The sequence below is a fragment of the Paludisphaera mucosa genome (assembly GCF_029589435.1).
In the GTDB taxonomy this organism is placed as follows: Bacteria; Planctomycetota; Planctomycetia; order Isosphaerales; family Isosphaeraceae; genus Paludisphaera; species Paludisphaera mucosa.
The window spans coordinates 2,126,387-2,184,057 of the sequence record NZ_JARRAG010000002.1 but is presented as its reverse complement, the minus strand read 5'-3'; the positions used below and the strand labels follow the sequence as shown (position 1 = coordinate 2,184,057).

42 protein-coding genes (2 of these 42 running past the window's edge) are annotated in these 57,671 nt (G+C 71.3%); 19 read left to right on the top strand and 23 right to left on the bottom strand.

Annotated features, from left to right (window positions below; genetic code table 11):
- The 4 genes from pheS to infC all read right to left on the bottom strand — a co-directional run.
- On the bottom strand, positions 1–244 hold the start of the coding sequence (gene pheS / locus PZE19_RS18090; RefSeq protein ID WP_277862033.1) for a phenylalanine--tRNA ligase subunit alpha. Its footprint begins 764 nt before the window's first position; 244 of the gene's 1,008 nt are visible here — the first part of the coding sequence; it begins with the start codon at positions 242–244; its stop codon lies beyond the left edge, outside the window.
- A gap of 16 nt (positions 245–260) precedes the next feature.
- A complete protein-coding gene (gene rplT / locus PZE19_RS18085) occupies positions 261–665 on the bottom strand; it encodes a 50S ribosomal protein L20 (RefSeq protein WP_277862032.1) in 405 nt (134 codons plus the stop codon).
- 91 nt (positions 666–756) lie between these two features.
- Positions 757–1,053, bottom strand: coding sequence for a 50S ribosomal protein L35 (gene rpmI / locus PZE19_RS33350; RefSeq protein WP_277862031.1), 297 nt, complete (start codon positions 1,051–1,053; stop codon positions 757–759).
- A 272-nt stretch (positions 1,054–1,325) separates the two neighbouring features.
- Entirely contained in the window at positions 1,326–1,757 is a 432-nt protein-coding gene (gene infC / locus PZE19_RS18075) for a translation initiation factor IF-3 (protein WP_438269995.1), read from the bottom strand.
- Between the two features lie 515 nt (positions 1,758–2,272).
- Between infC and PZE19_RS18070 the strand changes: the two genes are divergently transcribed.
- Positions 2,273–3,247 (top strand): NAD-dependent epimerase/dehydratase family protein, encoded by a 975-nt coding sequence (locus tag PZE19_RS18070; RefSeq protein ID WP_277862030.1) that lies wholly within the window; start codon positions 2,273–2,275, stop codon positions 3,245–3,247.
- Positions 3,248–3,275: 28 nt separating this feature from the next.
- Here the strand turns inward: PZE19_RS18070 and PZE19_RS18065 are convergent, their stop codons facing one another.
- From PZE19_RS18065 to PZE19_RS18055, 3 genes are all read right to left on the bottom strand, one after another.
- Entirely contained in the window at positions 3,276–3,743 is a 468-nt protein-coding gene (locus PZE19_RS18065; RefSeq protein WP_277862029.1) for an MOSC domain-containing protein, read from the bottom strand.
- 127 nt (positions 3,744–3,870) lie between these two features.
- Complete coding sequence (locus tag PZE19_RS18060) at positions 3,871–4,986, bottom strand: peptidylprolyl isomerase (RefSeq protein WP_277862028.1); 1,116 nt, start codon at positions 4,984–4,986, stop codon at positions 3,871–3,873.
- 169 nt (positions 4,987–5,155) lie between these two features.
- On the bottom strand, positions 5,156–5,386 hold the full coding sequence (locus PZE19_RS18055; RefSeq protein ID WP_277862027.1) for a DUF2905 domain-containing protein: 231 nt from the start codon (positions 5,384–5,386) through the stop codon (positions 5,156–5,158).
- Between the two features lie 112 nt (positions 5,387–5,498).
- Here PZE19_RS18055 and PZE19_RS18050 point away from each other — a divergent pair, with 112 nt between their 5' ends.
- The gene (locus PZE19_RS18050) at positions 5,499–6,455 is read left to right on the top strand and encodes a serine hydrolase (RefSeq protein ID WP_277862026.1); all 957 of its coding nucleotides are present in this window, start codon (positions 5,499–5,501) and stop codon (positions 6,453–6,455) included.
- Between the two features lie 15 nt (positions 6,456–6,470).
- Here PZE19_RS18050 and PZE19_RS18045 read toward each other — a convergent pair whose 3' ends face one another.
- From PZE19_RS18045 to PZE19_RS18025, 5 genes are all read right to left on the bottom strand, one after another.
- Positions 6,471–6,875 carry a DUF1772 domain-containing protein gene (locus PZE19_RS18045; protein WP_277862025.1) on the bottom strand — a complete coding sequence of 135 codons (405 nt, stop codon included), beginning with the start codon at positions 6,873–6,875 and terminating at the stop codon, positions 6,471–6,473.
- A gap of 40 nt (positions 6,876–6,915) precedes the next feature.
- The gene (locus PZE19_RS18040; RefSeq protein WP_277862024.1) at positions 6,916–7,902 is read right to left on the bottom strand and encodes a GNAT family N-acetyltransferase; all 987 of its coding nucleotides are present in this window, start codon (positions 7,900–7,902) and stop codon (positions 6,916–6,918) included.
- 85 nt (positions 7,903–7,987) lie between these two features.
- Positions 7,988–8,296 carry a Rieske (2Fe-2S) protein gene (locus tag PZE19_RS18035; RefSeq protein ID WP_277862023.1) on the bottom strand — a complete coding sequence of 103 codons (309 nt, stop codon included), beginning with the start codon at positions 8,294–8,296 and terminating at the stop codon, positions 7,988–7,990.
- Positions 8,297–8,440: 144 nt separating this feature from the next.
- On the bottom strand, positions 8,441–9,319 hold the full coding sequence (locus PZE19_RS18030) for an RING finger protein (protein ID WP_277862022.1): 879 nt from the start codon (positions 9,317–9,319) through the stop codon (positions 8,441–8,443).
- Between the two features lie 117 nt (positions 9,320–9,436).
- The gene (locus PZE19_RS18025; protein WP_277862021.1) at positions 9,437–10,180 is read right to left on the bottom strand and encodes a 4'-phosphopantetheinyl transferase family protein; all 744 of its coding nucleotides are present in this window, start codon (positions 10,178–10,180) and stop codon (positions 9,437–9,439) included.
- A gap of 159 nt (positions 10,181–10,339) precedes the next feature.
- Here PZE19_RS18025 and PZE19_RS18020 point away from each other — a divergent pair, with 159 nt between their 5' ends.
- Complete coding sequence (locus PZE19_RS18020) at positions 10,340–11,074, top strand: class I SAM-dependent methyltransferase (protein ID WP_277862020.1); 735 nt, start codon at positions 10,340–10,342, stop codon at positions 11,072–11,074.
- Positions 11,075–11,092: 18 nt separating this feature from the next.
- Here PZE19_RS18020 and PZE19_RS18015 read toward each other — a convergent pair whose 3' ends face one another.
- The gene (locus PZE19_RS18015) at positions 11,093–11,362 is read right to left on the bottom strand and encodes a hypothetical protein (RefSeq protein ID WP_277862019.1); all 270 of its coding nucleotides are present in this window, start codon (positions 11,360–11,362) and stop codon (positions 11,093–11,095) included.
- A 316-nt stretch (positions 11,363–11,678) separates the two neighbouring features.
- Between PZE19_RS18015 and PZE19_RS18010 the strand changes: the two genes are divergently transcribed.
- Positions 11,679–13,097, top strand: coding sequence for an APC family permease (locus tag PZE19_RS18010; protein WP_277862018.1), 1,419 nt, complete (start codon positions 11,679–11,681; stop codon positions 13,095–13,097).
- Here the strand turns inward: PZE19_RS18010 and PZE19_RS18005 are convergent, their stop codons facing one another.
- From PZE19_RS18005 to PZE19_RS17995, 3 genes are all read right to left on the bottom strand, one after another.
- On the bottom strand, positions 13,098–14,465 hold the full coding sequence (locus PZE19_RS18005) for a BNR-4 repeat-containing protein (protein ID WP_277862017.1): 1,368 nt from the start codon (positions 14,463–14,465) through the stop codon (positions 13,098–13,100).
- A 309-nt stretch (positions 14,466–14,774) separates the two neighbouring features.
- Positions 14,775–16,001 (bottom strand): hypothetical protein, encoded by a 1,227-nt coding sequence (locus tag PZE19_RS18000; protein ID WP_277862016.1) that lies wholly within the window; start codon positions 15,999–16,001, stop codon positions 14,775–14,777.
- A 9-nt stretch (positions 16,002–16,010) separates the two neighbouring features.
- A complete protein-coding gene (locus PZE19_RS17995) occupies positions 16,011–17,348 on the bottom strand; it encodes a hypothetical protein (RefSeq protein ID WP_277862015.1) in 1,338 nt (445 codons plus the stop codon).
- 159 nt (positions 17,349–17,507) lie between these two features.
- Here PZE19_RS17995 and PZE19_RS17990 point away from each other — a divergent pair, with 159 nt between their 5' ends.
- The 3 genes from PZE19_RS17990 to PZE19_RS17980 all read left to right on the top strand — a co-directional run bounded on the left by PZE19_RS17990 (position 17,508) and on the right by PZE19_RS17980 (position 21,858).
- Positions 17,508–18,881: a hypothetical protein gene (locus PZE19_RS17990; protein ID WP_277862014.1), complete on the top strand. Its 1,374-nt coding sequence runs from the start codon at positions 17,508–17,510 to the stop codon at positions 18,879–18,881.
- Positions 18,882–18,997: 116 nt separating this feature from the next.
- A complete protein-coding gene (locus tag PZE19_RS17985) occupies positions 18,998–20,389 on the top strand; it encodes a Gfo/Idh/MocA family protein (RefSeq protein ID WP_277862013.1) in 1,392 nt (463 codons plus the stop codon).
- A gap of 170 nt (positions 20,390–20,559) precedes the next feature.
- Positions 20,560–21,858 carry a PLL family lectin gene (locus tag PZE19_RS17980; protein ID WP_277862012.1) on the top strand — a complete coding sequence of 433 codons (1,299 nt, stop codon included), beginning with the start codon at positions 20,560–20,562 and terminating at the stop codon, positions 21,856–21,858.
- On the opposite strand, the gene PZE19_RS17975 is transcribed toward PZE19_RS17980, so the two are convergent.
- From PZE19_RS17975 to PZE19_RS17965, 3 genes are all read right to left on the bottom strand, one after another.
- Complete coding sequence (locus tag PZE19_RS17975; RefSeq protein WP_277862011.1) at positions 21,855–23,150, bottom strand: nickel pincer cofactor-dependent isomerase, group 22; 1,296 nt, start codon at positions 23,148–23,150, stop codon at positions 21,855–21,857. The two genes, PZE19_RS17980 and PZE19_RS17975, sit on opposite strands and share 4 nt — an antisense overlap.
- 149 nt (positions 23,151–23,299) lie before the next feature.
- Positions 23,300–24,088 (bottom strand): hypothetical protein, encoded by a 789-nt coding sequence (locus PZE19_RS17970; protein ID WP_277862010.1) that lies wholly within the window; start codon positions 24,086–24,088, stop codon positions 23,300–23,302.
- Between the two features lie 355 nt (positions 24,089–24,443).
- Entirely contained in the window at positions 24,444–25,280 is an 837-nt protein-coding gene (locus PZE19_RS17965; protein ID WP_277862009.1) for a DedA family protein, read from the bottom strand.
- 354 nt (positions 25,281–25,634) lie between these two features.
- Between PZE19_RS17965 and PZE19_RS17960 the strand changes: the two genes are divergently transcribed.
- The 8 genes from PZE19_RS17960 (at position 25,635) to PZE19_RS17925 (ending at position 36,137) form a co-directional block, all read left to right on the top strand.
- Positions 25,635–26,651 (top strand): DUF1559 domain-containing protein, encoded by a 1,017-nt coding sequence (locus PZE19_RS17960; protein ID WP_277862008.1) that lies wholly within the window; start codon positions 25,635–25,637, stop codon positions 26,649–26,651.
- Between the two features lie 81 nt (positions 26,652–26,732).
- Positions 26,733–29,306, top strand: coding sequence for a bifunctional YncE family protein/alkaline phosphatase family protein (locus tag PZE19_RS17955; protein WP_277862007.1), 2,574 nt, complete (start codon positions 26,733–26,735; stop codon positions 29,304–29,306).
- Between the two features lie 280 nt (positions 29,307–29,586).
- Positions 29,587–31,158, top strand: a complete 1,572-nt coding sequence (locus tag PZE19_RS17950; RefSeq protein WP_277862006.1) for a CARDB domain-containing protein — start codon at positions 29,587–29,589, stop codon at positions 31,156–31,158.
- 313 nt (positions 31,159–31,471) lie between these two features.
- Positions 31,472–32,257, top strand: coding sequence for an alpha/beta hydrolase (locus tag PZE19_RS17945; RefSeq protein ID WP_277862005.1), 786 nt, complete (start codon positions 31,472–31,474; stop codon positions 32,255–32,257).
- An 82-nt stretch (positions 32,258–32,339) separates the two neighbouring features.
- Complete coding sequence (locus PZE19_RS17940; RefSeq protein ID WP_277862004.1) at positions 32,340–33,587, top strand: paraquat-inducible protein A; 1,248 nt, start codon at positions 32,340–32,342, stop codon at positions 33,585–33,587.
- A gap of 143 nt (positions 33,588–33,730) precedes the next feature.
- Positions 33,731–34,726, top strand: coding sequence for an energy-coupling factor ABC transporter permease (locus tag PZE19_RS17935; RefSeq protein WP_277862003.1), 996 nt, complete (start codon positions 33,731–33,733; stop codon positions 34,724–34,726).
- On the top strand, positions 34,716–35,339 hold the full coding sequence (locus PZE19_RS17930) for an energy-coupling factor transporter transmembrane component T family protein (RefSeq protein ID WP_277862002.1): 624 nt from the start codon (positions 34,716–34,718) through the stop codon (positions 35,337–35,339). Before PZE19_RS17935 ends, PZE19_RS17930 begins: the two co-directional genes overlap by 11 nt.
- 3 nt (positions 35,340–35,342) lie before the next feature.
- A complete protein-coding gene (locus PZE19_RS17925) occupies positions 35,343–36,137 on the top strand; it encodes an energy-coupling factor ABC transporter ATP-binding protein (RefSeq protein ID WP_277862001.1) in 795 nt (264 codons plus the stop codon).
- 5 nt (positions 36,138–36,142) lie between these two features.
- On the opposite strand, the gene PZE19_RS17920 is transcribed toward PZE19_RS17925, so the two are convergent.
- Positions 36,143–39,190, bottom strand: a complete 3,048-nt coding sequence (locus tag PZE19_RS17920) for a protein kinase domain-containing protein (RefSeq protein WP_277862000.1) — start codon at positions 39,188–39,190, stop codon at positions 36,143–36,145.
- Between the two features lie 220 nt (positions 39,191–39,410).
- On the opposite strand from PZE19_RS17920, the gene PZE19_RS17915 reads away from it, so the two are divergent.
- Positions 39,411–40,622, top strand: coding sequence for an HD-GYP domain-containing protein (locus tag PZE19_RS17915; RefSeq protein WP_277861999.1), 1,212 nt, complete (start codon positions 39,411–39,413; stop codon positions 40,620–40,622).
- A 72-nt stretch (positions 40,623–40,694) separates the two neighbouring features.
- On the opposite strand, the gene PZE19_RS17910 is transcribed toward PZE19_RS17915, so the two are convergent.
- A complete protein-coding gene (locus PZE19_RS17910) occupies positions 40,695–48,833 on the bottom strand; it encodes an MG2 domain-containing protein (protein WP_277861998.1) in 8,139 nt (2,712 codons plus the stop codon).
- A 627-nt stretch (positions 48,834–49,460) separates the two neighbouring features.
- Between PZE19_RS17910 and PZE19_RS17905 the strand changes: the two genes are divergently transcribed.
- On the top strand, positions 49,461–51,200 hold the full coding sequence (locus tag PZE19_RS17905; protein WP_277861997.1) for a hypothetical protein: 1,740 nt from the start codon (positions 49,461–49,463) through the stop codon (positions 51,198–51,200).
- A 76-nt stretch (positions 51,201–51,276) separates the two neighbouring features.
- On the opposite strand, the gene PZE19_RS17900 is transcribed toward PZE19_RS17905, so the two are convergent.
- Positions 51,277–55,245 carry a serine/threonine-protein kinase gene (locus PZE19_RS17900; RefSeq protein WP_277861996.1) on the bottom strand — a complete coding sequence of 1,323 codons (3,969 nt, stop codon included), beginning with the start codon at positions 55,243–55,245 and terminating at the stop codon, positions 51,277–51,279.
- On the bottom strand, positions 55,242–55,850 hold the full coding sequence (locus PZE19_RS17895; RefSeq protein ID WP_277861995.1) for an RNA polymerase sigma factor: 609 nt from the start codon (positions 55,848–55,850) through the stop codon (positions 55,242–55,244). The genes PZE19_RS17900 and PZE19_RS17895 overlap by 4 nt, the downstream gene beginning before the upstream one ends.
- Positions 55,851–56,149: 299 nt before the next feature.
- Between PZE19_RS17895 and PZE19_RS17890 the strand changes: the two genes are divergently transcribed.
- Both PZE19_RS17890 and pdxH read left to right on the top strand, forming a co-directional pair.
- Positions 56,150–57,511 (top strand): AGE family epimerase/isomerase, encoded by a 1,362-nt coding sequence (locus tag PZE19_RS17890; RefSeq protein ID WP_277861994.1) that lies wholly within the window; start codon positions 56,150–56,152, stop codon positions 57,509–57,511.
- Positions 57,508–57,671: the 5' end (the start) of a pyridoxamine 5'-phosphate oxidase gene (pdxH, locus tag PZE19_RS17885; RefSeq protein ID WP_277861993.1), read on the top strand. 475 nt of this gene lie beyond the right edge of the window; 164 of the gene's 639 nt are visible here — the first part of the coding sequence; the start codon lies at positions 57,508–57,510; the stop codon falls past the right edge of the window. Before PZE19_RS17890 ends, pdxH begins: the two co-directional genes overlap by 4 nt.

Genomic DNA, 57,671 nt, shown 5'->3' with positions numbered 1-57,671 from the left:
GCGCGGCCTCGAGGGCCTGCTTGACGCCGTTGAACCGCTGGCCGTAGGCCTTCTTGGCCTCGTTCGGGAGCGTCTTGAGCCGCTCCTGCGCCGACTTCAGCCGGCCCTGCTTCTGGCCGAGGTATTCGACGCGCGCGGCCTCGACGTCGTCCGGCGACCCGGCCGAGGCGAAGGCGCGTACCGCCCGGTCCTGAAGCTCGTCCAGCTCCAGGAGGGCGGGTTCCAGCGATCCGGTGGGGGTCATCGCGGCTCGATCCGGCTCAGGCGGTCTTGACCTTCGGCTTCTGACGGGCCTTCAGCTCGGCGTCGACCCGGTCCAGTTCGACGCGGGCCTTGGCGACGATGGCGTCGAAGGTCTCGGAGTCGAAGATGGCGATCTCGGAGAGGCTCTTGCGGTCGAGGCCGATCTTGGCCAGCTTCAGGCCGTGGATCAGGCGGCTGTACTTGAGCCCGCGCATCTCGGCGGCGGCGCTCAGCCGGACGATCCAGAGGCGGCGGAAGTCGCGCTTCTTGGCCCGGCGGTCCCGGAACGAGAACATGCCGGCGCGGAGGAGGGTCTCCTTGGCCGACTTCAGCAGCCGCCCGCGGCCGCCGACGAATCCCTTGACGGCCTTGAAGAGCCGGTTCTTGGCCTGACGGCGGGCCGCGCCTTTTCTTGCACGCATGATTCAAAATCTCGCTGGGGGCGCGACGGCGACCGGCGCCCGTAGAGCTAAAGGACTCGGAAATCCGCTCGGGAGCGGTCGGCTTCGGTGGTCACTCGGCGACGGGGGCGGCCGCTTCGGCCTCGAGGGCCTTCTCTTCGGCGAGCGCCGCGAGCTTGGCGGCCTCGACGGCCAGGGGGTTGGTCGACATCCGGACCCGGAGGGCGTTGCGGACGCGGCGCGACTCGGCCGAGACCCCCAGGTAGCACTTCTTGCGAAGCCGGCGGATCTTCTTGCCGCTCTTGTGGCTGTTCAAGTGCGACGACCCGCACCGCTTGTGCGACACCTTGCCGGTGGCCGACACCTTGAACCGCTTCTTCATCCCCTTGTGGGTCTTCATCTTGGGCATTGCACTACCGTCCTGTTCCAGTCCAGTATGATTCGGCCGCGGGCCGGTCGCCGCCGGGGGCGCCTCGCCGTCGCGGAGTCGGGCCGGCCCGCGTCGAGATGCATCGACGCGGGACCGACATGGGGTCTCGGCCCACCCGGGGGGACGCCGATCGGGGGCCGAAAGCGGGCAAGCGGCCCATCGTAGCAAACGGGCCCCGCCCTCGTCCAGCCGGGCCCGCCCCGCCTGCGCACGAAATCAACGCCGGTCGGGCGGGGGGCGGAGGTCCGGGGTTACGCCCGAGGGGCCAGGATGGCGGTCATCCTACGGCCTTCCATCGACGGCGTCTTCTCCAGCTTCCCCACCTCTTCGAGGGCCTGCAGGACCTCGTCCATCACGCGACGGCCCTCATCGATGTGCGCCAGCTCGCGGCCCCGGAAGAGCACGTTGACGAGCACCTTGTCCTTGGCTTCCAGGAACTCGCGGGCGCGCTTGACCTTGACCTCGATGTCGTGGTCGCCGGTCTTGGGGCGGACGCGGATTTCCTTGATCTGGACCTGGTGCTGCTTCTGCTTCGTCAGGCGCTTCTTCTGGGTGTACTTGAACTTGCCGTAGTCGATGATCTTGCACACCGGCGGCCGCTCGTTGGGGGCCACCTCGACCAGGTCCATCCCCGATTCGCGTGCGGCCTCGAGCGCCTTGTTGGTCGGCATGACGCCGAGCATGCCGCCTTCGGCGTTGATGACCCGCACGGGGGAGATGCGGATCTGCTCGTTGACCCTGAGTCCTCTCTCGATCGGTCCGATGACGTCCTCCTCGGGGACGGATGACAGGTATCGCCTCGTGGCGAGAGGGGCGGACGCGGGCCCGCTCGGTCGAGCGGCTCGCCGTCGCCCCCGAACGACCCCGGATCCGGCCCCCGCGGCCGTCCAACGGGTCGTCACAAGGCAAACTAAACGATTACGTCGCCGCCGTCCACCTGTCAAGGTCGCCGGCGGGAGTTGTTCGCCGAATTTTTGCGACCGGGACCGACGTCCCGACCGGGTCGTCCGCCTCGCCCTTACGGCTCGGGAAGCGCGAATTCGGCCGTCGATCGCGCCTCGGAGGCTTGCGAGCCGGCCCCCGGGGACGGATAACAAGGTCGACCGCGCCCGCGTCGGCGGGTCGAGAATCAGGAAGTCCGGGGATATCGGCCCGCCGCGGGCCCTCGCCGGATCGTCGCCGAAACAGGAGAGAGCCGGTGAGGGTGTTGATGACCGGGGGTTACGGCTGCATCGGTTCCTGGGCCGTCAAACGGCTGATCAAGGCCGGCCACGAAGTGTCGATCTTCGACCTCGTCGAGGATACGCACCGGATCGACCTCATCCTGAGCCCCGAGGCCCGGACGGCCGTCCGGTTCCTGGCCGGCGACGTGTCCGACCCCGCGGCGGTCCGCAAGGCGGTCGAGGAGACCGGCGCGACGCACATCCTCCACCTGGCCGGCCTGCAAGCCCCGACCTGCCGCGCCAACCCGATCAAGGGGGCGCTGGTCAACGTGATCGGCACCCTGGCCGTGTTCGAGGCGGCGGCCGACCTCCGCGAGCAGGTCGCGCGGGTCGTGTACGCCAGCTCGGCCGCGGTCCACGGCCCGCCCGAAGAGGGTTCCAAGGGCCCCCTGGCCGATCGCATCCGCCTGGCCCCGCTGACGCACTACGGCGCGTACAAGGTGTGCAACGAGCTGAACGCGCGGGTCTACTGGCTGGACCGGGGCGTCGTGAGCGTCGGCCTGCGGCCCTGGACGGTCTACGGGGTGGGCCGCGATTTCGGCATGACGAGCGAGCCGACCAAGGCGATCAAGTCGGTCGCCGTGGGCCGGCCCTACCAGATCAGCTACGGCGGCTATCAGGACCTGCAGTACGTCGGCGACGTCGCCGGCACGTTCGTGCGGGCGCTCGAGGCCCCGTTCGAGGGGGCCGAGTCGTTCAACCTGCGGGGGGCCGTCGAGCCGATCGAGGCGTTCGTCGAGACCCTTGTGCAGGTCGTCCCGGCCGCCGGCCCGCTCGTCGGCCACGGCGACCGGCAGCTCCCCATCGCGCCCAGCCTGGACGACTCCCGGCTCCAGGCCGCGCTCGGACCGATCCCCCGCACGTCCCTGCGGCAGGGCATCGCCGAGACCTACGAGCGGTTCGCCGCCCTCCATCGCGAGGGACGGCTCGACCTCTCCGACCTGGGCTGAGCCCCCGGCCGCCGCGCGGCGGACGGGCTCAATCTTCGGGGGTGAGGAGGTCGCCGAGCCTGACGACGCCCCCTTCGATCACGCTGGCGCCGATCCCGCACGCACGTCCCAGGAGGCGGTAGATTTCGGGCCTCCCGGACGATCTCACGATGTGCTGGCAGGGAGGCCAGACCTTCCTCGCGAGGAGGATCGCGCGGTCGCCGACGCGGAAGCGACGGCCGACGAGCGAGTGCAGGTCGACGCCGGCCGTGACGAGGTTTCGGCGCAGGTCGACCGGGTCGAGGATCGCCCCATGCTCGGCGGCGACGGCGTCGAACGGCTCGCGCCGGATCAGCGTGACGTGGGCGTCCCACTCGGCGACGCCGCTGTAGAAGCCCCGGCCCGTCGCGTAGCGATCGCCGGCGATGCCGAGGCCGGGCAGGAGTTCGACGGCCTCGTGCGACTCCATGGGAGTCCCGCAGGCCCTGGAGGTGAGGATCAATTCGATCCGGCCCATGGAAGCCTACCGATCGTGCCCCGCGGGATGGGGAGAGGACGGGCCCGGGCCTGTTGGGAAGGAAGTCGAGAGGAGGGGAGCCCGCCCCCCCTGTCCGAGGGGGCGGGCCGGCTTCGTCACGTCGAGGTCACTTGGCCTTCGGCGCGGCCTTCTGGGCCGGGGTCGCGGCCTTCTGGGCCGGGGTCGCGGCCGGCGCGGGGGCCGTGGCGGGGGCCTGGGCGGGCAGGTTGGGGAAGAGGTCCTTGGGGAGCGGCTTGACGTCGATCTTGGCCGCCTTGCGGGCCTCCATCAGCAGGTTCTTCTGCAGCTCGGCGGCGTAGGCCGAGGTGATGTAGGGCTTGTTCTGCTCGAAGTCGGGCAGCTTGCCTTCCTGACGGTCGGTGACCTGGATGAGGTGGTAGCCGTAGGGGGTCTCGACGGGCTCGGAGATCGACCCCTTCTTGAGCTTGAAGGCGACGTCGGTGAACTCGGGGATGAACCCGCTGTTCAGGTTGAAGAAGTCCAGGTCGCCGCCGGCGCCGCCCTCGTTGGCGGGGTCCTGCGAGTACTTGTTGGCGGCCTGGGCGAAGGTCATCTTGCCGTCGTCGATCAGCTTCTTGACCGCGACCAACTGCTGCTTGACCTTGGCCTTGTCGGCCTCCGAGGCGCTGGCCTCGGTCTTCAGCAGGATGTGGCTGGCCCGGACCTTGGTGCCGCTGAACAGGTCCTTGTGCTCGGCGAGGAACTTCTTCAGCTCGGCGTCGGTCGCCTTGGCCTTCACGTACTCGATCCAGCGCAGGCGGTCCTCGATCTCCTTCTTGATCTCGTCGAGCGAGAAGCCGTTCTCCAGCAGCGAGGTGGCCAGGTCCTTGCCCTCGGCCTTGAGGCCCTGTTCGAGCTTGCCGATCTCCTCCTGCACCTGCTCGGGCTTGATGACGATCCGCTGGCGGTTGAGGAACTGGGTGACCAGCTTCGTGTTGACCAGGGTGTCGACGGCGTCGCGGTAGACCTGCTCGCGGTCCTCGGTGGGCGGGATCGGATACCGCGTGATGATGTTGAAGACCTCGCCCTTCGTCACCTTCTCGGTCGCCCCGTTGTAGGCGACCGACGCGACCTCCTCGGCGGGATTGGCGATCGGCAGCGGGGCCGGGGCGGCGGCCTTGCCCTGGGCGGGGGCGCCCTGGGCGGCGGCCCGGCCGGCGGCGAGGTTCCATCCGAGGGCCGCCGCGGCGACGACGAGGCTGGCAAGGACTATCCTGCGCATCAAGGGATCTCCCTCTCGAATCCATGGCGACGGACCGGCCGACGTTCGCGGCCGCGATCCGGTCGGGCCTCCTCCTCGGCCGTTCCATCACGCGCAACGACGAGTCGGCCGATTTTTTGGATTATAACGATTTCCTCAAGTTCCGCCGCGCGAATCGAGCCAGAAACCCTCAGGGCCGCCCGAACCAGCGAAACAGCCCGACCATTGCCGACAGGACGACCGAGACCACGATCATCGACGTGATCGGCGCGAAGACGCTCACCCCGGGCCGCTCGACCCGGATGTCGCCAGGCAATCGCCCGAACCATGAGAGCGCCCCCGACCAGACGACCAGCCCCAGCGCCACCAGGCCGAGGCCGACGAGCAGGATGATCGGACCGAGCGACGTGTTCGAGGGCATGGACAAGCTCCGAGCGCCGGGGTTGCGTGGGCGTCAGCCGTGTTCGATGATGGCGAGTCCGATGAGGAAACGCCAAGTGGTCGCATGGCGACCGGACCCAGGGAGTCGATCGGTGTCCCAGACGTCATGGAAAGCGGGCCTCGCCGCCTTGCTGTTTGCGACGGCCGCGGTCCCGACCGTTCGCGGCGACGACCCGCAGCCCCCGAAGAGCCTCGACCAGATGATGGAGGCGATCGGCCCCGGCGTCCGCGTGGGGATCGTCGTCACCGGTCCACAGAAAGCCGAAGGCGAGGCGACGGCCATCAGGAAGAACGCGGAGGCGGCCCTGCCGACCGCCAGCTCGATCAAGACGGCGATCATGATCGAGCTGTTCGCGAAGTTCCCGAAGGCGCTCGACGTCCCGCCGCCGGGCCTGGACGCGATCCTGAAGGACGACCACCCGGCCGTCGCCCACTTCGAGCCGGGCCCGCGCCGCGAGATCCGGGCCGGCCTGGCCGGCGCGAGCGTGCGACGGATCGGCCGCGTGATGCTGGGCTCGGAGGCCGCCTCCAACCACGTCTACAACGCGGCCTCCAACGTGGCGATCGCCCTCCTCGGCGGCCCGGACGAGACGACCCGCCTGATCCACGCCCGCGACCCGGCCTTCGCCCCGATCATGGTGCGGCGGTACATGCTGACCGACCGCAAGGCCCGGGGCGACAACGAGTCCAGCGCCGAGGCCCTCGCCGCCGTCCTCGGCCGGCTCGCCGCGCGCGAGGTCCCGGGCCTCGACGCCGCCGCCGTCGAGGCCTGCCGGATGGTTGTCTCGGTCTCCGACGACCCGGCCCGGGGCCGCCGCCGATTCAAGGACGGCGCGCTCGACTCGACGCCCATCACGCGCGTCGCCACCGGCTGGTACGAACGGCCCGACGGCCCGCCCCTCGTCTACGTCGTGATGCTCGCCCAGGACGACCCCGGCCCCACCCCCGTCGCCGAGGCCGCCGCGAAACTCGAAGCCGCCGCCACGCGACTCGCCGAGGCCGCCGTCGATCCCCTGCTGGCGAAGGACCGGGCCGCGCCTTCCCGGTGAACGACGCGGCTCGGCTCACGCCCCGATCTGGAGCAGGAAGGCCAGCGTCCAGGCGACCGTCCGGATCCAGTTCGTCGCGACGAGTCGCCGGATCACGTCGGCGTCGTGGCCGTCGGCCTGGAGTGCGTCGTGGGCCGGGACGGCGAGGAAGGCCGTGGCGAGCCAGGCGACGGCCACCGCGGCGGCGGCGAGTCCCAGCCGCGGGCTCGGGCGGTCGTGCAGGAGCCAGCCCAGGAGGGCGACCTGGGAGAGCATCAGCGGCCCCACGATCCAGGTGATCGCGCGGGTGTAGCGGGCGTGCCAGGAGACGAGCCGCTCGGGGGCGATCGGGTCGAAGCCCGGATAGACGACGAGCTGCACGATCCAGATCAGGACCACCAGCCCGAACGAGACCAGCCTGCTCGCCTCGGCGATCGACATCGAACGTCCTCTCCGCCGGTTCGTGACAACCGGCCGGCGGTCAGGGCCGCGAGCGGTCGGGGAAGGGGGCGGGGAGGCGGAAGAGGGTGGACTGCTCGACGGGCTCGAATTCGAGGGCCTCGTACAGGGCGAGCGCCGGCTCGTTCTCGGTCAGCGTCTGGACCTCGACCGTCTGGAATCCGCGCTCGCGGGCGTCGCGGAGCACCTCGCCCAGCAGGTACCGGGCGTAGCCCTTGCGACGATGCTCGGGCTCGACCTCGACGCCGAAGACGCCCAGCCGGGCCCGGCCCTCCTCGCGGCCGAACCAGCTCATGTCCCAGGTCCAGGCGCGGGCGACGACCGCCTCGTCGCCGCGAGACCGAAGCTCGGCCCGCATGGGGTGGAAGGCGCCCAGGGCCGCGTTCTCCCACCAGGTCGACGGCAGGGGGTCCTCCTCGAACGCGACGTCGAACTGGCGGCGCAGGACGGCCGCGCGGGGGTCGCGGGGGTCGGGACGGCCGAGGTCGAAGTGCAGGTGGACCGCCGTGCTGATGGGCTCGTAGCCCAGCGTCGAGAGGGTCGCCGAGAACTGGGAATGGCTCGACGGCACGCCCGACGCCTCGCTGCCGGCGTAGAGCCCCCAGTAGAAGGGGTTCAGGGGGAGCCGCCCGCCGCCGTAGAGCACCTTGGCGCCCTTGCGGCGCAGGTAACGTTCGGCCTCGACGATCAGCCCCTCGGTGATCTCGGGCCGGTCGTCCGCCGGCCCGACGGCCAGCATCGCGATGACGCCCATCTCGGTATCGAGCTGGAAGGGCCGGTCGGGGGCGGCCTCGTCGGGGCCGAAACCGGCGTGGGCGAAACCGACCGGGCGGCCGTCGCGCTCGGCGACGATCAGGCCCTCGCGGTCGAAGATCACCGGGTTGAAGGCGTGGTCGTCCAGCTCGTGGACGCGGAGCGGGCGGGCCGACGCCGACTCGGGGACCGCGAGGTTCCAGAGCTGCACCAGGGCGGGGGGATCGGAGTTGCGAAAAGGTCGAAAGTGGATCACCGGCCGTCGTCGCGAGGGTCCAGAGCGTCGGGGAATCGGGCCCGTCGCGGCGCTGAGCGCGAGGGCCCGAGAGTTCGCGCGGAGGTCAAGGGACGAGCACCAGGACGTCGTCGCCTTCGACCTTGACCTCGAAGACGGAGAGCTTGATCTTGGGCCCCAGCGGCGTCTTGCCGGTCTGGACGTCGAACTCCCAACCATGCCACGGGCAGGCCACCATGCACCCCTCCAGCGGCCCGTCCACCAGCGGCCCCCCCTGATGCGGGCAGATGCCGTCGACCGCGGAGATCCGGCCGTCGACGTTGAACAGGGCGTAGACGCGGCCCTCGTATTCGACCTCCTTGGCGGCTCCCGCGGGGAGTTCCCCGCAGACGGCCATCTTCACGAACTTCGGCATGCGAGCGGGCCCTTCGGAAACTCGACGATCGATCGCGGCGGCTTCCCCGTCCCGTCGTCGTCGAAGCACGAGCGCGCGACGTCGGGTCGGGTCGAGGCGACTAGGAATATGTACGCGGAATGAGGTCGTTCGGTCTGGGATCTTTCACGGACGCGGCGGCGGCGAGGCGGACGACCGCAGCGCGGGCGCCGCGGGCGGACGTCCGATCTTACCGCCGCAGCCGTAGATGGAACACCAGCCGACGAATTCCCAGCAGTCGCGATGGTGGGGCGCCCCGCACTTGGCGCAGACGACGACCGGGACGCCGTCGGCGACGAGCTCGCCGCAGACCTTGCAGACGGGCGGGCCCTCGGCCTCGTCGGCCCGGCCGTCCCCCTCGATCAGGGTGACGCCCTCGCTGATCCGGCGGCGCACGCCCTCGCGGAGCATGCGGTAGATCGTCAGGGTCTCCGCGACGGCCGCGAACAGGGCGTCGTCGTCCTCGCTCAGGTTGCGGTCGATCTGGACGAGCATGCGTTCGGGGCTGATCGCCAGCGACAGCCCCCCGGGCGGCGCCAGCCGCTGGAGGCCCTGGAGCGACCGGCGCGACTGGGGGCCCAGAAAGTCGCGGGCCATGTCCGGGTCGTTGGCCCGCACGGCGAAGGCCCCGTCGAATTCGCGGTCGCCCAGCCGGACGGGCTGCGTCCCCTTCGCGGCCATCCGGATCAGCGGGGAATCGAACGCCGCCAGGTCGAGCCGGAAGGGGATGCCGTTCCGGAAGCGGACGACCACGCGGGTGCTGATCACCCCCGCCCTGCGGGCCGACGCCGGGGCGAGGCCGACCCGGACCACGTCTTCCCCCTGCGGGAAGCTGACGATCGGGGAATCGGAGAGGCCGCGAGTCTCGTAACGGCCCCCGAACCGCGACGCCAGGCGGCGGAAGGCGCGGTAGCGCGAGCCCGACGCCCAGGCGATCGCCCGGGCCAGGAACCGGATCACCCCGTACGCCACCAGGACGCTCAACGCGAAGCCGAACAAGCTCATGCGCAGCGCTCGCCACCGTCGGCTCGAAGAAGGGAAGATCGCCGAGTCGAGGCCCCCATCTTAGAGCCGGCGACCCCGGGCGGGCAACGCGACAATCCCCGAAACTCGAAACCGCCGTCAGCCCCCCGCGACCGCCAGGGCGGCGACGTATCCCGGCCGCGGCGAGGCCTCCCAGAGCCTCCAGCCCTTGACCTCGGCCAGCGGCGAACAGGGCCGGAAGGCCTCGCCGGGCGTCGCGGGGCCGAACAGGGTCTCGAACTCGGTCGCCAGCCCGGCGAGTCCCACGCCCTGGGCCTTCACGACGGCCTCCTTCCGGGTCCAGCCGCGGATGAAGGCCGCCGCGCGGTCCTCCTCGGCGAACCTCAGGAATTCGGCGACCTCCGAGGCCGTGAAGTACGATTCCACGATCCGCCCGGCCTGCTCGATCGGCCGCGTCTCCTCGACGTCGACCCCCAGCTCGCGCGACCGCGACACCGCGATCAGCGCCAGCTCCCCGGAATGGCTGACGTTGAATTGCAGCGGAGGGCCCGCCTCGTCGTCGGGCCGCAGCACGGGCTTGCCGCCCGGGCCGGCCCGGAACGCCACCAGGACCGGAGGCCGGCCGAGCAGGGCGCCCAAAATCGTCCGCAGCGCGCCGCGGCAGCGCACGAAGCGGCGGCCGTCGCGGGCCCGCACGAGCCTCTCGGCCCGCCCCCGCTCCTCGGGCGTCAGCAGCGTCCATTCCGCCATCTCGCGGAAGGCGTCGCCCTCGGGACCGGCCGACAGGTCGACGCGGTAGACGTGCACGTCCCCCTCGTCGGGCGGTCGGCCCAGCGCGGCGAGATCCAGAATCAGGGGACGCGGCGCGGGCTCGTTCGGCATGGGTCGATCGACGAGGTCGTGAGGGACGGCCGGCCTCCCGCGGGCGAAGCGGCGACGGCCGGGCGCGTCGGGTCACCCCTTGTATCAGATCTAGCGCGTGGTATTCAGTGGAAGTCGAGCCGGAGGACGGTCGAGCCGACTTCAACCGCGAGGATGCGCATGGACTGGAACCGAGGAAAGATCAGCGTCGCGGCCGCGGCGACGGCCGCGCTGGTGGGCCTGGCGGCGCAGGGGCAGGAGGCCTCCAAGGGGAAGGTCGACCCCAAGATCAACGAGCCGTTCCAGAAGAAGGGGAACGTGAAGGGCTTCATCGAGCGGTTCGAGTCGCACGACCGCGAGGTGTTCAACCAGCGCGACGCCATCGTCGCCGCCCTCCGACTCAAGCCCGGGATGGCCGTGGCCGACGTCGGAGCCGGGTCGGGACTCTTCACCCGTCTGATGGCCGAGAAGGTGGGGACGAACGGCCGGGTCTACGCCGTCGACGTCTCCCGTGACTTCCTCAAGCACATCGACGAGACGTCGGCCAGGAAGGGCCTGAAGCAGGTCAAAACCGTCCTGGGGGCGCAGGACACGACGAACCTGGAGGCCGACTCCGTCGACCTGGCGTTCCTGAGCGACGTCTACCACCACTTCGAGGACCACGAGAAGATGCTGGCGTCGATCCGCCGGGCGCTCCGCCCCGGCGGGACGCTCATCCTCGTCGAGTTCGACCGCGTTCAGGGCAAGAGCGCCGAGTTCGTGCTCAAGCACGTCCGCGCGGGCCAGGCCGAGTTCCTCAAGGAGATCGAGGCCGCCGGCTTCAAGCTCGACCCGGACGGGCCGAAACCCGCCCTCGAGGAGAATTTCTTCGCGCGCTTCACCAAACCCGTCGAGCCGCCAGCCGCCCGGCCGTGACCGAATCGGCCGGGCCGCTCAAGAGGCCCGGTCGGGATCGGCGAAGCCGCCGGCGTGACGGAGCTGGTTCCAGACCTCGACGAAGGCCTGGGTCTCGGCGTCGCGCCAGGCCAGGCCGCCGTCTTCCAGCTCGTTCGACCGCCGTCCCCAGCGCTCGCGGGCGTCGAGCGACCAGGCCGCGACGACGCTGCGGTACGCCAGCGGGTGGAAGACCGGCGGCGGCGGCCGGCGGTCGGGCTTCTCGATCGCGGGGGCGGGCGCCGGCTTGCGGGGCCGGCGATATCGCACGCCCGAAACCCCCTCCGCGGGGCCCGCCGGAGTTGCTACAGTGAGGCCCGTTTCGGCCGTCATGTCCAGTCGACGCTGCACGCCCCGACGTCGGGAAGGGCTGGACGGTCGCTGCAACGCACCGAGTTCGCTCATCGAACGTCTCCTAGTTGGTGCCGCGGTTCGTCGTTCATGACGCCGATGGCGTGTCCCTCGCCACCCCGATTCTACGCCATCCCCACCATAGGGTTCAAGTGTTCACTGGGCCGCTTTGGGCTCCTGTAATAAGAATACATCCGGGTGGGCGAACTTTTACGTGAAGAGTACGGGAATCTCGATGTCTCCACCCGACCCGCCCGCCGGCCGCGACGATCTTGCCGATTTTGACGACGTCGCACCCAAGATGCCCGCCGAGTTCGGCCTCTGGATGGCGGTTTTCGTCGTCGTGGCGAGCATGGTCGGGACGGGGGTGCTGACGACCTCGGGCTTCACGATGGCCCTCGTGGGGAGCAACCAGCTCATGCTGGCCCTGTGGGTCCTCGGGGCCCTGATCGCGATCTGCGGGGCGCTGACCCTCGCCGAGCTGTCGGCGGCCCTGCCGAAGACGGGCGGCGACTATGTCTTCCTGTTCGAAGCCTACGGCCCGCTGGCGGCGTTCATGTCCGGCTGGGTCTCGTTCCTGATGGGGTTCTCGGGCCCGAGCGCCTCGGCGGCCTACGGGGCGGCCAAGTACGTCCTGGCCCCGTTGCGGCTCACCGGCCAGAACGCGATGCTCGCCGAGCGCGGGCTGGCGACGCTGGCGATCCTGCTCTTCGCCGCGATCCACGTCTCCGGGAGGCGGCGGACCTCGCTCGTCCAGGGCTGGATCACAGGGCTGAAGGTGGCCGTGCTGGTGGTCCTCATCGTCGGCGGCCTGGCCGTCGGCTGGCCCAACTACGCGAACCTCCAGGATCGCAAGCCGATCGACCTCGACCTCGCCAAGACGATGCTCTTCTCGCTCGTCTTCATCTATTACGCGTACACCGGGTGGAACGGGGCCTCGTACCTGGCGGGCGAGATCCGCGACCCCCAGCGCGTGCTGCCGAGGGCGATCCTGATCGGCACGGCGATCGTCACCGTCCTCTACCTCGCGGTGAACGTCGTGTACGGCCTGGCCCTGTCGGCGAAGGACGTGCAGGCGATCGTCTCCGACCCCGCCAACAAGGACGGCCTCGGCGCCGTCGCCCCCATCGCCGAGCTTGCGGCGCGACGGCTCTTCGGCTCGAAGTGGTCGGACCCGCTGAGCGTGGCGATCGGGCTGATGATGCTCTCGTCGCTGAGCGTCTACATGCTGCTCGGCCCGCGCGTCATCTACGCGATGGCGAAGGCCGGCCAGTTCCCGAAGGCCGCCGCCAAATTGCTCCCCGGAGTGGAGACGCCGGGCGTGGCGACCCTCTTCCAGATCGTCGCGACGCTCACGCTCCTGTGGTCGGGTTCGTTCGAGAACCTGTTCATCTACGCCAGCGTCGGGCTCTCGATGTTCTCGCTGCTGGCGATGAGTTCGATCTTCGTCCTGAGGGTCAAGCAGCCCGACCTGCCGCGGCCCTTCCGCACGCCGGGATATCCGGTGACGCCGGCCGTCTACCTCGCGCTGACGGGCATGCTGCTCGTCGCGGCCTTCGTCAGCTCGCCGGTGGTCTCGTCGGTCTCGCTGGCCAGCCTGCTCGTCGGGGTGCCGATCTACTACCTGACGCAGCCGGGCCGCAAGCCCGCCTGATCACTCGACGACCTCGGGGACGTGGACGTCGGCCGTCATCGCGACCGGCAGCCGGCGGACCGCCGTCCCGAGGCGATCGGTGAAATAAAGGCTCGATTCGGACTTCGCGCGGGCGTCGCCGTCGGCCCAGATCGCGTAGAAGTCCGGGTGCGCCGCGATGGGGCGGCGGGCGTAGGTGTGGTTGCGGGCCCTGTCAGATGTGAGCTGCTTGACGCGGGTCCACGACGCCCCCTGATCGGCGCTCGTCCACATCACCATGTCGCCGCCCGTCCCGAACGGCTGCGCGCCGGGCTCCGTCGGGGCGATGACGCGCCAGAGGCCGTCGGCCTCGATGTACAGCGAGCCGTGGTCGTAATTGTGGTCGGACATCGTGAACGGTCGGTCGACCCAGGCCTGGCCGTCCCAGCGCGACGTGCGCCACTCGTGCGGTCCCTGCTCGGGCCCGGGCATGTGGCCGCGGCTCGTGAGGTAGAGGACGACCGGGCGGACCTCGGCGTCGAAGTTCAGGTCCTTCAAGTAGACGAGCTTCCCCTCCGACCGGTAGTCGTGAATCAAGGCCGGGTTGTCCGGCTCGACGAGCGGCAGCGCGACGGTGCGGCCGTCGGCCCGCTTCCAGGTCGCGCCGAAGTCGTCGGTGGCGAGGAAATACAGGTTCGTCCGGGCGTCGAGGCCGAGAGGGCTGGGATGGAATTCGAAGACGGTGGCGACGGTCTGCCCGCGCGCCCCGGTCACCTGGTAGTCTCCCTGGTCGATGTGGGCCAGGGGAGAGGGTTCGGGCCAGGTGCGGCCGTCGGGACTCGCGGCGAACCGGAGCCCGCGGCCGGCCTTGTATTTCGTATGCAGGAACAGGAATCCGCGGCCGGGGACAAACCGGGGATGACCGTACGAGAAGTTGGTCTCGGCGACCTTCTCGAACGCGTCGATCGACCGGGGCGCGACGCTGCGGTGAATGAAGGACGGCCGCGCCGTGCCGTGGGCGTTGGAGAAGACCCAGAGGAAGCCCTCGTCGTCGATCGCCAGACAGGGGTTGTCGTGGGCGTCGTTGGTCTTCTTGTCCAGCAGGATCGCCGGCCTGGGGACGGTCCCCGTGGCGTGGTCGTAATACGAGACCATGTGCAGGATCGACTTCCGCGCCGGGTCGGCCCCGCCGTAGACGAAGAACGTGCGGTTCGAAGGCGCGTCGTAGACGGCGATCGGCGACTGCTGCTGCGGGTACGTCGCCAGACCGCCGCTGTACTTGTAGCGATACGCGTTCTTCGTCGCGCCGATCGAGTACCAGCAGCCCACGTAGCCGCCGGCGCGGGGGAGGGCGTCAGGTCCGTCGGCCGCGAGCAAGGCGGTCAGCAGCAGGATCGGCAGGGGGCTCATGCGTCGTTCCCGGAAGTCGGGAGGCCGGAGAATTGGGACGCCGTCCGTTCCAATGGTCGATCCTGGCCCATCCTTATTTTATGAGGACGTACGCGCGTCCTCGGTCGAGTCGCCCTTAGGCCTGCGTCGCCGAGTCGAAAAAGAGAAAAAAAATAAGGCCAACGAAGCCGATCCCCGGAGCCCGAAAAAGATGGCTAAATCGATTCCAGGATTCCGGTTACGTCGATCGGATTCCTTGGTCGTTCGCCGCGAGCGGACCCAATAGGGAACCCAACTTCGGACGAGGGCGAGGACGTCGTCCGCCCTCGATCAGGTCCGGGCGAACTGGTACTCCCGCGGCGATTCGTAGCGGACGGCCAGCTCGGGCGTGTCGAGCGGCTCGTGGTGGTTCAGCCGGGAGTCCAGGCAGCGGTCGAGCATGCCGCAGACGAGCATGGTCCGTTCGACCGGATACGCGGCGCGGCCGGTCTCGATCATCCGGACGACCTTGTCCATGAGCTGCGCCGAGTAGGCGACGTTCGGGTTGGGGGGGAGCAGGAACTGCATCGAGAGCGGGTCGGGCCGGCCCTGCACCCGCACGGCGAGGTTGTAGTCGGCCAGCACGCCGTTGAGCATCAGGAGCGTGGCGCGGGTGCCGTCGACGTAGTCGATGAAGTACGCAGCCGGGTCGACGGCGATCCGGGCGATCTCGGCCCCCTCGGCGAGGGCCTGGGTGCGGCCGTCCAGGACGGAGAGGCCCTGGAGCGAGTCCGACCGCGAGAGCGCCGCGCCCAGCAGCTCGCGCGACCAGCGGCCGGCGTCGGCGGCCTTCCAGACCGCGTCGCCCTCGATCATCTGGACGCGCCGGACGCCCGTCTCGCCCCCCTTGCGACGCTCCAGGACGCTCTGCATGGCCTCGAGCGCGTGGTAGTCCATGGGGTCCGAGCCGCCGACGCCGACCATCAGGGCGTCCTCGACGACCGCGCCGTACGGCAGGTCGACCGAGGGGAGCCGCCACGTCACCGGCAGCGACGACCCGGCCAGGAACGGGAAGCCCAGGCGCTTCGAGGCGTCGACCATCGCCTTCGCCTTGGGGTAGCTGTACGACAGGTGCTTGTCGTTGAAGACGGGGACCGAGCGGCCGTCGGCCTCGAAGACCTGGACGGCCTGCTGGAAGAACTCGAAGCGCGGGTAGAGGATCTGCCCCTTCTCGTTGCGCGGGTACTCGCCGTGCTCGCCGATGATCAGGACGGCGTCGACGGCGAGCTTGTCGCCGCCGCAGCGGAGGGTCTCGGCGATCGTGGGATAGACCTTGAACCCGAACGAGGCGGCCCGCTCGGCGCTCTGGTCGTCGGCCGGCTTCTGGTCGACGTAGAGCGAAACCACGTCGATCGCCGGCTTCTTCCAGGCCCCGTCCAGCGGGTAGCCGACGAGGAAGCGGTCGCCCATGTGCTGGGCGTGCGAGAGGAACTTCCAGATGGTCGTGACGATGGCCAGGCGCTTGCGCGGGGCGGGCTGCGACGGCGGGGCGTCGTCGATCGGCTTGCGGCTTCGCATGGGTCGGGCTCAGCTCCTCATGTACTGCGACTCGCGGGGCGCCCGGTAGGCGATCGCGGCCAGGTCGGGGGTCTCGGCCCGGCGCCGCTTCTCGGCCATCAGGTCGACCGCCGTGCAGACGACGCCCGAGGTCAGGAGCGTGCGCTCGACGGGGTAGGGGGCCGCGCCGGTCAGGAACATGGCCTCGATGTGGTTGGCGAGCGGGCTGAAGAAGTTGGGGAGGGTCTGGTTGGGCGAGATCCCGCAGAGGTAGAGCTGCGTCGAGCGGATCGCCGGGTCGCCCTCGACCTTCATCGCGACCGTGAAGTCCGCGACCAGGCCCGACATCATGAACAGGCTGCCGACCAGGCCGTCGTTGTAGTGCAGGCGGTAGATGATGGGGTCGGGGACGACGGCCGCGGCCTGTTCGAGCGTCGGGAAGGCGTTGCCGTAGCCCGGCGATGGCGAGGTCAGCCGGAAGCTGCGGCATAGACAGGCGTCGAAGAGGGCCCTCGTCCGCGCCGAGCCGCCCGCGGCCGGGTCGAGGGCCTTCCACACGTCCGGGCCTCGCAGGATCTCCACGGCCTTCACGCCCGTCTCGCCGCCGCGACGCCGCTCGGCGAAGCACTGGAGCGATTCCAGGCCGTGGAAGTCGTAGCTGTCCACCCCGCCGTACCCGACGCAGACCGCCTCTTCGAGGACCGCGTCGGTCGGCGTCTCGAACTCGGGGATCCGCCAGGTGACCGGCAGCGACGAGCCGGCGAGGAACGGGAACTTCAGCTCGCGGGCGGTGGCGACCATCTCCTTCGCCCAGGCCCAGTTCCACGACAGGTGTTTGTCGTTGAAGACCGGGACCGACCGGCCCGACCTGCGGAAGACGTCGACGACCTGCTGGAAGAACTCGTAGCGCGGGTAGTGCGTCCGCCCGCGGTCGTCGCGGAGGTACTCGCCGTGCTCGCCGATGATGACCACGCCGTCGACGTCGAGCGCGGGCCCGCCGCGGGTCAGGGCCTCGGCGATCGTGGGATAGAGCTTCAGCCCCGGGTGGCGGGCCAGCCGGTCGTCGGCCACGTCGGTCTTGGGCCGCTGGTCGATGTAGAGCGAGACCACGTCGAGCGCCGGCCGGTGGTGCCTCCCCTGCCAGCCGTAGCCCTCGATGAAGCGGTCGGTGATCCCCTGGCCGTGCGAGGTCTTCCAGTAGCAGGTGGCGATCACCGCGATCCGGGGCCGAGTCTTCGACTCGGTCGCGGGCGCCGGCCACGCCCCGGCGCGAGGCCCGGAGGCGGCCAGGGCGCCGGCGGCCATCGCGCCCATCGCGGCGCGTCGGGTCCATTCCGCGGGCTCGTGCTCGTGCTCGTTCGGGTCCATGCTCGGTCCTCTCGCGGCGGGGGATGTTCAACGCCTGTATAACAGCCGGCCCGGCCCGAGTCCAGGACTCGCCCCTCGCCGCCAAGCCGCGTTGCCTGAAGCGGCGTTAACGGTTATGGTGCCGCCCGCGTCGTCGACGCGACCCGAGGAGCGGTAGCCATGGAAGATGCGCAGACGTCGATCGTTCGACAGGCCGGAAACCGGACCCGCCGCGACGGCCCCGAGGCCGCGCCGCCGCGCCGCCGCCGGCTCGACCGCCGCAAGCGGATCGCCTTCGCGGTGATCCTGCTGGGCATGACCTGGGGCTTCTGCGAGCTGGCCGCCTGGCCCCTCTTCCGGGTCGCAACCGGCAAGCCCTTCTCCTGGAGCGCCTTGCAGGAGGAGCGTCGAGAGCGCGCCAACCGGCCCGAGGGGATCGGCGGCGCGGTATTCGCGCAGGTCCACCCTTACGTGGGATACGTCCAGGAGCCGGGCCCGAGCAGCGGCGTGGTCCGGCAGCACGACGGCCGGACGATGCCGGTCTCGGACTTCGGCTACGTCGACGACAAGCCGCCGATCCAGAAGCGCGAGCCCGGCAAGGTGATCGTCGGGATCTTCGGCGGCTCGGTGGCCTCGTTCTTCGGGGTCAACGGCGTCCACCGGCTGGAAGAGACGCTCAAGGCCTCGCCGGAGTACGCGGACAGGGAGTTCGTCTTCGTCAACGCGGCGCTCGGCGGCTACAAGCAGCCGCAGCAGTTGGCGACGCTGGCGTACCTGACGGCGCTCGGGGCCGAGTTCGACGTCGTCGTGAACATCGACGGCTTCAACGAAGTCGCGCTCTATGAGCTGGAGAACGCGCCCCACCACGTCTTCCCGGCCTTCCCCCGGAGCTGGCACGCGCGGGTCGGCATGAACGACCCGACCCTCGGCGCGGCGCGGGCCGAGCTGAACGGCCTGGAGGACTCGCGGATCGCCTGGTCGCGGTGGGCCTCGGCGTCGCCCTGGCGCTGGTCGATCCTCTGCAACCTCGTCTGGAAGCTCCGCGACCGCCGGCTCGAATGGGACTCGTACAACCTCGTCAAGGGCCACCAGGAGCTGAAGGACCGCGGCGGCCCCTACGTCGCCACGGGCCCCCCCCGCGACTTCGCCGACCGCGAGGCGCTCTTCGAGCACCTGGCGTCGATCTGGTCGAACGGCTCGTGGGCGATCCACGGCCTCTGCCGCCAGAACGGCGCCCGCTACTACCACTTCCTCCAGCCCAACCAGTACGTGGCCGATTCCAAGCCGATGGACGCCGCCGAGAAGCGCCTGGCGTACAAGCTCGACCACCCCTATCGCAAGGGGGTCGAGAGCGGCTATCCGATCCTCGTCCGCAAGGGCCGCGCGCTCGGCGAGCGGGGCGTGGAATTCCACGACCTCACCGGCGTATTCCGCGACCGCCCCGAGTCGCTCTACATCGACGACTGCTGCCACTACAACCAGAAGGGCCTGGAGATCCTCGCCGAGGCGATCGGCCGCGCGATCCTCGACGACTCCCCGGTCGCCGCCCGCTGAGTCCGGCCGTCGGGCGCAGGGAGTCGCGTCGGGCGTCGTGCGACGGTAAGCTGTTCCTGGCGGCGGCCGGAGACCCCTCCGGACGCGCCGGAGAATCGACGTACCGGAGGATGACGATGCGACGTCGCGACACGAACTCGCGCCGAGGTTTCCTGAAGTCGACGGCGGCCACGACCGCCGTCACGGTCCTGTCCCGCAACGCCGAGACCGAGGCCGCCGCGGAGGCCCTCGCCGCCCCCGGCCCCAATGACAAGGTGCGGATCGCGACGATCGGCATGGGGATCATCGGCTTCATCGACACCGACTGCGCCCTGAAGACGCCCGGCGTCGAGCTGGTCGCCGCGGCCGACCTGTACGAGGGCCGCCGGACGCGCGTGAAGGAGAAGTACGGCGACCACGTCTCCACCCACGTCGACTACCGCGAGATCCTCGACCGCAAGGATGTCGACGCGGTCCTGCTCTGCGTCCCCGACCACTGGCACTCGGCGATGTCGATCGAGGCGATGAAGGCCGGCAAGCCGGTCTACTGCGAGAAGCCGATGGTCCAGACGCTGGCCGAGGGGCCGGACGTCATCAACGCCCAGCATGAGACCAAGGCCGTCTTCCAGGTCGGCAGCCAGTTCGCCAGCTCGATCGTCTTCGACAAGCTCCGCGACATGATCGCCGCTGGCGCGATCGGCAAGGTGAACGTCGTCGAGGCCCGGTACAACCGCAACTCCTCGCTGGGCGCGTGGCAGTACACCCTCCCGCTCGACGCCTCACCGGATACGGTCGACTGGGACCGCTTCCTCGGCAAGGCCCCCAAACGGCCCTTCGACGCGACCCGCTTCTTCCGGTGGCGGAACTACCAGGACTACGGCACGGCCGTCGCCGGCGACCTGTTCGTCCACCTGCTCACCGCGATCCACCACGCGACCGGCTCGCACGGGCCGACGAAGGTCGCCGCGATGGGCGGGCTCCGGTACTGGGACGACGGCCGCGACGTCTACGACGCCATCCTCAGCCTGCTCGACTACCCGGCCACCCAGGCCCACCCCGCCTTCACCGTCTCGCTCCAGTGCGACTTCGAGGACGGCGGCGGCGACGCCACCTCGTTCCGGTTCATCGGCGACGAGGGGGTCATCTCGACCGACCTCGACTCGCTGAAGCTCGAGCGCAAGGGGATCTCCTGGCCCACCGCCGAGCAGGAGCTGAAGGGCTACAACTCGGTCCAGACCTTCTCAAAGGCCCAGCAGGAGGCGATCGCCGCCAAGCTGGCCAAGGAGCCCAGGAAGGCCTCCGCCCGGACCGCCTATAGCGGACCGGAGACCTTCAAGCCCCCGGCGGGCTACGACCCCCGCTACGACCATTTCGTCAAGTTCTTCACCTCGGTCCGCAAGGGCGACCCGGTCTACGAGGACGCCGTCTTCGGCTACCGCGCGGCCGCCCCGGCCCTGCTGTGCAACGCCAGCCTGTACGAGTCGAAGCTCATCAACTGGGACCCGGTCAAGATGCAGGTCGTCGGCTGATTCCTGCGGTTCGCGGGCTCCCTCCGGATCGCGGGGGGAGCCCTCGTCGAAGCTGCTGCCGGAAGACGACATCGCGTGCAGCGGCGGTTAGACGACCTCTCCGATCGAGCCCGCTCCGGTGCGGCGCGGGGTGCGCCGCCGGAGCCGTGGACGGCCGCGGAGCGTTCGTCATGCCGCCAAGCCCGGGGCAGATCCGCAGAGCGCTCGCAGACGTCGACGCCTTCTCGCTCAGGCAGCGGATCGACCTCGTCGGCTCGACGGCGAACCCGACGTCGGCCGACTTCGCGTTCGAGACCGTCTTCGACGCCGTCCCCCTGCTCGAGATCTTCCGCTTCACGCCGCGAGGCCCCGCGGCCGACATGACGCCCGAAAACCTCGTGGCCGTGCGGTTCCCGCTGTTCACCCCGCCCCAAAGCTCCCATCAGATGCGGGTCGACGGCCTGCCGCAGGACACACAGCTTCGCTACCGATTGACAGCGACCTCCACCGTCCTCCAGGGGGACCTCGCCGTCGTGACCGGACGGTTCTACACCGGGAGGCGGTCGAGGGTCCTCTTCATCAACGAGATGCGGGCCTGGAACGACGGCGATCCCGCCGGCAGCGGCGAGATGGTCTTCCAGCTCGCCGCCTACGGGCTCGACCCCGCCACGCTGCTGGCTTCTTTTCGATACCCGGAGGACGGCGAGGCCGACATCCGCGACGGCAGCGTGGTCGTCCTCCCGTTCGGCTCGCCGGTCCTGACGGTCAACCACGCGCCCGACTCCATCACCCTGTTCGCCACGGGCCGCGTCGACCTGTTCGCGACGGCCCCCGAAGGAAACGTGACGCACGCCTGGTGGGACCGCTCGCGCCCCGACGACTCCGCCGCGCGCTGGGCCGACCTCGGGGGCCGGTTCCGCGGCGACGTCGCGGCGATCCGATCGGGGACCGACCACATCGACCTGTTCGCCCTGATCGAGGACGGCTCGATCCACCGCCTACCGCTCGCCGGCGACCGCGAGGGCTCCTCGAAGGGCCGCTGGCAGCCGCTCGGCAATAAGTCCGCCGGCCCGCTCGCGGCCGAGCGGACCGAGGCCGGCGAGCTGATCCTGGCCTCGATCGGCGAGAGGGGCGTCGTCGCCCTCGCGCGGCTCGGCGACGACCCGAAGGCCGAAGCCCGGTGGGAATCGCTCGGCGGTCGCGAGGCCGTCGCCGTCGCAATCGCCCCGGCGGCACGGAAGGGGTTCGCGATCGTCGCCGTCCGCAGCGACCGCTCCGTGTACGCGAGGACGTGGGACGGCCACCTCTGGTCGCCGGCCGACGGCTGGGAGACCCTGGGCCAGCTCGACGACCTGGACCCGCCCGTCCTGGCGGCTCCGCCCGAGGTCCCGCCCACGCGGGGGGCCGCGCCGACGACTTCGCCCGCGACACGCCCGCCCCGCGGCGCCGCCCGACGCGGCGACACGGACGGCGGGGCCTCTCGGAGTTAGCGGACTCGCGTTCGACGGGCCCGGATGCTCTCGGGGAAGAGGCGTTCCTGATCGAGTCGGCCCTCACCGTCGAGCGGGATCGGGAGGAAGTCGGTCTCGATGGCCAGCTCGGGATGGCGCTCGACGTCCCCGGCCAGCGAGCGGGTCACCCAGAGCGTCGTCAGCTCCAGGGTGTTGGGGATCAGGACGAGCCTCGCCTCGGCCGGGTCGATCCGCCAGCAGGTGTCCAGGCAGGCGGCCAGGACGTCGTGGTCAGTCGCTAAGGCAAGGGGGACGCGGGCGCGCGCCAGGAAGTTGCTGGTGAAGCTGTTCACCCGCATGGGCGTCGGGTCGATCGCGCGGACGAGCCGCTCGGTCGTCAGGTCCGCGAAACCGACCCCGAGCGCATTGCCGCACGACTCCTCCGAGACGTCCAGCACGGCCAGCCGGGTGATCACCGGCGACGGGTGGTCGGGCATCGTCTCGACGCGGAGCCGGCCGATCACGCCCGGGTCCATCCCGGTGCCGCTGTAGTTCTTGCCCAGCTCGCCGACGACCAGGACGTCGAGCTGACCGAACGGCAGCCCCGGCATAAGCCTCCGCGCTTCTTCGAGAAGGGCCGGCTCGACGTCCAGGATCTCCTCCGGCTCCAGGACTTCGACCCGCGCCACGCGGTCGGCGGCGTTTTCGAGGATCGCCAAACCAAGCGCGACGGGGGTTCGCTTCAGTAACAATGTACCGACTTCGGGCAGCAGCTTGATTAAACCGGGCAAGCCGAGCTTGTGGACCTGGGCGGCCCCCTGCCGCTTACCCAGGCCGATGGCCAGCATCTTCAGCAGGCCGCTCTCGTAGCGGCCGGTGAACGAGGTGTGGGGCTTGATCCGGTTCAGGAGGATGATGCCGTCGGCGTCGTAGGCGTTGGCGTCGAAGTGGATCGGCAGGCCGAACGCGTTGGTCCCCAGGACGACGGTGTCCATCTCGCAGCGGACGGGGCAGCCGGCGCTGCGCTCGGTCACGCCCAGCTCGGCCAAGAGGGCGCGCTGGCCGTCGGCCGTGCCGCCGCCGTGACTCCCCATCGCGGCGACGACGAAGGGTCGGAATCCGAGGCCGCGGACGGCGTCGACCGTCGCCTTGACGATCGTCGGAAGCTCGGCGAGACCCCGGCTGCCGACGGTGATCGCGACCCGCCCGCCGGCCGGGACCCGGGCCACGAGGGCGCTCGAGACCACGCCGCGGGCGATGGTCCCGGCGAGGTCCTGGACCTCGGGCTGGTCGAAGGTCCGGCGGACCCTGGCGATGGGGGGGAGGTTCATGGGGCTGGACGCTCTCGCCGCCGCGGGGTCGACCCGCGGGACCGATCATTATACGCGATCGCCGATCGGTTCGAAACGGCGAAGCCCCTCGCACGTCCGGGGGGACGGGGCGAGGGGCTCCTGGATCTCGTCGCGAGGCCGTCGTCGCGTCAGACGGCGCGGCGGCTGCGGCGGCGCTGGACGACGCCGGCGGCGGCGATCATGCCGGCCCAGGCGAGGACCGTCGACGGCTCGGGGACCGGGACCTCCTGGATCGGCCCGCCTTCGGAGGCGTAGGCCGAGGGGTACACGATCTGGGGGTTGGCGTTCTGGAGGCTGACCAGCTTGTTGGTCCACTTCTCCGTGGTCAGCACGACGATGGTGCCGCTGGTGGCGCCGGCTCCGAGCGGGTCGGTGCTCTTGGTGGCGTCCAGGTACTGGAAGGTCAGGGCGCCGGTCTTGTCGCCCGGGAGCCAGGCGATCGAGCTGGGGGCCTGGACGACGCTGCCGGGCGAGGCGGCGGGCAGGCTCAGGCCGCCGACCGTGCCGTCCTTGACGACGAACACGGCGCTGCCGGGGCCGCCGGTGCCGAGCAGGTCGGCCCGGGTGGGCGTCGCGTTGAACTGGAGCGAGGCGCTGTTGACCGAGGTCGGCTCGCCGCTCGAATCGGTGACGTTCTTGACGCCGAACTGGTAGGCGTAGGCGTAGACGCCCGCGTAGGCGCCGGTCCCTTCGAGGACCTGCGACTGCACCACGCCGGTGAGCGGCGTGTTGATGAACCGGTACTCCGCCGTGATCGGCGGGGCCTCGGCGATCGGCTTGAACAGGCTGTTGAACGCCGAGGCCGAGATGTCGGGGGCGTCGAGCTGCTGCACGATCGGGGTGGCGTGGGCGGTCGGGGCGGCCGCGCTCAGCACGAGACCAGCCCCCATGGCGAGAGCGAGAGTAATCTTGTTCATTCGAGTCGATCTTCCAGGGTTGATCCAGGCCGCTCGTCGCATCACGAGCGGCCTCGTGCGAGTCGATCCGTAACTCGCCGACCGGAGAACGTCTCCGGGCGGTACCCGCGTGCCGCCGTCGGGTCGAAGCGGGTCGGGAGGGATCGATTCGGCGATCCCCGCCGCGACTCGCCTCTCACTGAGGCGGGCCGTGGTCCCGGCGACGTCGTCTCGAGACTGGCCGTCGGAGACGAAGGCGGAACCTACCAGGATCACACCATGCGGTCAACACGACTTTAGGCGCCCGGATCGGGCCCCGTGACGACCGGACGCATGCTTATCTTGGACGCCCTTCGCGAGCGCTCCGAGCACGGCTTCAGGCGCGGCTGAGGGGGTGGGATTCGCTCTCCAGCGGGGCGTCGAGCGGCGAGGGCCGCGGGGCCGGGTCGGCGGGATACGTCGGCGTCGCCGGCGGCTCGCCACGGTCCGCCGCAGGGGCCGGGGGGGAGGGGGGCGGCGACGTCGCGACGGCTTCACGTCGCGCGGCGTCCGCGGGATCCGGCTTCGTCCGGAGGTCGTCGAAGGGCAGGGGGAGGTCGTCCGAGTCGAGGACGGGCGGGCCGACGGGGAGGCCGGCCCGGAGGTGCGCCTTGTAATAGCGATGGATCAGCCAGACCGCGACCCCCGCCGCGATCGCGATCGCCACCCACTGCTGGGCCTCGTGGAGCCCCTTCTCGATCTGGTCGGCGAACAGGTAGCCGAGCGCGAACATCAGGCTGGTGCTCAGGAGCGCGGCGAGCACGTCGATCACCAGGAGCTTGAGCGGGGGCAGCTTGAGGATGCCGGCCGTCAGGTAGGCGGCCGTCCGGAAGCCGACCGCGAACCGGCCCAGGATCAGGATCTTGAAGCCGTGGCGGTGGAAGTAGCCCTTGATCTGGGCCTCGCGCGGCTTCGTCAAGAGCCGCCGCGTGAAGCGGTTGCTGAGGACCCGCTCGCCGAATCGGTATCCCAGCAGATAGACGAGGAAGTCGCCGAGCAGGACGCCGATCATGCACGCCGCGAAGGCCAGCGGCCCCCACATCTTGCCGTTGCGGGTGAGGATCGCCGCCAGCAGGACGGGGGCCTCCTCCGGGATCGGCAGGCCGAAGCCCCCCAGCACCAGGATCAGGGCGATCCCGATGTACCCGAGTTGTCCGATCAGCTGCTCCGTCAACCTCGACTCCTGACTTCCGACCCGCTCCGGTCTCCGGCGTCGTCGACGCCTCGCCCTCAACCACAGGTATCACAACGCGGCCGATGCGTCGAGGCCCTCCTCGCGCCCGGGGCGGCGGTCGCCCGGACGACCGGCCCCGACGGCCCCGAACTGCTTGCCGGGCGTGGCCCTGCGACGTTGGTCGGTCGCGAGCGCCGGGGCGACGCGATCGGCCCCGACCTCGGGGCCCGCGGCGACGGGCCGACCCGCCTACACGCAAGTTTCATTTGCGTTCCACCGGGGGCCTCTCGATACTTGCGGCCGAACTCGAGCCGCCCGGCCGAACGCCCGAATCCCGCCAGGACGACCCGCCCCATGAAACGCCCCATCAATCGCGGCTTCACGCTGATCGAGCTGCTGGTGGTGATCGCCATCATCGCGGTCCTGATCGCGCTCCTGCTGCCGGCCGTCCAGGCCGCCCGCGAGGCGGCTCGGAGGATGCAATGCACGAACAACCTGAAGCAGTTGGGGCTGGGGGTCCACAACTACGAGAGCATCGCGGGCGCATTCCCGCCCACCTGCGTCCTTCGAGGGTCGGGCTCCACGGTCGCGATGTGGCTCGGCTGGAGCGTCCAGGGACGGATCCTCCCCTTGCTGGAGCAGGGGGCGATGTACAACGCCATCAACTTCGATTTCTCGGGCGAATCGGCCGTCAACCTGACCGTCTCGACCCAGCGGGTCGACATGTTCATCTGCCCGAGCGAGGTCGACTCGTCGCCGGTCCCCGGGGAATCGGGGGTCGTCGGGACGTACGGGTTCGTGATGGGAGACTGGCTGGTCTGGGGGGGATTCACGGGACCCGTCAACCGATCGGCTTTCGGTCCCAACGCGAGCCGGCGGCTGGCCGAGTTCCGCGACGGCCTCAGCCAGACGCTCATCGCTTCGGAGGGCAAGGCCAAGCAACCGCTCCTCCGCGACTGCGGAGGCCTGGCGAACATCAACCGGCCCGACTCGATCCCGCCCCCGAACGCCGCCCCCATGACCGTGGCCCCCGAGTACGCCGGCGGCTCGTGCCAGCTCAACCGCGGTCACACCGAGTGGAGCGACGGCCAGTCGCACCAGACCGGCGTCACGACCGCATGGCCTCCGAACTTCCGCACGCCCGGCTACTCGGCCTCGCCTCGGCCCGATCTCGACCTGGTCGGCCAGCGCGAGAAGAAGGGGGGCCCCACCTATTCGGCGGTCACCGCCCGCAGCTACCATCCGGGAGGCGTCGAGGGCCTCTTCGGCGACGGCAGCGTCCGATTCATCAGGGACGCCGTGAACGGCGAGACCTGGCGCGCCCTCGGGACCATCGCCTCGGGCGAGGTCGTCGGCGGCGACTCTTACTGACCATCACGGTCGCTCGGGCTGGCCCGCGGACGGGCCCCGCCCTGCGACGGACGACCGACCGCTCAGGGGGACTCGACTCTCATGATCTGGCGAAAAATCGGCGCGGTCTCGGTCATCACGTCGGGCGTCGTCTCGACGAGCCTCTTCCTGGCCCGCGCCCAGGAGCCGACGGCGGCGAAGGAGGCCGCCCCGGCCCCGGCGCCGGCGCGCTACGCCGGCCCCACCGAGAAGGGGTTCCTGCTGCCCAACGGCTGGACGCTGACGCCGGCCGGCGATCACGTCGAGCTGACGGACCTCCCGCTGAACATCATCCCCCTGGCCGACGGCCGGCACGCCCTCGCGGCCACGAGCGGGTTCAACACCCACAACCTCTCGCTGATCGACCTGGAGACCCGGGCCGTGGTCGCCGCCGAGACCGTGCGCCAGAGCTGGTTCGGCCTGGCCCTGGAGCCTAAGGCGGGCAAGGTCTGGTGGTCCGGCGGCGGATCGGGCCTCCTCCACACGTTCGACCTGAACGGGGACAAGCTGATCCGGACGAGCGAGCCCGAGCCGACCCCCGCGCCGGGCCAGGCCAAGGCCAAAGCGAAGGCCAAGGGCGAGCCGGCGCCCCCCAAGCACTTCCGGAGCGGCCTGGCGCTCGACCCGGCCGGGCGGACCCTCTACAGCCTGGACGTCGCCGCGGGCACGATCACGGCGACCCCCGTCGACGCCGGGGACGGCCGCAAGCCGATCACCGCGCCGGCCGGCGCGCGACCCTACGACGTGGCCTTCGGCCGCAACGGCCGCCAGGTCTACGTGTCGGACTGGGCGAGCCGGGCCGTCCTGGCCCTCGACCCGGCCGACCTGCGGGTCGCGGCCCGGATCCCGGTCGGCGAGCACCCCAACCAGATCGCGGCCCACCCCAAGGACGACCGCATCTTCGTGGCCAACGCCTCCAGCAACAGCGTCTCCGTGATCGACGCGCTGCGGGGGGTGGTGATCGAGACCATCGTCACCTCGCTCTTCCCCCTGGCCCCCGAGGGGAGCACCCCCGACGCCCTGGCCGTCGCGCCCGACGGCGAGACGCTGTTCGTCGCCAACGCCGACAACAACTGCGTCGCCGTGATCGACGTCCGCGTCCCCGCCCGGAGCCAGGTCAAGGGGTTCATCCCGACCGGCTGGTATCCGACCTCGCTCGCCGTCACGCCCGACGGCGGCCGGCTGCTCGTCGGCGTCGGCAAGGGGAACCAGACCCGCCCCAACCCCCCCAGCGAGGCCGACCGCAGGCGCATCGAAGAGATCATCACCAAGGAGAAGGTCGACCTCCCCTCCGACGTCGTGAAGGAGCTTCGCAAGTTCCCGTACATCGGCACGACGCTCTCGGGGGCGCTCACGATCGTCCCCGTCCCGGACGACGCCAAGCTGGCCGAGTACACCGCGACCGTCTATCGCAACTGCCCCTACTCGGACGCGCGATTGGCCGGGTCGCCCTCGGACGTCAAGACGGCGATCCCGACGAAGGTCGGCGACCCTTCGCCGATCAAGTACGTGATCTACATCATCAAGGAGAACCGGACCTACGACCAGGTCCTCGGCGACATGCCCCGCGGGAACGGCGATCCCGCCCTGACGCTCTTCGGCGAGCAAGTGACCCCCAACCACCACAAGCTGGCCCGCGAGTTCGTTCAGCTCGACAACCTTTACTGCAACGGCCACGTCTCCGCCGACGGCCACCCCTGGTCGACGATGGCGTACAACACCGACTACATCGCCCGGAACTGGGCCCTGACGTACTCGCGACGCACCGGCATCGACGACGACGATGACGACCTGGCCAGGGCCCCGTCCGGCTACCTGTGGGACGCGTGCGCCCGGGCCGGCCTCTCGTATCGGAGCTACGGCGAATACGGCAAGCGCGTCAGCACCGGCGAGGGCCGGACGAAGATGGAAGGACGCGTGCCGGGCCTGGTCGGCCACGTCTGCCCCGAATACGGCCTCGACCCCCGCGACACGCAGGACGCCGAGGTCTTCCTCAAGGAATACCGCGAGTTCGAGAAGAACGGGACGATGCCGCGTTTCATCGTGATGAGCCTGGGAGAGGACCACACCACGGGCACCACCCCCGGCACGTTCACCCCCGCGGCCTGCGTGGCGAGCAACGACCTGGCGCTGGGGCGGATCGTCGACGCCGTCAGCAAGAGCAAGCTCTGGCCCGAGACCGCCATCTTCGTCATCGAGGACGACGCCCAGAACGGCCCCGACCACGTCGACGCCCACCGCACCGTGGGGCTGGTCGTCAGCCCCTACACCAAGCGGGGCTCCCTCGACAGCACCCAGTACGGCACGGTCGGCATGATCCGGACGATGGAGTTGATCCTCGGCCTTCCCCCCCTGAGCCAGTTCGACGCCGCGGCCACCCCCATGTTCAGCAGCTTCACCGACGCGGCCGACCTCACCCCTTATCAGCACGAGCCGGCGCGCATCGACCTCGAAGCCAGGAACACCGCGGTCGCCTACGGCGCGGAGCGTTCGTCGAAGATGGATTTCAGCGAATACGACAAGGTCGACGACTTCGAGCTGAACGAGATCCTCTGGCACGCCGTCAAAGGCGAGGACGCGCCGATGCCCCCGGCCGTGCGACGGGCGATCGCCTATCGGGTCGGCCCCAGGGATTGACCGCTCCCGCCCGGGCCGAGGCGCGACGGACGGTCGCGCCTCGGCCTCGCCCGGCGATGCGCGGCGTCGTTAAGAAGACCACGCTCCTCCGCGACTCGCCTTGACCGGGATCGGCGACGCGGCTATTTTGCCCGGAAGCCCAGGATGGGTTCAGTTCGAATCAGCCGGATCGCCCCCTCCCCGTCGCCAGTCAAGATGAGGGGGCCGGTCGACGGCGAAGGGGCCGCCGACCCGTGCGGGGTACGGCCTCGCCGAATGCTTCTCAAGGAGGAGGACGAGCATGTCCGACAAGCGACGCTCCGAGGGACGTCGCCGCGCCTGGGGGCGCGGGCCGATCATCTTGCGATTCGACTCCCTCGAGAAGCGCGAAGTCCTCTCCGCGACGGGGCAAGCCTTGCCCGACCTCGTGGGCTCCTCGCTGGTCATGGTCCAGGACGCCGACTGGGGCGATACGGTCACCGCCACCGGCCAGATCACCAACCAGGGGGACGGCAACGCCGCCGGCCCCTTCAACGTGGCGATCTACGCCGGCAGCCGGTCGACCATCGGCCGCTATTCGGTCTACCTGGGCGAGGTGACGATCCCCAACGGCCTCGCCGCCGGCCAGTCCATCCCGTTCACCACCGACGTCAAGCTGCCGGCCAACCCGGTCCCCGGCCTGGGCACGTCCGGCCTCCTCCAGGTGGGGCTGAAGGTCGACTCGCAGAAGCAGGTCGCCGAGTCCAACGAGCGCAACGACAGCGGGATCGGGCCGGGGTACGACCAGGCGATCATCCAGATCGCCCCCTCGCAGCCCGCCCAGTTGATCGCGGCGTCGGTGGGCGTCTACCCGGGTACGGCCACCTGGGGCAATAATCTCGCGGTGACGAGCCAGATCACCAACAAGTCCTACGGCGCGGCCCCCGCGACCCGGGCCCAGATCGTGCTGACGCCGGCGGGGATCGCCCAGGGGACCGGCTCGGACGTCACGATCGGCAGCATCAACGTTCCGACGATCCAGCCCTGGCAGACGGTGAACGTCGAGAAGTCGATCGCGCTGCCGGCGATCCCGCCCGTGCTGCTGGCGGGCTACAGCCAGTTCACCATCACGATCCTGCCCGACGCCGATTTCCTCACCAACCCGGTGGGTCCGCACTACGCGATCGGCGGGACGGGGATCGACCAGGCGGCCGTCGGCATCTCCCTGCCCGCGGACGTCGCCACCACGCCGATCCAGACGAACCTGCCCGACCTCGCGGTGGGGACCGTCGCGCCGTCGACGGGCGACCTGGTCTGGGGCGGGAACTTCGACGTCAGCACGACCGTGCAGAACATGGGGACCGTCGACCCGGGCCCGTTCCGCGTCCGCTTCATGCTGGTCGGCCCCAGCGGCAACACCACCCGCACCATCTTCCTGAGCGACGTCATCGTGCCGGGCCTCGCGCCGGGGTACGTCCAGGCGATCTCCCAGACCGTCTCCCTCCCCAGCCGGCTGCCTTCGGGGATCCTCCTCGACGGGATCGGGACGGCCAAGATCGTCGCCATCGCCGACCCGGAGAACGGGCTCAACGAGACCTTCAAGAACAACAACACGGCGACCTCGGCCCCGGTCTCGCTCCGCCTCCTGGGCAGCGACGGTACGACCTTCGTGCCGAACACGCCGGCCCCGGAAGTCCTCCTGACGGTCAACCGGCCGAGCATGGCGAAGTATCAGAAGGCGCAGAAGTTGGCCCAGGCGGCGGCCGCCACCCAGAACGGCCAGGCCGCCCCCAGCAAGAAGCTGTTCCGGCGTCCACCCCCCAAGACCAGCAGCAATCAGTCCCTCAACGTCTTCCCGAAGTCCGTGACCAACTTCTTCGACAACCTCTTTTGAGGCCTGATCGATCGAGCCTTCGCCAACCCCGGTCTTTACGCAGGCCGCCCATCCGCCGGACGAGCGGCAATCGACACAACCCTAGCAGATTCCACGGATTCGGCGGTCCTTCGGATCGCAATCCGGGAAACTTGAGACAAAATGGAAAATAGTTAGGCGGTTTGTTGAAGAGCGGTAAGATCGCGGCTATGCTTGCCTGGTCCACTCCCTCCTTCATCGTGGGAGGGTGTCGCCAGGCCCGCCGTCCGGTCTCCGCCCAGGGTCTTCGGCATCGACCGCATTCCCTGAAGTCTTGCTCACTGAGGATTTTACGATGGCCCAGGACCGGACAGACGCCCAGGGTTCTTCGACGACTCCGCGGACGGCGGCGCTCGTCGACTCCCGCTTCGTGCCGCGGCAGTATGAACCCAACTATGCATACCCGCTCCTGGTCCTGCTCCACGGCAAGGGGGCCGACGAGGATCAACTCATCCGGGCGATGCCGGCCCTGAGCCGACGCAACTACGTCGGCCTCGGCCTGCGAGGGCCGGCGACGGTCTTCAAGCATGATCGCCCGGTTGGATATTCGTGGGGCCCGGAATTCGAAATCCCCGAGCGGAGCAGCTTCCGCAACGTCCCGATCCTCAGCGAGGGCGATCGGTTCCGCCGCGCCATGCGTGAGCCCGAGCTCGACTCGATGATGCGGCTGGAAGAAGGGGTCTTCGCCGGCGTCCGCGAGATCCGCAGCCTGATGCACGTACACTCCGAGCGGATCTTCCTGGTCGGCTGCGGCGAGGGTGCGGCCGCGGCCTATCGCCTCGGCCTGAGCTTCCCGGAGCGGTTCGCCGGCGTCGTCGCGATCAACGGCTGGTTGCCCTCCGGGTTCCGGCCGCTCTCCCGGTTCCACGCCTGCCGCGACTTCCCCGTCCTGGCCGTCCACGGCGCCTGGAACGCCCGCGTCCCCCTCCACCGCGCCCGTCGCGACGTCGCCACCTTGCGGGCCGGGGGCTTGCGGGTCGCCTTCCAGTCCTACCCCTGCAATCACCGCCTCAACTCGGACATGCTCTCCGACGTCGACACCTGGATCATGACTCATTGCACGGGCCAGCCCGTGGTCTGACTCGCCCATCGCGTCCGGGTTGGTGTAGAATGAAACGACGCGCTTCGTTTCGTCCCGCCCAACCTGGAGAGACCCACCTGACATGGACGGCGAATTCGCCTGTCCGGAGTGCGGCCAGACCGTCAAGGTCAGACGCGCCGGCCCCGGCCGGCAGGTGCGGTGCGAGTTCTGCAACAGCCTGCTCGAGGTCCCCTTCCTGCCACGCGTCGACGGGGCGTGGCGGCGTAAACGGTTCGAGCGGCCGCGATGGGTCCCCTGGGCCTGGTGGGGGGTCGCCCTCGCCCTGATGGGGATCATCGCGACGGCCGCCATCCAGACGCTGATCCGAGGCGAGCGCGCCGGGCGGACGCGGGCGATCGAGCGGCTGATCGCCTCGTCGAAGGCGCACGAGGCCGAGGGCCGGCTCGACCTGGCCCTGATCGACCTCGACTCCGCGCTCGAGGTCGCCCCCACCACCGACGTGCCCGTCGAGGCGCCGGAGGCGATCCGAGAACGACGTCGCGGCCTCGCCCGGCGCGATGTGCACCAGGTCCTCGGGAAGCTGAAGAGCGACGGTCGGGACTCGCAGTCCCTGGGCGACTGGCTGAATCTCGTCGCCCGGGTCGGCGCCGACCGCGACCTGGCCCCGGTGCGCAAGGACGTGGAGGCGCGGTTCGTCGAGACCCTTCAACTCTGGATCGACGACCTGGCCGCCCGGGCGGCGCGAGAGCCGAATCCCACCGCGGCCCTCGCTCTTTGCGGAGAAGGAGCCGACCTGGCCGGCCACCTTTCGCAGCCCGACCGGGGCCTCGCCCTGGAGCGTTTCCGCACCATCGCGGCGAACCTGGTGGACCGTCGCGGGGTTGCGATCGACGTCGTCCCCGGGGCCTACATCCTGGGGACGCCCGCCGGCTACGAGCGGGCCTTCCAGGCCATGATCGTCGAGGCGCTCCGGTCCAAGGGCTACCTCGCCCCACCGGCGACGGCCCGATGGCGCGACCTCTGGTCGAATCCGCCTTATCGGTTCGGCTACGCGATTCGCGAGTCGCAGGAGGGGACGTATCTGGGGACGCAGAACCGCCTGTCGCGCATCGAAGTCCAGCTCGCCCTCCACGACCGCGGGAGGGAGATCTTCAAGACCACGCCCCACGCCCGCACCATCGTCCCCGTGCCCGGCCTGCCGTCGTACCTCGCCGGCCGGCTGGCCCTGAGCCAGGACCGCGTCGACGAGGCCGAGAAGATGCTCTACGACGACGCCTTCTCCCAGGTCCGCGACAAGTTCCAGCACAGCCTCGCCAACCTCCCGGCCTGTCCCGCCGCGAATCCTTCGGCGAGCCTCGGCGGCCGGTGAGGCGGCCCTTCGCCGGCCTCGCCCGCCGCGGTATGATGTTTTGACCGAACGCCATACCGTGGTTTATGATCTCCGGGTGCCGCTCGCGCCGCCGCCCCTCGGGGGGCCGGGCCGACCCGGGCCGGACCGAACCAGGACCCGCCATGCACATTCCGGACGTGTTGATCGATCCCAGGGCGTCGATCGCGACCATGGCGATCGGGGCGGCGGGCCTGGCCTACGGCCTGCGTCGCGTCGAAGAGCGTCATGGAGAACGGGCGACCTCGCTGATGGGGATGACGGCGGCGTTCGTCTTCGCGGCCCAGATGGTCAACTTCCCCGTCGGACCCGGCGTCTCCGGCCACCTGCTCGGGGGCGTGCTGTCGGCGGTGATCCTGGGGCCGTGGGCGGGGGCCGTCGTGATCGCGGCGGTCCTGATCGTCCAGTGCCTGCTCTTCCAGGACGGCGGCGTCACGGCCCTGGGCGCGAACTTCCTCAACATGGGCCTGATCGGCTCGGTGGGCGGATACGCCGTCTACGCCCCGATCCGGCGAGCCCTGGGAGGGAGGCGGGGGATCTTGATCGGCTCCATGATCGCGGCCTGGTTCTCCGTCCTGCTCGCCGCCGGCGCGTTCTCGATCGAGCTGGCCGCCGGGGCGGGCCGCGAGGGCTTCTTCCGGATCCTGAGCTGGATGGCGCTGGTCCACGCGGCGATCGGCGTGGGCGAGGCCCTGATCACCGGCCTGGTGGTGCGGTTCGTCCTGCTGACGCGCCCCGAATTGATCGAGGACGAGGCGGAGGCGCCGGCCGGCCGGCCGACGCGGTGGGCGGCGACGGCCGTCGCGGGGCTGGGGATCGCCCTGGGAGTCGCGGTCTTCGCCTCGCCGTTCGCCTGGGACGCGCCCGACGGCCTGGAATTCGTGGGCGCGAAGTTCGGGTTCTTGCCCGACGCCGAGGCGCCCCCGATCGTCCAGGCTCCCATGCCCGATTACCAGGCCCCGCTGCCGACGGCCCTCACGCCGTTTGACCAGGTGAAGACGGCCACGGCAGCCGCCGGGCTCGTCGGGACGCTGGTCGTCTTCGCCTTCGCCTGGTCGATGGCCCGGGTCTTCGCGAGCCGGGACGCCGACGCGGAGAGGATGCTCGTCGATGCCGCCTGACGGCCCGCTCCATCGCCTCGATGCGCGGGTGAAGCTCGTGGCGGCCGTCGCCTACGTCGTGGCCGTGGTCGCCGCGCCGCCGGGATCCTGGCGGCTGCTGGGCGTGCTCGCGGCCCTGCTCGTCGCCGTCGCGGTCGCCGTTAGGATCCCGCCGCTCCGACTGCTCCTGCGCTGGCTGGGCTTCGCGGCCGTCGTGGGCTTCCTCGCATTTTTGCGGGCCGACGGTCTGGCGGCCCGGACGGGGATGGGCCGAGGGCTCGTCGTCCTGGACCTCCTCGCCCGCAGCAGCCTGGCGTTCGTCATGATGATGGTCCTGGCGCACGCCACGCCCTGGACGAAGCTCCTGGTCGCGATGCGGCGGCTGGGCATGCCCGCCGCGCTGGTGACGACCCTAGGGCTGATGTACCGCTACCTCTTCGTCCTCCACGACGAACTCGACCGCATGACGACCGCCCGCCGCGCCCGCAGCTTCCGGCGGTTCGGGCCAGGCTTCGGGACGCTCGCCAGCCTGATCGGCGTCCTCCTGTTCCGGGCGATGGAGCGCGAGGAGCGGGTCTTCGCGGCGATGACGGCGAGGGGATGGGACGGCACCCTGCGGACCCTGGACGACTGACCCGTGGCGACGACCGACGCCGAAACGCCCCCGCCGGCCGTCCGCCTGAGCGGCCTGACGTACGACTATCCCGACGGCCGCCGCGCGCTCGACGGGGTCTCCCTGGAGATCGCTCCCGGCGAGTCGACGGCCCTGGTGGGCCCCAACGGGGCGGGCAAGAGCACCCTCCTGCTGCACCTCAACGGCCTGCTGCCCGGCCGAAGGTGGAGCGGACGTCGATCGGCTCCGGCCGTCTGGATCGACGGCCTGGACGCGGCGCACGACGCCGTCCAAGTGCGTCGCAAGGTCGGCCTGCTGTTCCAGGACCCCGACGATCAGCTCTTCTCGACGACCGTGCTCGAAGACGTCGCCTTCGGCCCCCTCAACCTCGGCCTGGCCGCCGACGAGGCGCGAAGGCTGGCCCTCGAATGCCTGGAGCGGGTGGACCTCGCCGACGCCGCCGACCGGGCGCCGCACCGCCTCAGCTTCGGCGAGCGGAAGCGCGTCTGCCTGGCCGGGGTGCTCGCCTGCCGGCCGTCGGTGCTGGCCCTCGACGAGCCGACCGCCAACCTCGACCCCCGCGGACGACGCCGCTTCCTGCGACTGATCGCCTCGCTCGCCGCCACCAAGGTGATCGCCACTCACGACCTGGAGATGGTGCTGGAGGTCTGCCCCCGGACCATCCTCCTGGACGCCGGCCGGGTCGTCGCCGACGGCCCCTCGCGCCGGATCCTCGACGACGAGACGCTCCTGGAAGCCCACGGCCTCGAACGTCCCCTCAGCCTGCTCATCGGCCGGCGCGACGGCTCGGCCTCCTGAGGCGATCAGCGCGCGACGGCCGGCCGCTCCAGCGCGGCCTGGTAGTCGGCTCGCTCGCGAAGGCTCGCGAGGTCGGGATCGGCGGCCGCGGTCGTGGCCGGGAAGCCGGAGAGGAGAGATCGCTCCAGCAGCTCGACCGCGCGGGCCGCGTCTCCCAGGATCGCCAGGGCGCAGGCGGCGTTGTAGAGGCGGTTGGCCGTGGGGTTCGCGACGAGCCGGTCGACGTCGTCCCGCGCGCCGCGGTCGCCGCCGCGGGCCCGTTCGAGCGCCCGCAATTCGACGGCGTCGTACATCTCGGGGTCGGCTTGCAGGGCCTGGTCCAGGTGGGCCAGGGCGGCGGCCCGGTCGCGGCCCCGGAGCACGCGGGCCAGCCCGTAGTGGGCGAGGGGGTGGCGGGGATCCTCGGCCAGGACGGCGTTGAAATCGTCGGCGGCCGCTTCGAGATCGGTCCGGAGCCGGACGACGCCCCGGGCCGCGCGAAGGCCCGCGTCGCGGGGCGAACGGGCGAGCAGGTCGTCGAAGAGGCGTTCGGCCTCGGCCGCCTTCCCCTGGCGGGCGAGGGCGTCGCCGAGCGCAGCCGGCACCCGCGGCTCGCGACGCGACCGGGCCAGGGCGATGCGGAGGTCGTCCTCGGCCCGAGCCGGCAGGTCCAGCTCCAGCTCGACCAGGCCGCGGTCGACACGAGCCTCGGCGAAGTCGGGGTCGAGGGCGAGCGCCCGGTCGTAGGCGTCGAGGGCGTCGCGCGGCCTCCCCGCGCGGGCCAGCGTCAGGCCCCTATTGAAGTGGCCCCAGGCGAAGTCGGGGCGGGCGACCACGCAGGCGGTGAAGTCGCCGACCGCCTCGCCGAACCTCCCTTGCTCGTAGTGGCAATGCCCGAGCGCGAACCAGGCCCAGAACGACGTCACGTCGATCGCGATCGCCTCTCGCAGGGCCGGCTCGGCGGCGGCGACCTCGCCGTTCGTCAGGTGGAACATCCCCAGCGCCGTCCAGTCGTTGCCGGTCGCCGGCGGCCGTGCCGAGGCCTCCGCCTGGTCGGCGGCCGCGCCGTTCGCGTCGCCGAGGGCCGCCCGGTAGCGGGAGCGGCGGCGGAAGAGGATCGACGGGACGTCCTCGCCGCCGTCCGCCAGGCGGTCGAGCCTCGCGACGGCCGCTTCCATCGCCTCGCGACGTTTCGCCTCGTCGCGGCCCCGGCCCGCCAGCACGACCCGGGCGTGCGCATCCTGGAGGATCAGCTCGACGATCGAGCGCCGCACGTCGCTGCGTTCCGACTCCGCGAGCCGGCCGATCCAGGCCCCCCCCAGGCCGCGCGCGGCGGGGCTCGACTCGTCGACGCCCGCGGCCGCGAGCGTCGACGCCGCCAGGTCGATCCCGCGCCGGATCCGCGCGTCGTCGTCGCCGAAGGTGTTGAGGAGGAACTGACATTCCATCGCGTCGCGCTGGAACTTGCGGAGCTTCAGCCGGGCGTGCAGCCCTTGCATCGCCTCGAAAACCTGCATCGAGCCCAGCAGCACCAGCCCGATCAGGATCACGGCCCCCACGGCGGTCGAAGTCGAGGAGCAGGCCGCGGGGTGCCGCCTCGCCCATTTCCGGCCCCGCTCGACGAGGCTCGGTTCCGGGCCGTGCTTCATCGGCAGGTCGTCGAGGAACCGGCGCAGGTCCTCGGCGAGATCGCCCGCCGAGCGGTGCCGCTTGCCCGGGTCGGGGTCGAGGCACTTCGTCACCAGCGCGTCGAGGCTGGGCGGGACGTCGGGGACGTGACGGCGGAGCGAAGGGGGGGCGAGCCGCCGCCCGGCGAGCATCCGTCGGAGCGCCTGGAGCGGGCCGCCGAGGGTCGTCGGGCTCGGGTAGGCGGGCTCGCCCGCGATCATCTCGAAGAGGATCAGGCCCAGCGAATAGAGGTCGGACCGCTCGTCGACGGCCTCGGGACGGGCGCTCCCCTGGGGGTCCAGGGCGTCGAGATGCTCGGGCGCCATGTAGGGCAGCGTGCCGCCGAGCGTCGCCCGCTCGATCGAGGCGTCGGCGCCCTCCTCGCACGCGGGGGTTTCGACCGAGAGGTTGAAGTCCAGAAGCATCGGCGTTCCGTCGGCCGCGATCAGGACGTTCGACGGCTTCAGGTCGCGATGGAGCAGCCCCCGGGAATGGGCGTGTTCGAGCCCCTCGGCCAGCCGGGCGACCACCCAGACCGCGGCCCGCACCGCGTCGGCCCGGCGGAGGAACCGACGCGACGGCAGCATGTCGTCCTCGGCGTCGACCGTCGGGCTCGCCGCTGGGGCGTCCGGGCGTTCCAGCATCCAACGCAGCGGCGAGAACCGCCGAGAGGGTCGCTCGGGGCCCGAGCCGGCCGACGGTGACGCGGAGGGGGTGATGTTCGCGGGAGGGTCGAGCCGCAGCGAGCGGCCGTCGCGCGACCGCGACCGTGACGGCCGCCGGCCCGCCGCCAGGCTCTCGGCGGCCAGCGGCGGTAGGCGGCGCGAGAGCTGATCGAGGGCTTCGACCAGGCTGGGATCCTTGGCGTCGACGCCGCGAAGGGCCCACGCCTCCTCCAGCACCTGCGCCAGGTTCGCCCCCCCCAGGTACGGCATGCAGAGCAGGCGGAGGCCCGTCGCCGGGTCGTCGCGGACCGAGTGGACCGGGACGATGTGGGCGTGCTGCAGCCTCGCCAGGAGCTGGGGCTCGTCCCCCTCGGCCGCCGAGACCTTCAGCGCGACCGGCCGGCCGCCCAGGCTCGCCTCCTCGGCCAGGAAGACGCGGGCGAAGGCGCCGCGGCCCAGCTCGGCGATCAGGCGGAAGCCGCCGACCTCGTCGCCGGGACGGGGCAACTCCCCCCGCGCGGGCGAGGATGCGGCCTCGGTGGAGCCCTCCTCGCGGTCTCGGCCATAGAAAACGCACGTATCCGGGTCCGAGCCGCGCGGCGACGCCGACTTCGACGGCCGGTCGCCGTCTCGCGGGCGATGCCGGACGGCCGGCGGCGTCGGCCGGAACGATTCCAGCGAACGGTCGGACTCGATGTCCCAGTCGGCGAACAGGGGGTCGTTCGAGCGATCTTCGGCCATGCGCGTCTCAACCTCGCCCTCGGGTTCCCGGCGCTCGTCGGTGCGAGCCTCCATCCAACTCGCTAGGCCGGGAAGCGGCCCGTGTCCACTAGGTGTGGCGTCCCGACATCAGGCCTCGGGTCTTTCCCGACGCGTCCCCGGGACGTGTCCTAGATTGGTAATGACGACGTTGAAGCGCCCATTCCTGGGCATGAGCGACGGGCGAGGGGGAGGACTGATCATGCTTCCGGTAGGCTCCGAGCAGACGCAGTGGGCCGGCCCGAAAGGGCCGGGGCAGGAGCCGGGAGGGAATCCGGACGACGACCTTGCGAAGGCCGACGGGGCCGCCAGCGATCCCGGGGTCGAGGCGTCCTGCGACGAGGGCGAGCACATCGTGATCGGCCGCCTGATCCGGCGGCTGAAGATCTCCGACGCCCCCTTGCGGTTCCAGACGCTGGCGACCAACGTCCTCCGAGCCTCGCTGGGGGTGGAGGCCACCGCGTGGATCCCGACCGAGGAGCTGGAGGACGTGGTCGTCAGCGGCGAGGTCGCGGGGCTAACCGTCGCGGCCTGCCGCCTGATGGCGACGGCGCTCGGCCGCGAGCCCGTCGTGGTCGCCGACGACCCCGACGCCGCGGCGAGGGCGCACGCCCCGGCCTCGGTCCGGCGGTTCGCCGTGGTGGCCGCCGGCACGTCGGGCGCCCTGATCATCGTCAACCCGCCGCCCGGCCGGCCCCTCGGGCCGCTGGAGGTCGAGCGGGCGCAGTACGTCGCCTCGCTGATCGCCACCCAGGCCCACAACGCCCGGATCTACGCCGACCTGAAGGACCTGCTCTTCGGGATCATCCGCGCCCTGACCGCGGCCATCGACGCCAAGGACCCCTACACCTCGGGCCACTCCGAGCGGGTCGCCCGCATCGCGGTCCGGCTGGGCCAGGAGCTGGGGATGCCGTCGCAGAAGCGCAGCGACCTGTACCTGGCGGGCCTCCTGCACGACATCGGCAAGATCGGCATCGACGACGAGGTGCTCAAGAAGGGGGGCCCGCTCACCCCCCAGGAGTACCGCCGGATCCAGGAGCACGTCGAGATCGGCGTGACGATCCTCCAGGACCTGCGGAAGCTCCGGCACATCCTGCCGGGAGTCCGCCACCACCACGAGAGCCTCGACGGCACGGGCTACCCGGACCACCTCGAAGGCGACGAGATCCCGTTCGAAGCCCGGATCCTGGCCGTCGCCGACTCGTTCGACGCCATGTCCAGCAACCGTCCCTATCGCAAGCGGCTCTCGCCCCGGCAGATCGACGAGATCCTCATGAAGGGCCGGGGCGTGCAGTGGGACCCCGAGATCATCGACGCTCTCCTCGCCTGCCGGATGGACGTCGAGGCGATCCGCCAGAAGGGCCTGGGCGAGAGCCTCATCGGCGCCGTCGACCTGACCCTGGGCCGCCGTTGAGACCTCGCGCGACGCCCCGACCCGCCCCATCGAAACGGGGCGGGCCGGGGTCGCCGCGTCATCGGTCGCGTCTCAACGGAACTCGCCGGCGGCCGCTCCGGGGGCCTGTTCGGGCGGGACGACCTGGTAGCGGTTCTGGAGCCGCTGGATCTGCTTGAGGTTGTTGCCCCGGTTCAGCAACTTGATGTTGGCGTCCAGGGCCTGGTTCGGATCGGCCGGCTTGGCCGGCGCGTCCTGGGGCTGGCCGGGGGCGTTGGCGGCCTCCGGCGGGGTCCCGAGGTACGTCGCGCCGCGGTGGAAGGCGTACTCGGAGGCCCCCTTCCGGACGACGACCGTGGCGGCCCCGTGCAGGCCCTCGACCGCGTAGACGCCCCGCAGGTCGGTCTCGCCGGAACGGAACTCGGGGTCCGCCGCGCCCACGACCTTCACCTGGACGCGGCTCGCCGGGGCCTTCGAGCGGGCGTCGCGGACGACGGCCCGGAGGCGGCCAGACGCGGCCTCTTCCAGCACGTCGACCTCGAGCGGCGAGACGAGCACGACGCCCGATGCGTAGAGGTCGCCCCCCCGGATCATCACGAGATACGCCCCGTTCTTCGTCAGGGGGAGTTCGATGGTCCTCGTCTTGTCCTCGTAGTCGTCGCCCGACCCGAGCGAGACCGACTGCTCGAACAGCGGGGTGATCCCCGCCAGGTCGACGCCGGCGATGGCGTCGAGGTTGCGGCGGGCGAGGTAGAGCTGCATCAGGTCGACGGGGTGGACGGTCACGTCGACGCGGGCGATGTTGCGATAGGTCAGCTTGATCCGGGCCTTCCCGTCGCCGGCCGGCGGGTCGTCCGGCGCGAGGCCGACGTTTCGCAGCCCGCCACCGGCCACGATCGGTTCGGCCGGCGGTCGGACCACGGTCACCTCTTCGATGTGCAGCGACTTGCGGGTGTAGTAGGCGATCGCGTCCGCCGCGTCCGTGAAATGCTCGGCCGACTGGCGGTAGTATTCGAGCGCCCGGCCCGGCATCCGGCGGGCGTCGAAGATCTGGCCGAGGATGAAGACCGCCTGCCACTTGTTGGGGCTGGGAGACTCCACGCCCGCCGCGTCCTTGTAGGTCGCCTTGGCGATCGCCTCGGCCAGCACCACGGCCTCGTCGTTGCGGCCCAGGTGGAAGTCCGCCAGGGCCTGGCTGTACTGGAAGCTGTCGAGGAACGTGCTCTTGGGATACATCGCGGCGTAGCGGGCCGCCGCCTTAACGACGGCGGGATAATCCTCAAGCTCCAGCAACGCCCCAAGCAGGGCGAGGCTGGCCTCGTCGGCCGTGGGATTGGTCGGCGACTGCGCCAGGAAGGTCTGGATCATGCGGACCGCGTGCAGGAGCAGGCCCGACCGCGTGTAGCCGGCCGCGGCCATCTTGCGGCGCAGGAGCGGGTCGTCGATCGACCGCGCGGCGGCGTCGGCCACGACCTGGGACAGGCCGAAGAAGTCGGTCTCGATCGACGGCGTGTCGGGGTACTGCCGCCACAGGTCGACGAGGTAGGCCGCGGCCTCGAGAGGCTCGCCGCGCTGGCGGAGCAGCTCGCCGACGCGGGCGTCCTCGACGTAGCTGGCCTCGATCAGGCCCCGCCAGACGATCATCGCCCGCTCGTGCTCGTCGATGTCGCGGTACGCCCGGCCGATCACCTGGAGCTGGTCGAACGACAGGATCATCTCCGGCGACCGCTCCTTGACGATCTCGAAGTACCGCACGATCTTGCGGGCGTCGTAGTTGGCGACGGTGATGAGCAAGAGCATCCGCGACGCGTCCTTCGCCGCGTCGTCGCGGAGCGTCCAGTCGTTGAACAGGGTTTCGAGAGCAGCGCCGGCCTCGGCGAACCGGCCGGCGTCGAACAGGGCCTTGCCGCGGGCGTAGAGTTCGTCGGGCGTGGGGCGGATCTTGTCGTCGTTCGGCTCGCCGGGCGCGAGGACGCCGAACGAGCCCGGCTCGCCGACGTGGAACCTGCCGGGCTCGTCGGCGCTGCGGACGGATGCGGGGAGCGTCCGGTAACGGCCGGGGAGCCAGCCGTAGACGTCGTACTGGATGCCCCCGGGGTTGACGCCGGGCGCGAAGTAGAAGGTCAAGACGCCGTCGGCGTGCGTGTACGAGGCGGCCGACGAGACGACCGAGCCCTCGATGAGCGTCGTCCCGGCCGGCAGGCGCTCCTCGACGATCAGGAAGTCGCGATCCCACTCGGGGGTGTCGTCGGGCACGTTGCGCCAGACGACCAGGCCGACGCGGGCCTTGCCGCCGAGCGCCGCCTGGGTGGCGACGTTCTCGAAGGTCGACGGGTTGACCGCGACGCCGAAGCCGACGGGGAGCTTCTTGCCGTCCAGCTCGGGGTCGGTCGGCCAGTAGACCCGGCGATCGACCCAGGCGGGGCGGTTGTTGCGGTCCTGGTCGGGGCCGAACTCGCGAGTGAAGCCCGTCAGCGCCACGGAGTAGTGGAACGTGCCGCGGCCTTCGAGGGTGAAGGCGACGCGGTTGGCGTCGTTGGCCTTGACCACGTCGGCCGGGACGGCGATCTCGGTCGCCTCCGCCGCGTCGGCGACGGCGATCTCGGAGACCTTGCGGTCGTTGACGGTGATCGTCAGCCGGTAGCGGTCGCCGCTCCCCGGGGCCTTGCCGTGGAACGCGGCGAGCGCGGCGACGGCCGGCCCCTTGGCCTTCAGGGGGTTCCAGCCCAGTCCGAACCGGTGGGCTTCCAGCCAGTCGACGCCCTGGGCCAGCTCGGCCGCCTGCGGGCGGCTGCGGGCGTAGGCCAGGCAGACGAGGGCCGTGGTCTCGGACGTGGCGCGGAGCCCCGCCGACTGGCCCGACCCTTCCCACGAGAGCCGCGGACGGCGTCCGGGCGCGGGCGTCTCGACCTTGGCGCGGGGGCCGAGGATGGCCAGGGCCTCGCCGGCCAGCTCGGGGCGTCCCAGGTTCGCGAAGGTCAGGGCGAGGTACGCGAGGCCGCCGTTCGAGAGGTTCTGGCGTTCGCGGTTGAGGCTGTTGGCGGCCTCGAAGCCGGCCCGCTTGCGCAGGCTCAGGGCGTGCAGGATCGCCGCGCGGGCGTCGCGGTCGCGGGGGTTGGTCGTGCTCATCGCCGCCTCGAGCCAGGCCGCCGCCCTGTCGCAGACGCCGGGGTCGGGGAGCAGCCCCAGGTCCTCGGCCGAGGTGATCGCCCAGAAGACCGAAGCCGTCGTGAAGCGGTCGCCGCCCGCCACCTGCTTGTTGTTCTCGGGCCGGTCGGGGGCCGCCGCCATCCAGCCCCAGCCGCCGTCCTCGCGTTGGGAGGAGGTCAACTGCGAGACGAGTCCCTGGATCCGCCCCACCAGCCGGCGGGCGTCCCCCGAATCTCCGGGCCGGGCCCGGCGAACGTAGCCCAGGGCCGAGGTCGCCGCCAGCAGGTCGGCGGCGCGGTCGGCGGTGGTCGCGGGCGGGAAGCACGTCCAGATCGCGGCCCGCTCGAACGAGACCCCCAGGGGACGGACGTCGCCGCCGAGCGCCAGCTCGACGATCATCCGCTCCAGGCTGGGCGAGACGACGATCCGCATCGACGGGTTCTCATACGATCGTCCCTGCGGCAGGGCGACGAAGGCCGTGGCCCCGTCGCCGCTCGAACCCGAGGCCGACGCGAAGGCCTGCACGCCCCACGGTCGCACGAGGACGTCGGCGGCGACCTTGTCGGAACGCTCGCCGAGCGTCGCCGTGAGCGTCAGCTTCATCGGCCCGTCGGCGGCCTCGATGGGCTCGAAGAGGATCTCCTCGACGCCGTCGCCCTTGATTTCGACGGTCCGGGGGAGCACCTGTTCCCGGCCGCCGTTGGCGATCGCGAGCTTGAGCGCCACGGGGCCGGCGACGCCCAGGTGATGCATCCGGGCGATGAACCGCGGCTTGTCGCCCTGGGTCAGGGCGGGGGGGGCCTTGAGGTCGACGAAGAAGTCCTTGCGGACCTGCACGCTCGAGGTCGCCTCGCCGACGAGGGTGTCGGCGCCTGTGACGCCCCGGGCGGTGATCTTGTACTCCGAGAGGGCCGAGGGGGCAGCGAACGTCACCCGCGCCTTGCCGTCCGCCCCGGTGACGACGGCCGGGTTCCAGTAGGCCGTCTCGACGTGGCGATCGCGCGGCGAAGGCGCCTCGAAGTCCTTGGCGTCGCGGCCCTCGGACAGGGCGCCCCACAGGGCCAACGAGCCTTCCGCCCGAGTGCTCAGGGCCCTGTAGTTGGCCTTTTGGCCCGCGACCACATCCTCGACTCCGAGATCCTCATTCTGAGTGATCTCGTCGGACGCGACGGCGCCGTTCTGCGACCGTCGCTTCCGATCGACGGCTCTGCCCAGCCTCACGCCGGCGATCGTCTCGCCGGGCATGCCGCCGCCGCCCATCCTGCCGCCGCCCATGCCGCCCATGCCGCCGCCCATGGCCCCCGCGGTGTTCAGGGCGGGGGGGGTGATCTCGCCGAGTCGTCGCTGGACCTCGGCCCGGCTCTCGGCGTTGGAGACCATCGCGGCCTTGCGATCGGCCTCGTCGACGATCGCCTGGGCGACCGGGGTCGTGGCCGGCGTGTAGCGGAACGTGTTGGTCGAGCAGACGGCGAAGGCCCCGATCCGGGCCTGGTCGTAGAAGAACCGGCCGATCGGAGGATGGGGGTCGGCGAACCGCCGCAGGAGGGCCTGGTCGACGACCGCCAGCGACAGCTCGGCGGCGACCGGCCGGCCGAGCTGGTCGACGGCCGTGACGTCCACCTCGACGGGCTCGCCCGGGCCGACCTGCGGCTTCGTCGGGGCGACCGTCACGCGCAGCTCGCGTTCGACCTCCACGTCGAGCCGGGCGCTGTCGAGCTTGTCGCCCCACATCCGGGTCGCGGTGAGCGTGAAGTTCGGGAAATGGGGGCCGTCGACGTCCCAGGCGACGGCGTTGTCGCCGTCGGCCAGGGTCACGATTTTGTACGAGAGGACGCGATCGGCGTCCCAGGTCAGCAGGGCGGCGCCGGCCCGCCCGCGACTGTGGAGGTTCACCCTGGCCGGCTCGCCGACCTTGAATCGGGTCCGGTCGGCGATCAGGCGCAGGGTCGTCTCGTCGTCACGGCCCGAGACGTACAGCGCCCGGTCCTTCACGATCGCGTTTCCGAATCGGTCGGTCCCGGCGACCCGGATCAGGAAGCGGCCCCCGCGGTCGTCGCCGGCGCGGAAGGTCACGCCGCCGCGGCCCGCCGCGTCGGTCGAGAACGTCTTTCGCTCGGCCTCGCGCTCGACGACGCGGCCATGTTCGTCGAGGATCTTCACCAGCGCCGCCGAAAGCTCCTGCGCCACGGGCTTGCCCTGGGCGTCGGAGGTGCGGGCCTGGACGGCGAACGTCTCGCCGCTGAGGTACACCTCGCGGTCGGTGTCGACCTGGATCGCGAAGCCCCGGACCGCCAGCACCAGGCCCGCGACCGCCTGCACGCCGTCTTCCGGCAGGTTGGCGACGAGGTTGAGCATCTGCTCCTCGGCGAAGCCCTCGGTCGTGAAGGCGACGTGGAACTTGCCCGTCGCGTCGGTCCGACCTCGGACCGTCCGGCCGTCGGGCAGCACGACCTCGACGGGACGGCCGGCGGCCGGAGCGCCGTACTGGAAGCGGGCGATCACGTCGGCCTCGACCGCCTCTCCTCGGTAGTAGACCGACTTCGGCAGGTCGAAGGTCGCGTCGATCGCCTGGAGCTGGTAGGCCTGGACCTCGAACGAGCCGGAGAAGTCGCTCTTGCCCGGCTGGAAGACGCGGACCTGGTACGCGCCGACGGGCGCCGCGGAGTCGAGCGGGACCGACTCGTGGAAGGTGCCGAACTCCGAGAGCGTCACGTCGCGGGAGGCGAGTCGGCGGCCGGAGGCGTCGCTCACCTCGAACCGATAGACCGCGCCGGGGGCGTTGGCGTACTGGCCGGACTTGGCCTCGCGGACGACGCCGCGGATCTGGGCCGTCTGCCCGGGGCGATAGGCCGGGCGATCCGTATAGATGAAGGCGCGGGGGGCGATCCCCTGCGAGACGCCCTCGGGCGCGCCCAGGTTGGAGCCGGCGACGTGGGGGCCGTCGACGAGCAGGTAGGTCAGCCGTCGGCCGCCTTCGCGCGGCGGCGACCAGTCGTGGAGCAGCACGCCGTCGGGGCCGGTGGCGGCCTCGAGGACGACCTGGCCGGCGTCGGAGATGAGCACCTTGGCGTTGGGCCGGCCCTTGCCGGTCTTCATGTCCTGGGCGAAGACGAGCACCTGCTCGCGCGACGTCTTGACGATCGCGTCCAGGTCGCTGGCGACGACCAGCGTCGTGGCCTGCAAGGTCTTCTGGTCCGTCACCTTCACCACGTAGACGCCGGGCGTCTCCAGCTTCTTGAGGGCGAAATCGGCCTCGACCGGCTTGAGACGGGCGTAGCCGGGGACGTCCTCGGTCCACTCGGCGTCGGGCGCGACCAGGCCGATGTCGAGGGCCTCGACGTTCTCGAAGCCGTGCTTCTTGCGGAAGTAGGACTCGGCGTTGAGCTTGTACGCGGTGAACGTCAGCTTCTCCAGGTTCCGGGTCGAGACCTTCAGGAACGGCCCCTCGCCGCTGCGGAAGGAGCGCGGGGTGACGACCGTCAGGGCCTTCGCCTCCATGACGGCGATCCGCTGCGCGCCCTGGGCGGCCCAGGGCTGGGTCTTGATCTTCTTGTAGGCCTCGACGGCCTCGGGGAGCGTCCCCTTCTCGACCTCCAGGATCGAGCCGATGAGGAACTGGGCGTGGCCCGCCGGCTCGCTCTCGGGGAACTTGCCGACGAGCGTCGCCCAGGCGGCGACGGCCTGGTCGAACTGCTTCTCCGGCAGGTGGCTCTGGCCGACCTGGAAGAGGATCTCGGGCACGCGGGCGTCGAGCGGGTTCTGGGCGACGAACTCGGTCCAGACGGCGCGGGCGTCGGCGTATCGGCCCAGCCGGAGGAGGTCCGCGGCCTTCTGGAGCTGGGTCTCCAGGATCGCCCGCTGGGCGTCGGCGCTCTGGGGGCCGTTGGGAAACTTGGCGAGGTAGCCTTGCCACGCCTGGGCGGCCTCGGCGAATTTCTGCTGATCCAGCAGGAGGCGGCCGGTGAGGAACGTCGCGGTCATCGAGAGCTCGGCCAGGTCCTTGCGGGCCTCGTCGGAATCGGCCTTGTATCCCTCGCCCTTCAAGAACCGGCCGAAGGCCGCGAGCGCGGCGTCGCCCCGGCCCCGGGCCACGTAGGAGAGGCCGACGTCGAACGCCGCGCGGACGGCCCTGGGGTGCGCGGGGTGGGCGGCGAGGAAGCGGTTCAGGGCCGCGACGCCCAGGGCGAGGCTCTGGTCGTCGGGCGGATTGGGCACGCCGAAGGTCGAGGGGATCTGGGCGAGGGCCAGGGCCCGCGCGTCGTCGTCCGCGGGGGTCCGGGCCTCGGGCTTCAACTTCTCGACGTCGCGCGCCAGGTCCGTCCAGGCGAGGCGGGCGTCGACGAGTCGGCCGGCGTCGCGGAGCGACTCGCCCAGGGCCAGCCGCACGGCCGAGCGGCCGGGGACGTCGGGGAAGTCCTTGAGTCGGCTCTCCAGCTCGGCGACGGCCCGCGCATGGTCGCCCAGGATCCGGCTGGCGCGGGCGATCTCGACCGTCAGGTCGGCACGCGAGGCGACCCCTTTGGCGAGCAGCCGCGCCTGGATGAGCAGCTCCCGGGCTCCCTGGGGGTCCGGGGGCGTGACGGGGTCGTCGGGCTTGAGCAGGCCGCGGGCGAACGACTTGTAGACGTCGGCCAGGCGGTCCTTGCGCTCGTCGGCGAGCAGCGGGACGGCCGAGGCCCGCGCCAGCTCCTCGGCGCGGGCGGGGTCGCCCGAGGCCAGCTCCAGCGCCGCCAGCTCGTAGCGGATCTTGGGGATCCAGACGCTCTTCGGGTGCGCGGCCATCGCCTTGCGGAGCGATTCGCGGGCCGGGTCGCGACGCCCTTCCAGGCGATCGGCGATCGCGGCGAGGAACTCGAAGTAGGCCTGCTCGTCGTCGTCCTTCGCCTTCTCGCGAAGTGAGACGAGCGCCGCGCGGGCGTCGGCGAACTTCCGCTCCTGCAGCGCCGCGACGACCTCGCCGGGGAGGACCGGCGCGGCGGGGGCCGGGCTCCCCTTCACCTCGTCGCCGGCCGCGGTCGACGTCCCCGCGATACAGGCCAGCACCATCACGAACCCGAGCCGTTGGAGAGGGCGTGGCGTCACGAGATCGGCCTCCGCGAGGTGAGGGCAAGAGAGGATCGCCGCCGGGTGGGGCGACGACACCCGTACACGCACGAAGATTTCGGATCGAAGACGGGACGACCCCTTGGACGCCCGCCCCGGTCCCACGGTTCCGGCACTCCGAGGTTCGTCATACCTCGCGGTCGCCGAGGAATTCAACGTCCCAGGCCGCGGCTTCTTAGGAAACCGAAATCGGGACGGGCGATCGGCCGGGAAATTTCGAGCCGGAGGCCCAGGCGTCCCGGGGATCCGAGGACGTTTCGATCGATTTTCCGGAAAGTTCTCGGTCGCCTGTCGCCGGGTGTCGCTCGATTTCGAGGATGTTCCATAAGGCGAGGACTCGATTTCGATGACGAAGGCCCTCGGCCCCCGTTTCGGACCGGTTCCCCCCTTGCAACTGCGCTCGACAGCCGGGTAGGAAGTAATAGAATCCGTCGTTGGTCCTACCCTGCGACGGAATCATGCGGTTGGAGACCGATGGTGGCGACACGCGTGCACGGATTATGGCACACACTACGCCTGGCAGGACGCCGACTGCACCGTCGTCGCGAATCGATCCCCCGTCGCAACGCCCCTCGCCGCGGGGCCCTCGAGGTCCTGGAAGCTCGCGTGCTCCTGAACGCGGACGCGGAGGCGTTTCAGCCTCCGATGCAGGGCTTCCTGTTCCTTCCCAAGCCCCCGCCGGCCGACGTCGCCGCCATGATCGCGGCACGGTTCGCGGAAGCCGGGAGGACCTCCGCGCCGGAGGAGGTGACCGGGCCGTCGCCGCCCGACGCGACGACCGGCGTCTCGGCGTCGGCCCCGCTGCTCCTGACGAGGCCGCCCGACGACGGGTCCTGGGCCGGATCCGACGCCGACGCCAGCTTTCCACGCCCCCCTTCGGCGTTCGGCCCGCTGGCATTCGCGACGCAGTCATGGTCGTCGAAGGTGGGGATTCGCCTGGAAGACCAGGCCGGCAATACGAGGTCGTCCGAAGACGGTCCGGGATTCGATGCACTCGGGGAGCTGCAATTCGCCCCGGCGTCCACGACCTCGGCCGCCTCCGATCCCGCGACCCTCCCGGCGCCCCCGAACACCTTCGGGCCGCCGAGCCCGGAAGAGCTGGCCGCCCTCCCCAAGATCCCGTGGACGGCGAACTACACGTACGACGGGACCCTCGCGGTCGACCGTGATTCGACCTCGTTCCGGATCCCGGTCGGGCCGACGACCCAGATGCTGACGTTGGCCGTGAGGTCCGACCGCGCGGGCGAGTCCTTCGTCCCCAGGATCGATCAGATGTACCTGATCGGCCCCCGGGGCGAGGTCCTGGCGGCGCTCAACGGCGTCTCGTTCCTGTCGAACGCCACCGGCCAGAGCTTCTACATCGAGCTGCACGGGGCCCCGACCGGGGGCCAGCTCGTCGTGCGGCTGGTGCCGTCGACGGGCGATTCCGGCACGTACCTGGGCGACGATTCCGACTCGACGGGCGAGGACGCCGGCGGCGGCGGCGGCGACGTCCCCACGTGGGACGCCACGGCTTTCCACATCGACGTCCAGCGGAGCGACGCGTCGCCCAAGGCGGTCTCGCCCCAGGGTTCCTCGTCGACCGGGACTTCGTACGTCATCACCCTCCCCGTCGTCTGGGGCGACGCGTGGACGGGCGTGTCGGTCGCCACCCCCGGCGGGACGACTCCCCAGAATCCCGAAGCGGCCTCGAGCGCGCGCGTCGCCGACGACGGCCGGCAGCACAAGGACTCCGCCGACTTCGAGAGCGACGACGAGGAGACGCCTTCGGTCTTCCTCGGCCCGCTCGTCTCGCGCACGGCCGCCCCGCTGGGGCCGGTCCTGGCGACCTCCACCGACGATCCCACGCCTTCCACCGACCGCGCGAGCCGGACCGACCGGGACTCCGTGGACGCGTTCGCGGCCGATCTCGACGTGGACCTGATGCTCGGCATCAAGCTGCGCAGCGAGGGGCGGTCGGCGGGGGATCTCGCCGAGAACTCGGGCGGGCACGCTTCGGCGATGATGACGATCCGCGGCCCCGGCGGCGCGCCGGTCGTCGTGTCCGGCCTCCGTCAGGACGATTCTCAGCAAGACGCCGACGCCCTGGCCGCGAACCTCCAGCGCCAGGCGGAGGAGGGGGCCCTGCTCGCGGAGGCGCTCGAAGCTCCCACGACCTCGGACGACGCCGCCAGGAAGGGCGAGATCGCCCGCGCCGGCCTCGCAACCCGGGCCGTGGGATTTCTGATCGGACTGGGCCTGGCGTCCGGCCCCCTCTATCCCGACCTCGTCGCCTTCGCCCGCAAGAAGCTGGTGCGCAGGGCGCATCTCCGCCGCCCCGGACTTCGCAAGCCGAAGGGCCGCTGAGCATCACCGAGCGGGCTCCCTGCGACGCAGGCGGTGGAGCGACGGCCCGAGCCGGCGCGGCCTCTCGCCGCCGGCCTCATCCCGCCTTGCCGGCCTCGACGTCGACCCGAGCGGGGGAGGCGAGCAGGAGCGCCCAGGGCTGGGCGTAGCTCCAGGCGTTCCCCGCGGACCGGCGCAGGAGCGAGAGCCACCGCGGGAGCCGATCGGGGCGATCGCGGAGGCATCGGGCGTAGGCCAGCAAGACGCCGGCCTCGGCCGCGGGATCGTTGCGCGACCAGGCGGCGGCCTGTTCCAGGTCGACGAGCGCCGGATCGGTGTAGGGGGAGGCGAGGTCGAGATAGCACCGCGCCCGGCCCAGGTAGGCGGCCGGCATCTCGCGATCGCGGCGGATGGCCAACGTCCAGGCGTGGACGGCCTCTTCGAGCCGGCCGAGCGCGTGCAACGCCTCGGCCTTGTGGGCGTGCGCGAAAGCCCCGTCGGATCGCGCGACGGCGAGCTCCAGGTCGTCGACGGCGGCCCGGAAATCCCCGGACCGGCACCGCACGACGCCCCGAAGCTCCAGCAGGCCCGGGTCGTCGGGCTCGAGCCGGAGGCCGAGCTGGATCTCGCGGCGGGCCCCTGGCGCGTCGCCGGCCCGGTGGGCCACGCGGGCGGCGATGAGGTGGGCGTCGGCCGAGTTCTGATTCGAAGCCGCCAGCGCCCCTCGCGCGGCCTGAGAGGCCTCGCCGTGGCGGCCCAGGGCCGAGAGGATCACGGCGCGGGTCAGCTGCGCCCGGTAGGTCGACTCGGGGCGGGCTGCGGCCGCCTGGGCGATCCGCCGCTCGGCGGCGACCAGGTCGGCGCGAAGGTGCGCCCCGCCGAGCGGGAACATCGCCAGCTCTTCCGGGCGGTCGAGCTGGAGTTCGTCGAATCGGCCGGCGGCCAGCAGCGTGCGTTCGACCAGGCGGTCGCGAGCCGGAGTCGGATCGAGCCGGCGGGCCTCGCGGGCGTCGTCGACCGCCTCGGCGTCGCGGTCTTGCATCATCCGCACCACCGCGCGGGTGGCCAGCAGGTCGCTCCGCTCCGGGCCGCGCTTCTCGTCGCCGAGCAGGACGTCGAGGGCCGAGGCCGCCGATTCGGCGCGGCCCACGCGGAGGTCCAGCAACGCCCGGCTCAGCCGCGCCGCCGAGTCGCCCGGCTTGAGAGCGAGCACTTCTCCGTAGCCGTCCTGGGCGCGTTCGACGTCCCCCGATTCGGCGTCGATGTTGGCCAGGTTCAGCCGGGCGGCCCTCGCCAGGTCGCCCCCGGGCTCGGCCCGGATCACCTCGCCGTATCGCGCCCGGGCCCGGGGGAAGTCGCCGAGCGCCTGGTGGACGTATCCCAACTCCAGGCGGACGCGCGAGGCCTCCGGGCGGTCGCCCATCAGCGTCAGGGCCCGACCCAGGTCCTCGACGGCCCAGGCCCACCGGCCCTTCTTGTGATAGAGCCGGGCGCGGCTGTACAGGACCCACGGCGAGTCGGGCTTCACGGCCGCCGCCACGCTGTAGTGATCGAGGGCCTCGTCCGGGAAGCCGGCCTCGTCCTCCAGAAACCCGAGGTAGAACTGGTACCAGTAGTTCGATCCGTCGATCCGCACGGCGCGGCGGAGCCACTGGATGGCCGGGCCGGGCTCGCGCCGGCTGGAATGCAGCAGCCCCCACTGGAAGCAGGCCAGGGCCGACCGCTCCTCGGCGATCGGCGGCTCCGCCGCGCCCGTCCCGGACGCGGCGAGGCCCCCCGGCGCGGACGCGGGTCGACCGTCGCGGCGGGCTTCGAAACGCCGCTTCAGCTCGCGCCAGGGGCCGGCGGGGCTGACGAACTTCAGGGCCTTGTCGCACATCTCGATCGCGGCGGCGGCGCTCCTGGCCTGGTCCGGGCCGCCGCGCGAGCCCGCGGGGGGCAGCGACGACTCGACGCCGACCATCCACAGGAAGAGCAGCTCGTCGACCTCGGACTTGAGACGGTCCAGCTCCGCGGCGTCGAGCATGTTCAGGTTGTGGTCGAGCCCGGTCCAGTCGTGGGGCCCGAGGACGTAGAAGGGCTTCAACAGCCCTTGCAGCTCCTCGGCCGCGGCGGCTCGCCCCTCGCCGACGCCGACGAACCGCATCCGCAGGCCCTCCGAGGCGGCGTGGATGGCCGCGGCCTGCTGGCGCTTGGTGGCCGAGCGGTCGGCGAGGTTGACCTTCTGCCGGGCCTCCTCCTCCATCCGCTCCAGGTCGCTGTGGGCGTCGGGCTCGGCGAGCCGCACCCGCGCGCGTTCGGCCAGGTCGCGGATGTTCCGCCAGTCGAAGACGCGGCCGAGGAATCCCTGCTCCGAGCCCTCGGCGAACTGCAGGGCGGCCTCGAACTGCACGACCGCCTTGTCGAACTCGCGCTTCTTCATCAACTCGTCGCCGCTCTTCAGCCGCAGCCGGGCCTGCGCGTAGCGATCGGTCCGCTCGATGCTCAGGTTGATCGCCGCCGCGCCGGCCGCCGCGCAGGAGATCAGGATCACGGCCGCGGTGGCGAACCGCAGCCGGTTCCGCCGCACCCGCCGCGCCATCCGGCTCCACATCGGCTCGCGCGCGAAGGCCAGGGGGAGGTCGTCGGCCACCGCCTGGAGGTCGATCGCCAGCTCCTCGGCCGACTGGTAGCGGTCCTCGGGGTCGGGCGCCAGGCAGCGCTCCAGGACGGCCTGCACGGGGGCGGGGGCCGCGACCTCGGCGGTGAAGAGGCCCCGGGGGTCGCGGCGGCGGTCGTCGGCCGCGCCCAGCAGGGCCTCGACGATCGAGCCGTGCTTCCGGGGCGCGGCGAACGGCTTGGCGCCGAGCAGGGCCTCGAAGAGCATGACGCCCATCGAGAAGATGTCGGACCGGGCGTCGACGTGGTCGCCGCGGGCGTCGGCCAGGGCCTCCAGGTGCTCGGGCGCCATGTAGTCGACCGTGCCCCCCAGGCTCGCCGCGGCCCGGCCCGGCTCGTCGGCGGCCGGCGTCTCGTGCGCCAGGTTGAAGTCGAGGAGCATGGGCGTGCCGTCGGCCGCGATCAGGACGTTCGACGGCTTGACGTCGCGGTGCAGCACGCCCCGGTCGTGGGCGTGGCCCAGGGCCTCGGCGAGCCGCGCGCCCCACCACGCCACGGCGCGGGGGAAGGTCCGCCCGGCCAGCTCCATCCGCCCCGCCGACGGGCCCGAGGGCGCGCCGTCGCTCGGCTCGAGGCGGTCGAGCGCCTCGACCAGCGCCGGGCCGGTCGGCGGCTCGCCGCCGCCGGCGCGCTCCACCTCGGCGAGCACCCGCGTCAGCGTGACCCGGCCGAAATAGGGCATGCAGAGCAGGTGCAGGCCCGTCGCCGAGTCGACCCGGTGCGAGTGGACCGGGACGATGTGGGTATGCTGGAGCCGCGCCAGCGTCTGGGGCTCGCGCGAGCCCCGCAGGCTCAACTTGAGGGCCACCAGCCTGTCGGCGAGCTGGGTCTCGCGCGCCAGGAAGACCCGCGCGAACGAGCCCCGGCCCAGCTCCTCGACGAGCTGGAAGCCGGCGATGGCGTCGCCCGCCTCGGGGAACCGGGGGGGCGGGCAGGTGTCGTGGCCCGCGCCCGCCAGGGCCGATCCCTGCGACAGGGCCGACGTCGAGGCCGTGCCGACGAGCCGGTGGATGTCGAGCACCCGCCGCAGCGGGTCGGCGAGCGTCGCGTACCGGGCGAGGAAGGCGTCGGCCTCGGGCGATTCGCCGGCCTCTTCGAGCAGGCAGAACTCCTCGTAGATCAGGGCGACGATCGTGTCCTCGCCCAGCTCGGGGAAGTGCTTGACGTACCAGTCGGCCGAGGCCCGCTGGCCGGCCTCCCACCGCAGCGACATGTCGGTGCGCAGGACGGCCAGCCTCGCCCCGGGGAACCCTCCCGGCTCGGACCAGCCGGAGAGGAAGAGCCGCGGGTCGGGCCGCGAGCCCGAGGCCTCGGCCTCGCGCCAGGCCTGCTCGTACCGTCTTGTCAGGCGCGCCGCGGAGGGTGTCGAGGCGTCCTCCCACGTCCGCCCCCAGGCGCCTACGCTCATCCGGCCGGCTCCCACTCCGACTCCATGCGCCGCCTGAGCTCCTCGAGCACCCGCTGCACGGTCCTCTCGCTGATCCCCAGGCGGTCGCCGATGTCCTTGCTCGAAAGCCCTTGCGCCTTCAACTCCAGGATCGTCCGGCGCTCCTCGGGCAAGAGCGCGTGCAGGCGATCGAACACCTCGTGCGCCTGCGCCACCTCGCTCGGCGAGTCGATCGGGTCGGCGACGTCCTTGGGGCGTCGGCCGTCCCCCCAGAGGGGCTCCTCGCGGTGCATGTCGTTCTTCAGGCTGGCGGCGCGGCGATACTCGTCGATCACCTTATTCTTCGCAGCCCGGGCCAGGAAGGCGACAAGGTGCCGCGAATCTTCGAAATCGGTGGGCGCGTCGCGCATCCGCCGGAAGAAGCTCCCCCACACGCTCTGGAGGAAGTCGAGCGAGTCGAACCGCGACCGCAGGAGCCTCGGGAGCTGCCGGCGCACCACGAGCCGCACCTCGGGCTCGTAACGCTGGAGGAGTTCGCGGGCGGCCCCTTCGTCGCCCTGCTGGATGCGCCTGAGGAAGTCGGCCAGCTGGCTCTCTTCCCGCACCGAAGGATCGCCGACCGACATGATGCGCCTCCTCGGCCCGGCCGGGCGATCGCTCGTCCCCGGCATGCGTCCCGAATCCTCATCGCCGGCTCGCGCCGACCCGGGACGCCGAGCGGACGCCCCCAGGCTAACCTCCGACCGTCTTCGTTGACAAGTCGTCCGCCTTCGCCCATCCGAGTCGGCGTCGCCCGGCCCGGCGGCGGCCCGCGAATCCGCCTCGGCCGTTGCCCTGTCCGTCCCCGAACGGCGATAATCCAGGTCCGAGGCCCGCCGCGACGATCGCTCCCGACGTCCGCGGCCGCGCCGGGAGGGGGTCGCCGATGTCAGCCCAGCCGAATTCGCGGATTCCGACGGCCGTCCTGGTCGCGGGGCTCTTGCTCGCCGGATCCTCGCACCCGGCCCGAGGCGAGGAGCCCGCCCCGCCCACGGCCGCCCGGCTCCGCGCCCTGCTGGCCGCCGAGATGGGCCGATGGCACCCGGCGGCCATCGACGAGAAGGTCGGCGGCTTCCACCAGGAGATCGCCCGCGACTGGACGGTCCAGCCCGACCGATCGCGGTCCCTGGTCTTCCAGTCTCGCATGACCTGGACGGCCGCGGCCTTCGCCGAGTTCGAGCCCTCGCGGCGCGAGGAGTACCTCAGGTATTCCCGCCACGGCCTGGCGTTCCTCGACCGCGTGATGCGCGACGCGGAGCAGGGGGGGTTCCACTGGATCCTCGACGCGAACGGCCGGGTCGACCCCGCGCTCGGCGACGAGAAGCACGTCTACGGCACCGCGTTCGTCGTGTACGCCGCGAGCAAGCTCCGCGCGGTGGGGGGCGACGACCTGGCGCTGAAGGTGGCCCGCGACGCCTTCGACTGGCTCGAAGCCCACGCCCACGACCCCAAGGACGGCGGCTGGTTCGAGGCCGTCCGCCGCGACGGGACGGCGATCACCGCCTACGACCCCGCGGCGCCCGTCGACGGGCGGAAGGACCGCCTGGGCGTCTACTACGGCTTCAAGACGATGAACTCGCACATCCACCTGCTGGAGGCCCTGGCCGAGCTGGCGAAGGTCGACGACCGCCCCGTCGTCCGCGAACGGCTCCGCGAGGCCTTCCACATCGTCCGCGACAGGATCGCCGTCGAGCCGGGCGCCCTCAACCTGTATCTGACCCGCGACTGGCGGGCGATCCCCGCGCACGACTCCTTCGGCCACGACGTCGAGACGGCCTACCTGCTCGTCGAGGCCGCCGAGGTCCTCCACATGCCGGACGACGCGACGACCTGGAAGGTGGCGCGGGGGCTCGTCGACCACGCCCTCGACTGGGGCTGGGACGAGAAGTTCGGCGGCTTTTACGACAAGGGCGACTCGTTCGCCGCCGCCGCTTACGACGTCGCCAAGGTCTGGTGGACCCAGGCCGAGGGCTTCAACGCCCTGGCGATGCTCGACCGTCGCTACGGCCGCGAGACCGACCGCTACGCCCGGGCCTTCGCGAAGCAGTGGGCGTTCATCGACGCCCACCTGCTCGACCCCGAGTTCGGCGGCTGGTACGCCGAGACCGAGCGCGACGGCCGGCTCCGGGGCGACGGGGCCAAGGCCAACCCCTGGAAGGCCGACTACCACACTTCGCGGGCCATGATGAACGTCGCCCGACTCCTGGAGGCGGGCCGCGAAACGCCCGCAAAGGTGACCGACCGATGAGCCTCTCCGACATCCGACGCGACTACCAGCGGCAGAGCCTGGACGAGAAGGACCTCGACCCCGACCCCATCCGCCAGTTCGAGCTGTGGTTCGCCGACGCTTTGGCGGCCGACGTGGTCGAGGCCAACGCCGCCACGCTCGCCACCGCCGCGGCCGACGG

Coding starts and splice junctions, on each gene's coding strand:
- PZE19_RS17960 (WP_277862008.1), top strand. CDS start 25,635: ATGAAACGCCCCATCAATCGCGGCTTCACGCTGATCGAGCTGCTGGTG.
- PZE19_RS17975 (WP_277862011.1), bottom strand. CDS start 23,150: ATGAACCTCCCCCCCATCGCCAGGGTCCGCCGGACCTTCGACCAGCCC.
- rpmI (WP_277862031.1), bottom strand. CDS start 1,053: ATGCCCAAGATGAAGACCCACAAGGGGATGAAGAAGCGGTTCAAGGTG.
- PZE19_RS17890 (WP_277861994.1), top strand. CDS start 56,150: ATGTCAGCCCAGCCGAATTCGCGGATTCCGACGGCCGTCCTGGTCGCG.
- PZE19_RS17970 (WP_277862010.1), bottom strand. CDS start 24,088: ATGAACAAGATTACTCTCGCTCTCGCCATGGGGGCTGGTCTCGTGCTG.
- PZE19_RS17900 (WP_277861996.1), bottom strand. CDS start 55,245: ATGAGCGTAGGCGCCTGGGGGCGGACGTGGGAGGACGCCTCGACACCC.
- PZE19_RS17935 (WP_277862003.1), top strand. CDS start 33,731: ATGCACATTCCGGACGTGTTGATCGATCCCAGGGCGTCGATCGCGACC.
- PZE19_RS17895 (WP_277861995.1), bottom strand. CDS start 55,850: ATGTCGGTCGGCGATCCTTCGGTGCGGGAAGAGAGCCAGCTGGCCGAC.
- PZE19_RS18010 (WP_277862018.1), top strand. CDS start 11,679: ATGTCTCCACCCGACCCGCCCGCCGGCCGCGACGATCTTGCCGATTTT.
- PZE19_RS17995 (WP_277862015.1), bottom strand. CDS start 17,348: ATGGACCCGAACGAGCACGAGCACGAGCCCGCGGAATGGACCCGACGC.
- PZE19_RS18025 (WP_277862021.1), bottom strand. CDS start 10,180: ATGCCGAACGAGCCCGCGCCGCGTCCCCTGATTCTGGATCTCGCCGCG.
- PZE19_RS17930 (WP_277862002.1), top strand. CDS start 34,716: ATGCCGCCTGACGGCCCGCTCCATCGCCTCGATGCGCGGGTGAAGCTC.
- PZE19_RS18065 (WP_277862029.1), bottom strand. CDS start 3,743: ATGGGCCGGATCGAATTGATCCTCACCTCCAGGGCCTGCGGGACTCCC.
- PZE19_RS17980 (WP_277862012.1), top strand. CDS start 20,560: ATGCCGCCAAGCCCGGGGCAGATCCGCAGAGCGCTCGCAGACGTCGAC.
- infC (WP_438269995.1), bottom strand. CDS start 1,757: ATGCTCGGCGTCATGCCGACCAACAAGGCGCTCGAGGCCGCACGCGAA.
- PZE19_RS17915 (WP_277861999.1), top strand. CDS start 39,411: ATGCTTCCGGTAGGCTCCGAGCAGACGCAGTGGGCCGGCCCGAAAGGG.
- PZE19_RS18000 (WP_277862016.1), bottom strand. CDS start 16,001: ATGCGAAGCCGCAAGCCGATCGACGACGCCCCGCCGTCGCAGCCCGCC.
- PZE19_RS17920 (WP_277862000.1), bottom strand. CDS start 39,190: ATGGCCGAAGATCGCTCGAACGACCCCCTGTTCGCCGACTGGGACATC.
- PZE19_RS17940 (WP_277862004.1), top strand. CDS start 32,340: ATGGACGGCGAATTCGCCTGTCCGGAGTGCGGCCAGACCGTCAAGGTC.
- PZE19_RS18055 (WP_277862027.1), bottom strand. CDS start 5,386: ATGCCCTCGAACACGTCGCTCGGTCCGATCATCCTGCTCGTCGGCCTC.
- PZE19_RS17945 (WP_277862005.1), top strand. CDS start 31,472: ATGGCCCAGGACCGGACAGACGCCCAGGGTTCTTCGACGACTCCGCGG.
- PZE19_RS17955 (WP_277862007.1), top strand. CDS start 26,733: ATGATCTGGCGAAAAATCGGCGCGGTCTCGGTCATCACGTCGGGCGTC.
- PZE19_RS18030 (WP_277862022.1), bottom strand. CDS start 9,319: ATGAGCTTGTTCGGCTTCGCGTTGAGCGTCCTGGTGGCGTACGGGGTG.
- PZE19_RS17950 (WP_277862006.1), top strand. CDS start 29,587: ATGTCCGACAAGCGACGCTCCGAGGGACGTCGCCGCGCCTGGGGGCGC.
- PZE19_RS17985 (WP_277862013.1), top strand. CDS start 18,998: ATGCGACGTCGCGACACGAACTCGCGCCGAGGTTTCCTGAAGTCGACG.
- PZE19_RS18020 (WP_277862020.1), top strand. CDS start 10,340: ATGGACTGGAACCGAGGAAAGATCAGCGTCGCGGCCGCGGCGACGGCC.
- PZE19_RS18035 (WP_277862023.1), bottom strand. CDS start 8,296: ATGCCGAAGTTCGTGAAGATGGCCGTCTGCGGGGAACTCCCCGCGGGA.
- PZE19_RS18005 (WP_277862017.1), bottom strand. CDS start 14,465: ATGAGCCCCCTGCCGATCCTGCTGCTGACCGCCTTGCTCGCGGCCGAC.
- PZE19_RS18060 (WP_277862028.1), bottom strand. CDS start 4,986: ATGCGCAGGATAGTCCTTGCCAGCCTCGTCGTCGCCGCGGCGGCCCTC.
- PZE19_RS17990 (WP_277862014.1), top strand. CDS start 17,508: ATGGAAGATGCGCAGACGTCGATCGTTCGACAGGCCGGAAACCGGACC.
- rplT (WP_277862032.1), bottom strand. CDS start 665: ATGCGTGCAAGAAAAGGCGCGGCCCGCCGTCAGGCCAAGAACCGGCTC.
- PZE19_RS18045 (WP_277862025.1), bottom strand. CDS start 6,875: ATGTCGATCGCCGAGGCGAGCAGGCTGGTCTCGTTCGGGCTGGTGGTC.